Here is a 57,671-nt window from a genome sequence, read left to right as displayed (position 1 = left end):
ATCGAACGCGGCATCAACGCCGTGCACCAGGAGGTCGTGCTCTGCGCCCACCTGACCGTGGCGGCCAACATGTTCCTCGGCGACGAGATCAATCGCAACGGCCTGATGCGCAAGCGCGCCATGACCGATGCGGCACAGCGCGTGCTCGACGATCTCGGCTTCAATCTGCCGGCCGGCGCGGTGCTCGGCAGTCTCACCATTGGCCAGCAGCAGCTCGTCGCCACGGCGCGCGCCGCCATGCGTGGCACGCAGTTCCTGATCTTCGATGAGCCGACCGCCTATCTCACCCGACAGGAATCGGCGCAGCTCTTCCGGCTGATCCAGAGGCTTCAGGCCGAAGGCGTGACCATCGTCTATATCAGCCACCGAATGGAGGAGGTCTTCGAGATTGCCGACCGCGTCTCGGTGCTGCGCGACGGCACCCATGTCGGCACCCGCAAGATTGGCGAGACGAACGAGGCGGAGCTGATCGCGTTGATGATCAACCGCACCATAGAGCAGATCTATCACAAGGAGCATTTTCCGCCCGGCGAGGTCATCGTCGAAACGCGGAACTTGAGTGGCCCCGGTTTTCAGGATGTATCGCTGACCGTTCGCGCCGGCGAGATCGTCGGCCTTTATGGGCTGATCGGAGCGGGGCGCAGCGAGTTTGCGCTCGGCCTCTATGGTCGGCATCGTCCAAGCGCCGGCGAGGTCTATTGGAAGGGGCGCAAGGTCGAGATCGCCAGCGAGCGTGTCGCCATGAATCTCGGCATCGCGCTCGCGCCGGAAAGCCGCCGCGATCAGGGCCTGTGCCTCAATCTGCCGATCGGCCTCAACATCAATCTTCCGGTGTTCAACCGGCTGACGCGTGGCCTGACGATCAACGGCCAGCAGGAGCGGGAGAATGCCGACCGGCAGATCCGCGACCTGAAGATCAAGACGCCGTCGCGACGAGTCCTGGCGTCGGCCATGTCCGGCGGCAACCAGCAGAAGATCGTTATCGGCAAGTGGCTGAGCCATGGCGCCAAGCTCTTCATCTTCGACGAGCCGACCGTCGGCGTCGATGTGGGCACCAAGGCCGAGATCTACCGCCTGTTCGCGCGGCTTCTGGAGAACGGGGCAGGCATCATCCTGATCTCATCCTATCTGCCTGAAGTCTACGAGCTTGCGGACAAGTTGCACGTGTTCCGGCGCGGGCGGCTGGTTGCTAGCCACGACTATCGCGCCGCGAGCCACGAGGAAGTGCTGACGCAGGCGATCGGTGTTTGAACACATAAAAAGAAATCTGAGAGACGCAGGGAGGAAGACGATGAGTGCGGAAACGGTGGAAAGCGGCGCCAGCGCGGCGCCACGCAAGGGCGTGAGCATTCTGTTCGGCCTCACCCTCCTGGGGCTGCTTCTGTTCCTCTGGCTGCTGCTGGGCCTCGCCACCAACAGTTTTTGGACGCCAAACAACATCAGCAACCTGTTGCGCCAGGGGGCGATGACGGCCATCCTCGCGGTCGGCCAAACCTTCGTCATCATCACCGCCGGCATCGATCTTTCGGTGGGGGCGGTGGTCGGCTTCACCAGCGTCATCGTCGCCTGGCTGCTTGCGGCTGGCATGCCGCTCTGGGCCGCCATCATCCTCACGCTCGCCTTCGGGGTGCTGATCGGCGCCTTCCATGCCTTCGGCATCGTGCGCATGGGTCTGCCGCCCTTCATCATCACGCTTGCGACCCTGACATCGCTGCGCGGGATCGGCCTGCTGATCACCAACGGTTCGACGATCTCGATCACCAATGAAGCCTTCACCAACTTCTCTCGCGCGGATTTCCTCGGTGTGCCGAGCCTGTTCTGGATGGTGATCGTGGTGGCGATCCCGGCCTATGTCTTCCTGCACTTGAGCCGCTTCGGCCGTTATCTCTTCGCGGTCGGCTCCAACAACGAGGCGGCGCGCCTCTCCGGCGTCAACGTGCACCGCACCATCTATCTCGCCTATATCCTGTCATCGACCTGCGCCGCCTTCGTCGGCCTGCTGCTCGCCTCGCGCATCGGCATCGGTAACGCGACGCAAGCCGAGGGATGGGAACTGCAGGCGATCGCCTCGTCGGTCATCGGCGGCACCAGTCTGTTCGGGGCCGTCGGCTCGGTCCATGGGCCGCTGCTCGGCGCTTTCATCCTTGCGACGATCAACAACGGTGCCAATCTTCTCAACGTCAACTCGTTCTGGCAGCGCATCATCACCGGCGCGCTGATCATCGTCATCGTCTATTTCGACCAACTCCGGCGCCGCAGCGCCCGCTAGGCGCTGCCACCGAACATTCCGCGGGAACTGCCATGAAAGCCGTGCTCTGCCTCGAACCCGGCCGCCTGGAGGTCGTCGACCGTCCACCGGCTGAAGACGTGCCTGACGGTTGGGTGCGTCTATCCGTCAGCCATGTCGGCATCTGCGGTACCGACTACCATATCTTCGCCGGCAAACATCCGTTCCTCGAATACCCGAGGGTCATGGGTCACGAGATCTCGGCAACGGTCATTTCCGGTGGCCGCGGCACTGAGGTCGCGCCCGGTACGCTTGTGGTGGTCAACCCCTATCTCTCCTGCGGCAACTGCGTTGCCTGTCGCAAGGGCAAGCCGAACTGCTGCACCGCCATCAAGGTTCTCGGCGTGCATACGGATGGCGCCTTCTGCGAAGAGATCATCGTGCCCGAGGGTAATCTTTATCCGGCGCACGGTCTGTCTGCCGAAGCTGCGGCAACGGTCGAATTCCTGGCAATCGGTGCCCATGCGGTGCGCCGAGCATCCACGGATGCGGGTTCACGGGCGCTGGTCATCGGCGCAGGGCCGATTGGCCTCGGCACCGCGATCTTCTCGCGCATTGCCGGCCATCAGGTGACGCTCGTCGATACCAGCGACGAACGGCTGGATTTTGCTGCCGAGAAGCTCGGCTTTGCCAATGGCATCGTCGCGGGAACCCATATGGGGTCACGCATAGCCGAAGCGACGGGAGGGGATGGGTTCGACGTGGTCTTCGATGCCACCGGGTATAGTGGCTCGATGCAGGCCGCCTTCGCCTATGTCGCCCATGGCGGCACGCTGGTCTTTGTCAGCGTCGTCAAGGACGAGATATGCTTCTCCGATCCGGAGTTTCACAAGCGGGAGATGACCTTGGTCGGCAGCCGCAATGCGACCCGCCAGGACTTTGATCACGTCGTTGCATCGATTGCTTCCGGCCTCGTGCCGGTCGAGGCGTTGATCACCCACCGCACGACGCTGGAGGGCGCGGTTGCCGATCTGCCGCGATGGGCGGAAGAAAAGTCGGGTCTGGTCAAGGCAATCGTCAAGGTGGCAGCAGCATGAGCGATGGCGGCTTTGCTGCATCGCCGCAGAGGCCGCACCGGACATTCGCTCTTCGGAGTCGCCATTTTTTCCCTGAAAATGCCCGGCATCGGTTCTCAACGCACGAAAATTGCGGAAAACCGCCAGTTTCGGACAAGCTCGTTTGCAAATCGTCAGGAATCCAGATTCATTCTGGCCTGAGGCCTTGTATCGAGGCGAGACGGGTATATTTGTTGCACTGCACAAGAAAAGTGGTAGTCTGGCAGAGATTGCGGACACCAAGACAAACAATCGCAAGCTTGCGTCCGACCGGGAGCGGCGTTGTCGTCGATTGAACCAAGGGGTACGCTTCCCATGTTCTACCAGCTCTATGAATTGAACCATGCAATGATGGCGCCGTGGCGTACGGCCGCCGATGCCATGCGGCTTGCCTTCAGCAATCCGATGAACCCCATCTCGCACACCTATTTCGGCCGTGCCGCTGCCGCCGGGCTCGAAGTGTTCGAGCGCTCCACCCGCCGCTATGGCAAACCGGAGTTCGGACTTCCCGCGACAGAGGTCGACGGCATGTCCGTCTCCGTCTACGAGCGCATCGTCTGGCGCTCACCCTTCTGCAACCTCATCCATTTCGAGCGCGCCTTGCCCAAGGGGCGTGCCGCCGATCCGAAGGTTCTGGTCGTGGCGCCGATGTCCGGCCACTACGCGACGCTGCTGCGCGGCACCGTGGAAGCCCTGCTGCCGCATTCCGACATCTACATCACGGACTGGATCGACGCCCGCATGGTGCCGCTCAGCGAAGGCACTTTCGATCTCGACGATTACATCGACTACGTCATCCAGATGCTGCACTTCCTGGGCCCGAACACCCATGTGATCGGCGTCTGTCAGCCGGCAGTGCCTGTGCTCGCCGCCGTCGCCCTGATGGAAGCGGCGGACGATCCGCTGTCGCCGGCGACGATGACGCTGATGGGCGGACCGATCGACACCCGCATCAATCCGACGGGCGTCAATCAGCTTGCCGAACAGCGGCCGATCGAATGGTTCCGCGACAACGTCATCATGCCGGTGCCGTGGCCGCAGCCGGGCTTCATGCGCATGGTCTATCCGGGCTTCCTGCAGCTCTCTGGCTTCATGTCGATGAACCTCGACCGGCACCTGATCGCCCACAAAGAGTTCTTCGCGCATCTGGTGAAGAACGATGGTGACGCCGCCGAGAAGCACCGGGACTTCTATGACGAGTATCTGGCCGTCATGGACCTGACGGCCGAATTCTACCTGCAGACCGTGCAGGTGGTCTTCATGCAGCACGCGCTGCCGAAGGGCGAGATGATGCATCGCGGCAAGCGCGTCGATACGACGGCGATCAAGAAGGTCGCGCTGCTGACCGTCGAAGGCGAGAACGACGACATTTCCGGCGTTGGCCAGACGAAGGCGGCGCAGACGATCTGCACCAACATCCCTGATCACATGCGCATGCACTACATGCAGCCGGATGTCGGCCACTACGGCGTCTTCAACGGATCGCGCTTCCGCCGCGAAATCGCGCCGCGCATCGTCGCTTTCCACCGCGAGCACTCGCGGCACGTGAAGCCGGTGAAGCAGCTCATCAAGGGCGGCAAGTTGGCCTAACCTCGCGATCGGGGCCGTTTTGACCGCGTAGAGTCAAGGGTTTGTTCGAATCCGGGGGAGGGCGTCTTGCACAGCCAAGGGCGCCTTCCCACATCGTTTTCATCGGGCCGCATGGGTGGCCCGGATGATTGCGAGGAATCCTGAAGATGAACCAATCTGCAATGATCCGTCCGGATTGGACGCCCGCGACCATCGCCCTGATGGTGCTCGGCTTCGTGGTCTTCTGGCCACTGGGTCTGGCCATGCTCGCCTACATCCTGTTCGGCGAAAAGCTGAAGACTTTCAAGAAAGACGCCAACGACACGGTGGATGGCATGTGCTCTGCATTCAAGCGCAATGGACGCCGTTCCAACTGGACGCATCGCACCGGCAACGTCGCCTTCGACGACTGGCGTGAAGCCGAGCTTGCCCGCCTCGACGAGGAACGCCGCAAGCTCGACGCGATGCGCGAAGAGTTCGACACCTATGTGCGCGAGCTTCGCCGCGCCAAGGACCAGGAAGAGTTCGACCGCTTCATGCGCGACCGCAAGAACGGCGGCTCCGGCCCGGTGGTCGAAGCCCACTAATCCAAAGACAACGCTTCCGGCGTTTCACATGAAACGCCGGATTATCCATTGCGCGCCTTTCGACGCTGTAGGCGAAGCCCCAGCGAATCGGTTAGAAAGCCTGCATGTTCCCTTCATTTAAGCGGCGCATTCAACCTGCTCCACCCGCCATGACGCGGCAGATCGACGTTGCCGGCAAGTCCCTGCCGCTGACGATCAAGCAGAACGCGCGCGCGACCCGCATGACACTGCGCATCGAGCCCGGCGGCCGGGCGCTGAAGATGACGATACCCCAAGGCTTGCCGGAGCGTGAGGTCAACGCCTTTCTCAACCGCCATCAGGGCTGGCTGATGACGAAGCTCGCGCGTTTCTCCGGCGAAAGCCAGATCGAGGAGGGCGGCTCCATCTTGATCCGAGGCATCTCCCACCGGATCGAGCGTACCGGCAATATCCGCGGTCTGACGGAAGCGGTCTTGATCGATGACGAACCGGTGCTGCGCGTCAACGGCGGCGAGGAGCACCTGAACCGGCGTATCGTCGATTTCCTCAAGAAGGAAGCCCGTCAGGATCTTGATCGGCTGGTGGCAATCTATACCGGCCGCATCGGCCGACGGGCGAAGTCGCTGTCGCTGAAGGACACCCGCAGCCGCTGGGGATCCTGTTCGGCCGATGGGGCGCTGAGCTTCTCCTGGCGCATCGTCATGGCGCCGCCGAAGGTCATCGCCTATCTTGCAGCGCACGAGGTCGCACATTTGCAGGAGATGAACCACGGCCCCGATTTTTGGACGCTGTGCGGGAGGCTGTGCCCGGATACGGAGGATGCCAAGCGCTGGCTCCGCCGCAACGGCACGATGCTTCACGCGATCGACTTCGACTGAACCAGGCGGAGAGCGATGGCGCGTTACGCGCGGTAACGCAGAGCGTCGCGGATCTTCTCGTCGGTCTTGTATTGGCTGAGCGCATAGACCGACCAGATCGCTGCCGGAACCCAACCGATTAGGGTGAGCTGCAGGATCAGGCAGACGAGGCCGGCAAAGGGACGGCCGATCGTGAAAAACTGCAGCCAGGGCAGGATTAGCGCGAGCAACAGGCGCATCAGTCTCTCCATTGTGGTAAAATGCATATGGTGAAAGCTCGCCTGTCGCGCAAGGGGCGCAACGGCCGTCGGGCCATCGTTGCAGGGGGCGCTGGCTGGGCCTTGCGCGTCGGTTTTTGGCTCGACTCGCGCGACATTTCATGCAAGGTCGCTTCTCATGAAAACCGAAGTGAAGATATGCGGGCTGAAGACCGCGGAAGCGGTTGAGCGTGCTGTCGCGCTCGGTGCATCCCATACCGGCTTCATCTTTTTTCCAAAGAGTCCCAGGAACATCGAGCCTGACGATGCCGGCCGTCTGGCAGACCGCATTCGCGGCCAGGCGAAGATCGTCGCGGTCACGGTCAATGCCGACAATGACGAACTCGACGAGATCGTTTCGGCGCTCAACCCGGATATCCTGCAGCTCCACGGCAGTGAAGATCCGGAACGGTTGCTGACGGTCAAGGCGATGTACGGGCTTCCTATCATGAAGGCCCTTTCGGTGCGCGATGCATCGGACCTCGAAAGGATCGCCCCCTACATCGGCATTGCCGATCGCTTCCTCTTTGATGCCAAGCCGCCTCAAGGTTCCGATTTGCCCGGCGGTAACGGCGTTTCCTTTGACTGGAAGCTGCTCGACGCGCTTGACGGAAGCGTCGATTACATGCTTTCCGGTGGTCTCAACGCCAGTAACATTGGCGAGGCCATGGTGCAGACCCGCGCCCGCGCCATCGATATCTCCTCCGGCGTCGAGAGCGCGCCGGGCGTCAAGGATCTGAAGCTCATGGAATCGTTTTTCAATGCCGTTCGCCAGGCGGAGGCGGGCATGCCACGGTCAGGGAGCAGGACGTGAACCAGGCGCCAAAGTTGAATTCTTTCCGGGGCGGTCCCGACGAGGACGGCCGTTTCGGCATTTTTGGCGGTCGCTTCGTGGCCGAGACATTGATGCCCCTGATCCTCGACCTGCAGGCCGAGTGGAACAAGGCAAAGGACGATCCGGCCTTCAAGGCGGAACTGGCGCATCTCGGCGCTCACTATATCGGCCGGCCGAGCCCGCTTTATTTCGCCGAGCGGCTGACGGCTGAGCTCGGCGGCGCCAAGATCTATTTCAAGCGCGAAGAGCTGAACCACACCGGCTCGCACAAGATCAACAACTGCATCGGCCAGATCCTGCTGGCTAAGCGCATGGGCAAGACGCGCATCATCGCCGAAACCGGTGCCGGCCAGCATGGCGTTGCTTCGGCGACAGTCGCGGCCCGCTTCGGCCTGCCTTGCGTCGTCTACATGGGCGCGACCGACGTCGAGCGCCAGGCGCCGAACGTTTTCCGCATGAAGCTGCTCGGTGCCGAGGTCAAGCCGGTAACCGCCGGCAGCGGCACGCTCAAGGACGCGATGAACGAGGCCCTGCGTGACTGGGTCACCAATGTCGACAACACTTACTATCTGATCGGTACGGCCGCCGGCCCGCATCCCTATCCGGAAATGGTCCGCGATTTCCAGGCGGTCATCGGCCAGGAAGCCAAGGAACAGATGCTCGCCGCCGAAGGTCGGCTGCCGAATCTCGTCATTGCTGCCGTTGGCGGTGGCTCCAACGCGATCGGCATCTTCCATCCGTTCCTCGATGATGAAAGCGTCAAGATCGTCGGCGTCGAAGCCGGCGGCAAGGGCATCGAGGGCGACGAGCATTGCGCGTCGATCACCGCCGGTTCGCCCGGCGTGCTGCATGGCAACCGCACCTATCTGCTGCAGGACGGCGACGGCCAGATCAAGGAAGGCCACTCGATTTCTGCCGGCCTCGACTACCCCGGCATCGGCCCGGAACATGCCTGGCTGAACGATGTCGGCCGCGTCGAATACGTGCCGATCATGGACCACGAAGCGCTCGAGGCGTTCCAGACGCTGACCCGCCTCGAAGGCATTATCCCGGCGCTCGAGCCGTCGCATGCGCTTGCCGAGGTCATCAAGCGTGCGCCGAAAATGGGCAAGGACGAGATCATCCTGATGAACCTCTCCGGTCGCGGCGACAAGGACATCTTCACCGTCGGCAAGTTACTGGGAATGGGGCTGTAAGATCATGACCGCACGCATGGACAAGAGATTTGCCGATGTGGCGGCCGAGGGACGGCCGGTCCTCGTCACCTATTTCATGGCCGGTGATCCGGATTTCGAGACGTCGCTCTCGATCATGAAGGCGTTGCCGAAGGCCGGCGCCGACGTCATCGAACTCGGCATGCCCTTCTCTGACCCGATGGCCGATGGCCCGGCCATCCAGCTTGCCGGTCAACGCGCGCTGAAGGGCGGCCAGACGCTTGCCAAGACGCTCGAGATCGCGCGCCGCTTCCGCGAGGACGACCAGCGCACGCCGATCGTGCTGATGGGCTACTACAATCCGATCTACATCTACGGCGTCGACCGCTTCCTGACGGATGCGCTTGCTGCCGGTATCGACGGCCTGATCGTCGTCGACCTGCCGCCGGAGATGGACGATGAGCTCTGCATCCCGGCGCTTGCGAAGGGCATCAACTTCATTCGCCTGGCGACGCCGACCACGGACGACCGTCGCCTGCCGAAGGTTCTCGAAAACACCTCCGGTTTCGTCTATTACGTATCGATGAACGGCATCACCGGTTCGGCTCTGCCCGATCCGTCGTTGATTGCCGGCGCTGTCGGCCGTATCAAGGCGCACACCAACCTGCCGGTTTGCGTCGGTTTCGGCGTCAAGACGGCGGAGCATGCAAGGGCCATCGGAGCATCCGCCGATGGCGTGGTCGTCGGTACGGCGATCGTCAACCAGATCGCGTCGAGCCTGACCGAAGAGGGCAAGGCGACGGACGCGACGGTTCCGGGTGTTGAAGCGCTGGTCAGAGGGCTCTCGGCAGGCGTGCGGTCCGCACGCCTCGCAGCAGCCGAATAATTGCCTATATTAGCGCGCACAACCCGAAGGAAATCTTCAGGAGTTACTAAGTGAACTGGATCACAAACTACGTTCGGCCGAAGATCAACTCGATGCTGGGCCGCCGGGAAGTTCCGGAAAATCTCTGGATCAAGTGCCCGGAAACCGGCGAGATGGTGTTCCACCGCGATCTCGAAGAAAACAAGTGGGTCATCCCGCAGTCCGGCTTCCACATGAAGATGCCGGCCAAGGCTCGGCTGAAGGACCTGTTTGACGGCGGCATCTATGAAGCGTTTCCGCAGCCGAAGGTTGCTCAGGACCCGCTGAAGTTCCGCGATTCCAAGAAGTACTCCGACCGTCTGCGCGACAGCCGCGTGAAGACCGAGCTCGAAGACACGATCGTCGCCGGTCTCGGCCGCGTTCAGGGCGTCAAGCTCGTCGCCGTCGTGCACGAGTTCAACTTCATTGGCGGTTCGCTCGGCATGGCTGCCGGCGAGGCGATTATCAAGGCCTTCGAAAGAGCGATCGCCGAGAAGTGCCCGCTGGTCATTTTCCCGGCATCGGGCGGCGCCCGCATGCAGGAAGGCATCCTGTCGCTGATGCAGCTGCCGCGCACCACGGTTGCCGTCAACCTGCTGAAGGAAGCCGGTCTTCCCTATATCGTCGTGCTCACCAACCCGACGACCGGTGGCGTCACCGCATCCTATGCGATGCTTGGCGATATCCATATGGCCGAGCCTGGCGCCGAAATCGGCTTTGCCGGCAAGCGCGTGATCGAGCAGACGCTGCGCGAGAAGCTGCCGGAAGGTTTCCAGACGTCTGAATACCTGCTGGAGCACGGCATGGTCGACATGGTCGTCAAACGCCATGATCTGCCGTCGACGCTTGCCCGGGTCCTGAAGATCCTGACGAAGAAGCCGGCAGAAGCCTCGAAGCTCAACGGCGGCACGCAGCCGGCTGCCTTGCCGGTCGCGGCAAGCGCTTAAAGGCTATTGCGGGAAAAGCGTGAACCGGTTTTCCCGCAGTTGTGCAGAACAAGAATGAAACATCTCCGCCAGACCGGAGATGTTTGGCAGTCAAGCTTGTCGGGTCGGGGTGAGAGATGACAGCGGTGGAAGCCAGCGAAGCGGGCTATGAGATCGAAAAACTCCTTGCCCTCCACCCCAAGGGGTTCGACCTGTCGCTGGACAGGATCACCCGGCTGCTCGCCGCGCTCGGCAATCCGCAGGACCGCCTGCCACCGGTGATCCATGTCGCCGGCACCAATGGCAAGGGTTCGGCAACCGCGTTTTCGCGGGCGATCCTGGAAGCGGCCGGTCTCAGCGTTCACGTCCACACGTCGCCGCATCTCGTCAATTGGCACGAGCGTTACCGCCTCGGCGTCAAGGGCGGCAAGGGACGGCTCGTCAGCGACCCCGTTCTGGCCGATGCGGTGCGTCGCGTCGCCGAAGCCAATGGCGGCGAGAAGATCACCGTCTTCGAAATCCTGACCGCCGTCACCTTCCTTCTCTTTGCTGAGCATCCGGCGGATGTCGCGATCATCGAGGTTGGCCTCGGCGGCCGCTTCGACGCCACCAATGTCATTGCCCGACCGGCCGTATCCGTCATCATGCCGATCTCGCTCGATCACCAGGCCTATCTCGGCGACCGGGTGGAACTGATCGCTGCGGAAAAAGCCGGTATCATGAAGTGCGGCTGCTCCGTCGTGATCGGTCAGCAGGAAGAAGAGGCTGCGCGCGATGTGCTGATCTCGACGGCCGAGCGGCTCGGCTGCCCGATGTTCGTCTACGGCCAGGACTTCATGGCGCATGAGGAATTCGGCCGCCTTGTCTATCAGGACGAAAGCGGTCTCGCCGATCTGCCGCTGCCGAAGCTGCCGGGACGCCACCAATACGCCAATGCCGCCGCGGCCGTTCGCGCGGTGCGGGCTGCGGGCTTCGACGTTTCGGAGGCGGCGATCGAGAAGGGGCTTGCCGGCGTCGAGTGGCCCGGGCGCCTGCAGCGCCTGACCAGCGGCAAACTTACGCGTTACGGTCCGGCCGATGCGGAAATCTGGGTCGACGGCGGCCATAATCCGGGTGCCGGCCAGGTGATCGCCGAAGCGATGGCGACCTTCGAAGAACGCGAATCGCGCCCCTTGTTCCTGATCATCGGCATGATCAACACCAAGGATCCGGTCGGCTATTTCCGGGCGTTTATGGATCTTGCCGAACAGGTCTTCACCGTTCCGATCCGTGGTTCCGATGCAGGTCTTGATCCGGTGGCACTTGCAAGCGACGCGGCTGCTATCGGGTTTGAGGCTTCGGCTGTCTCTTCCGTCGCCGAAGCGCTGACGATCGTTGCCAATCTGGTCGATGAGGATCCGGCGCCGCCGCGCATCCTGATCGGCGGCTCGCTCTATCTGGTGGGCGACGTTCTCGCCGACAACGGTACGCCGCCGAAGTGATCCGGAGGTGGCGCCGCCATCCCGATAGCAGCCAAGTTCAAGACAAGAAAAAAGCCCGGCATGCCGGGCTTTCTGCTGCGGTAGTCAGCGAAGGTCTCAGGCGACCGCCGTGGAGATCCACGAGGAAAGGGCCGTCTTCGGCGCAGCGCCAACCTTGATGTCGGCCACTTCGCCGGCCTTGAACATGGCGAGCGTCGGGATCGAGCGAACGCCGTACTGGGCAGCCAGTTCCGGGTTTTCGTCGATGTTGAGCTTGACGACCTTGACCTTGCCGGCGAGCTCGTTCGAGATTTCCTCGAGGCTCGGCGCGATCATCTTGCACGGGCCGCACCATTCAGCCCAGAAATCGACAACCACCGGCTCGGCGGAGTTCAGCACTTCCTGCTGAAAATTGGACGTATCGACCTTTACAGTAGCCATAGGCTGCTCCTTGCGTTCGGAATGACAGTATCCAGATGTTGTGTCTCATGTGAGATGGCACCGCTGGATTTTCAATATCCGGTATCTCACTTTGTCGCGAGGTCTTCAAGGCTCCTGTCGAGCGCCTGATCCGTAACCACGTGGATTGCCGGTCCTTCGGTGAAGATCAGCACGCATCGGAATGCGTGCCCGGGATAGAGCGGCCGCAACAGCTCGCGATAGATCGCAAGCTGTGCCCTGTAGGCGAAGGGTATGTCACCCTGCGAAGCCGGCACCTGCCGGTTCGTCTTGAAATCGGCAATGGTCACGATCCCGTCGCTGACGGCGAGCCGGTCGATGCGGCCGGAGACCGCGTGCTCGCGCGTGCCGAGGGTCAGTGTGCCCATGACCGAGACTTCGGCGCGGCTGCCGACCGAGAAGAGCGCCTGAAGATCGGGATGGTCGAGCACATTCTCGACAGCGTCAATCAGCGCGGCGCGCTGCGCGGGCGCCCAGCGGGGCACCGAACGCACGAGATAGCGCTCGGCCGCGGCGCGGCGATCATTGCCCGCAATGGAGGGCAGGACCTGCAGCAGGCGGTGCAGGATGGCACCGCGCAACATCGAGAGATTTGCCGGTGCCTTCTCAGAAAACAGGGCGGATCCGACAAGCCCATCGCCGTCGTCCTCGTCGATGGCGATACCGACGCCGGAGGGGCTGAGCGGCCGCGGCAGCCGCTTTTGCGGTGGCAGCGGCGTCGAAAGCGCCTTCGGCAGGCCGGAGGCCGGGCGGTTGGCGTCCGGCGTGGGCGCTTCCTTGGAGGGAAGGTCGCGCTCGAGCTGCTTCTCGCGCCAGGCATGGCCGGACCATTCCTCGCCGCCGGCGTGAAAGGTCTTCGGATGGCCGCGGCCATTTTCGTCCCCGGCAAGGCTCGCCTGAACCATGGCATGCCATGTTTCGGCGACGGCCCGCTGTCCGCGATAGCCACAGACGATCAGGCGGTCAGCGGCGCGGGTCATGCCGACATAGAGCAGGCGTCGATACTCTTCCTCGGCAAGCGTCTTCAGACGATCGCTGTCGGCGGTCACGAGCGTATTCGATTCCGAGCCCGGTGCGCGCCACACCGGCAACGACAGGACGGCGCCATCCCTTTGAGCGAGCTCGAGGAAGCGAAGGGAAGGGACATGCTGGTTGCTGAACGGCGCACCGCCGCCGTCGACGAGGAAGACGACCGGCGCTTCGAGACCCTTGGCGGCGTGCACCGTCATGATCCGGACTTCGTCGCGTTCCTTGTCCTGCTCGCGCTTGACCGTCGGCGCTTCCATTTCGAGCGTCGAAACGAAGGCCTGCAGACCGGGGAGGCCGCTTCTTTCCTGATCGAGGGCGAAGGTGAGGAACTCGTCAAGAATGTCGCTGACCTCGGTGCCGAGCCGCGCCAGGAAGGCCGCCCGGCCGCCATGAACGCCAAGGATGCGGGCATAAAAATCGTGCGGTGCAAGCGCGTTCGCGAGCGCCACATAGCTTTTCAGCGCCCTTGCTGCCTGGTGGAACAGGATGCCCTCGGCCGCCTCGGCCTGGAGCCTCTGCCAGAGGCTTTCGCCTTCCTTGCGCCGCGCCGCGAGCTCGAACAGCGCGTCTTCGCCGAGATTGAACAGCGGGCTTTTCAGCAGCGCGGCGAGTGACAGGTCGTCCTGCGGCAAGAGGACGAAGCGCCCGAGCGCGAGCAGGTCCTGAACGGCAATATGCTTGGTGAGCACCAGCCGGTCGGCGCCGGCGACCGGAATGTTGTTGCGGCGCTTGAGCGCCCGGGTCAGCGCATTGACGAAGGCGTCGCGCTTACGGACCAGCACGATCACGTCGCCCGGACGCATCGGTCGGCGAATACCCTTCTCGACGATCGTTTCCTTGCCGATCCAGCTCTCCAAGACGCCGGCGATCCGGCGTGCGAGGATATTGACCGGTGCGCTCTCAGGCGTTGCGTCGAAGGCTGCGGTCCATTCTTCGTCCGTATCGATCGGTTCGGCGGCAATCACGTCCCAGATATCGACGGCGCCGGGATGGCCGATACGGTTCGAAGCATGAACGACGGGCTCGTTGCGGGCGCTGAGGCCCCGTGCATGCGCCGGATTGGCGAAGACCGTATCGACGGCCGAAAGCACGTCGACGGTAGAGCGGAAGGAGAGCTGAAGACGGATGGGCTCGAAGGCCTTGCCGCCGTCGCGCACCCGCCGTTCAGTTTCCTGGCTCTCATGCGAGAACCGTTCCGGCCGTGCGCCCTGGAAGGAGTAGATCGACTGTTTCTCGTCACCGACGGCGAACATGGTGCGGTTGGCGCCACGGGCGCTTTCGCCGGAGAAGAAGTCAGCCGCCAGCGCCTGGATGATAGTCCACTGCGCCGGGCTGGTATCCTGAGCCTCGTCGACGAGGATATGGTCGATCCCCTGGTCGAGCTTGTAGTGGACCCAGGCGCTGACATCGCCGCGGGCAAAGAGCGCCGCCGTGCGGTTGATCAGGTCCTCGAAATCGAGCTGGCTGCGTCGCCGCTTCAGCTCCTCGTAGTCGACGTTGAGCCTTTCGGCGAGGGTCAGAGCCGCCAGCGTCGCCTCGAACATCCTAAGAATGCTGATGTGATCGATGCAGGCGACGACATGGCGGTAGGCTTCGTCCACCAGGTCTATGAGATCGGGGGCCGCCTGCTGCATCGCCCTGTTGAGGAAGGCCGATTGTGCCCGGGGCTTGCCGGTGCCGGTGAAGAACAAATGCCTGAGACCGTCATAGCGCGCGCCCAAGTCAGTGAGCTTGGAGACGGTCCGAAGTCCCTCTGCAAATTCCAGAACCTTCGTTCCGCCAACGCTCGTGGCGAGTGAGAAGTAGCGTTCCAGGGACGCACCGTTCAGGCCCGCCAACGGCCAGATCGCGGCCAAGGCGCTGTCGACGCTTTCATCCGGCGCCAGCTTCAGGGCGCGGCGCAACTCGGCCTCGGTGCCGCCGAGCGCGTCGGCATGTTCGAGAAAGGACTGGATCGCGGTGCGGTTCTCGACGATCGCCGCGAGCAGTTTTTCAAGCCCGGTATCGTCGGCGAGGTCGAGCACGGTGGCGAAAGCGCGCGCCAGTTCCGGATCGTCCTTGGCCGCCGTCGCCGTCAGCAGCATGCGGCGCGCATCGGCAAGCAGCACGGCGGCAGCGCGGTCGTCGAGAACAGAGAAATGTCCGGCGACGTTGGCTTCCAGTGGAAACTGATGCAGCAGCGCCTCGCAGAAGGCGTGGATCGTCTGGATCTTGAGGCCGCCGGGTGTCTCCAGCGCGCGGGCGAACAGGCGGCGTGCCTCCTGCAGCTTCAGAAGACCAGGCCGCTCGCCCTCGATCGCCTCGATCCGTTTTTCGAGCGTCGCGTCGTCGAGCGTTACCCATTCGGCCAGCCGTTCGAAGACGCGGTTCGACATTTCGGAGGCCGCCGCCTTGGTATAGGTCAGGCAGAGGATCGCCGAGGGTCGGCAGCCCGCAAGCAGCAGCCGAATCACCCGCTGGGTCAGCACATGTGTCTTACCGGATCCGGCATTGGCCGAAACCCAGGCAGAACGCGCGGGATCGGAGGCTAGCGATTGCCGACGCGAGGTCCAGTCGAGCCAGGCTTGCGGCGTCGCCTGTTCGGGGCCGAGGCTGTCATCCCTCATCGCCGTCCTCCTCCTCGCTATCGGCCGTCGACCATTCGGCAACGCGTGCCAAATGGTCGTATTCGCCGCCGTAGTCGCGCTCTTTCTGAACAATCACGCGGGATGCAAAACCATGCTTGCCCGAAAGCAGCGCACTCAGGAGTTTTCTGAGCTCGGTGAGGGATTCGTCCGCAAGCTGGTCGGCGGATTTGGTTTCCTTCGCCTTACTGCCCTCGTTGTTCACGGTCTCCTGCTTGAAACGCGATCCAGGCTTCAGCCGGACATAGAGCAGCGATTGCGGATGGCTCGGCGGCATATCCTTGAAGGCGCCGGCCTTGAGGGCTGCGGCTTCGAGGGCGAGCTGCGGGTCGAGCAGCACTCGGGCTTCCTTGACCGATGGGCTGGAGCCGGTCTTGTAGTCGATGATCTCCACGCTGCCGTCGGTCAGCATATCGAGCCGGTCGGCAATGCCCGTCAGCCGCATATCGGCGACGCCGAGCTCCATCGATGCCGGAGCTTCCGTGCGCGAGCGGCGGATGAAGCGTGCGCGGTCCCGCTCCCATTTGATGAAAGCCAAGCCGACGGCGGCGAAGCGTGGCCGCCAGATCGTGTCGATATGTGTGGGCAGCCGCGCCTCGTCGAAGGCCTCATTCAGCAGCCGATGCATGGCCTCTTCGGCTGCGGGGGACATGAGGTCGAAGCCGCCGCGAACAAAGCGCTCGACGATCTGGTGATAGAGCGTGCCGCGCTCGGCCGGACCGGGATCGCTGTTGAACGGCAGCAGCGGATGCAGGCGAAGAATGCGCCGGGCGTAGATCGCGTAGGGGTCGCGCCTCAGCCGCGATACCTCGCTAAAAGAATATTTGCGCGGCTGCAGGTCCGCCGGCGGCTTGGGCGCAGGGCGTTCGGCAAGCGGCTGCCGCCCTCCGTCGTCGAGCATCCGGGCCCAGGCCAGATAGTCGGCGCCATTGGCCTGCAAGGCCGCAGTCAGCCGTTCGCCGCCAAGCGCGAGCAGCCGCTGCAGCCAGCGCGAGGCAACGGTGGGTGTTGCTCCCTGGCGCATCGAGCGGGTGAAGATCAGCCGCCGTGTGCCGCAGGCCATCTGGAAGTCATGCGCGAGCTGGCCGATGCGCCGCTCGGGGGGCTCGAGACCGATGCCCGTCTTCATCGTGCGCGACAGGAACGGGTCGTTGGCGGTCTGGCCTGGCCAATTGCCCTCGTTCATGGCGCCGAGCACCACGAGATCCATGCTCTGCAGGCGTGATTCCAGCGCGCCGAAGATGAAGACCCGCGGATGGCGCATGGACCGCGGCTTGACCGCTGCACCTGCAGCAAGCGCCTCCATGACGTCGCACCATTGCGGCCCGTCCGCCGTCATCTGGCCATCGGTTTCGATAATGCCGCGAAGCAGGGTCGCCAGCGTATCGGCCGCCTCGCCGGACCAGAGCCCACCGAGATCGCCGCGCTCGTCGGCCGAGGCCGCTTCCAACGCCTGGCCGGTACGCGTCGCCCAGTCGGCAAAGGTGAATTCGTCCGAGAACACGCGGCTGCCGTCCTTGCTGCGCGTGAGCGCGGAAGCCAGCGGCGCCACCGCGAGGCCGATCTTGATCGCCAGATCGCGTGCTGCCTGAAGCTCCTCGGCGCCGATGCCGGCACGCCATTCCGGCGGGTGGCGATCGACCTTGTGGCCGGCAATCGCCGCATCGAGCAACGGCTCCAGGGCGAGGATATCGACGGTTGCGGTGCTGCCGCGCAGCGCCATGCGTTCGAGCGCGTCGGCGCCCTGGCGCATCTCATCACGCGAAAGCCCGAAGCGCGCCAGCGGGTGCTTGAGCAGCGCAACGAAGGGCACGGGATCGCCGGGGCGCAGGCTTGCCTCCAGAAGCAGACGCATGAAGCTGCCCTGGGGCGTCGAGGACAAAGGCGTGCCGGCGGAATCGTCCGCCTCGATGCCGAAGCGGGCGAGCTCGGCGCCGACCCGCCGCGCGAGATTTCGGTCGGGCGTGATCAACGCCGCCTGGCTATCCTCGCTGCCTTCCAGCGCAAGCCTTAGCGCAACGGCAATCGCCGCCGCCTCCTCGCGTTCGTTGGCGGTTTCGATGAGAGCCGTATCGCCGAAGGCAGCGCGGAGCAATTCGCCGTCGAGTTCGCTGCGCATTTCGGTCCAGGCATCGGTGGCCTTTGCCGGCAAAAGGGCGTGCGAGAGGATCGCCGCGCGGAAATCGAGTTCGGTTTGGGCGCCGGCTAGCGCGCCCACATCCGAGCGGATGACGCCCATGCGCTTCAGCAGCCTGTAGAAGCCGTATTGCGGGTGGCTGCGGCTTGCCGGGTCCGGCCTGCCGTCAAAGGCAGCGTCGGCGACGATCATGTCCCATTCGGCATCGCTCATCGTCTGGTCGAGACCAGGCAACACGATCGTGCCGTTCTGAAGCTTCTGCACGGCGGCAATCAGCGCGGCCGTGGCGGGAATGGAACCGGTCGAGCCGGCGATGATGATCGGGCCTTCGATCTTGCCGCCGGCGATGCGCTGCGTTTCGGCCTGAAGGATGGCGTTGCGATGGCGTGCGGGCGAGGATTGCTTGAGTTCCTCGAGCCGTTCCGGCCAGTAGGTTCGGGCGATCTTGAGGAATTCGAGCGTGAGCTGCCACCACAGCGCATGCTCGCCGGCGTCGAGCCGGTCGAGCGCGTCCCAGTCCAGCTCTTCCGTCTCCATCGCATCGATGAGATCGGCAAGATTGCGTGCCAGCCAGATCGCATCGGCAGGACTTGCCGGCGCGATCAGCGGGCTTTCCGCATGGATGTCGAGCACGACCTTTGGTAGCCGGTTGCGCCAGGCGAGAATCAGCCGGCCAAGCTCGATCAGCCGTGCCGTGCCCGGCAGCGGCGGCGCAAGATCGAGGATTGCCGGTACTTCGGCGTCGAAGAAGCCACTGTCATCATCGGTCTCGCCGAGCGCCTTGATGGTGGGCAGGATGGTGGAGCGGCCGTCGAGCAGGTCGACGAATTCGGATCTGAGCACACGGGCCGAACGCCGCGTCGGCACGAAGATCGTGACGCCGGCAAGCGGCAAGGGATCGGCCGGATCGTAGCGGAAGTCCGGAGTCAGGATACCGTCGCAAAGCTTTTCGGCGAGCGTCTTCAGGAAGGGGAGGCCAGGCGGGATCGTGAAGACGTTGGACCGGCGGCCGCGCACGCTCATCCTCCTGGCTGGTGGCGGCGGATCGCCGCTTCCGCTTCGCCGATCGCGTCGGGCGTGCCGACCGTCATCCAGTGACCATCGAGCAGGAGGCCGTGGAGGCGCCCTTTTTGGGCAGCGCGATCGAAGTAGATGTTGAGGTTGAAGGCATCATCAGGCGCGTCGGCAAAGAGCCGGGAGTGAAGCGCGATCGCGCCGGCATAGACCACCGGGTTTGGCAGACCTTCGGTGTATCGCGTCAGCTTGCCGTCGGCACCGAGCGAAAAGTCCTTCTTGCCGTTGTGACCGGTCGTGTCCTCATCGCGCACGCACAGGAGCAGCATGTCCATGCGGTCCGCATCGAAGGCTGCGGCGAGGCGCGTCAGGTTGCTGGGAACGCCGACCGGTTCCCCGACCCAGAAGAGGTCGGCATTCATCACCAGTACGGGGCCTTCCGGCAGCAGTTTCAGGCCCTTGGCCAGGCCGCCGCCGGAATTCATCAGCGCATTGCGCTCGTCGGAAATCAGGATCTCCGGGCTTCTTCTCTGGCTGAGATGTCCTTCCATCTGGTCGGCGAAATGATGCACGTTGACCGCGGCCTTGGTGACGCCGGCCTCTGCCAGAAGATCCAGTACGTAGTCGATCATCGGCTTGCCCGCGATCTCTACGAGCGGCTTCGGCATGGTGTTGGTGATCGGGCGGAGCCGGGTGCCGAGGCCCGCGGCGAGCACCATCGCATTGCTGATCGACATTGCTTCTCCGTCAGTTCGCTGATTCGGAATCTAGGATTCCGGTCTTCATACACCAGTCGTGCAAGGGTTTCAGCGATTCATGTGTGAGCGCCGCCTGAAGATAGGCGAAAGTGCGGGGCATATGTTTCATGTAGCCGGGTTTGCCGTCCCGCTGCATCAGCCGCACCCAGATGCCGACGAGCTTGCAGTTGCGCTGCGCCGACATCAAATGCCAGTCGCGCAAGAAAGTCGCCTCGTCGAAGTTGCCGCTTGCCTGCCGTTCGGCGAGATAGGTTTCCATCATCCGGTTGGCGAGCGGAGGCGCGACGGTCACGCGCGCGTCCTGCACCAGCGATGCCACGTCATAGGCCGTCGGGCCGATCATCGCGTCCTGGAAATCGATGAGGCCAATCCGGTCCAATCCCTGGCGCTCTCCGCGCCAGATGATGTTCGGCGAGTGAAAATCTCGCAAGAGCAGGTTCGTCTCGGAGGTCTGGAGAAGATCAATCAGCCCGTCCCAGATCTCTCCGTATTCACGTTTTTCGTCATCGCTTGCCGGCGCACCGCGCTTCCACGGCAGGTACCAGTCGGTCAAAAGCCGCGTCTCGATCTTCATCGCCGTCCGGTCGAAATCCGGAATGCGGTGGATGACCGCTCTGTCGAGGTTGATCTCCCTGTCGGTCTGCTTGGCATGGAGGCGGGCGAGCAGTCGTACGCTTTCGATGTAGCGCTCGTCGATCGGCTGGCCGGCCGCGTCGAGAACGCCATCCGACCCAAGGTCCTCGATCAGCAGGATGCCCTGGTCGAGATCGCGGGCGTAGATCGTCGGCGCTGCAAAGCCGCGTGCAATGAGCAGCTGGTCGATCGCGACGAAGGGAACGACGTCTTCGGCGATATGCGCGAGCTGCTGGTAGTATTTTCCGTCCTGGAGGACGGGGTCGGGCTTGTGTCGTGGCGAATCCATCAGAATCCGGCTAACGGAGCCGTCTGCCGGGTAAATGCGCTCATAGGCCCGGATCGAGGCGTCGCCGCTGAGGTGCCGGCGCCGTGCGTTTGGGTGATCGTTCTGATCGAGGAAGTCGCGGATCGCCAGCGTGCGGGCGATGCGCTGCAGCTTTTCGTCCGGACCGGAAATTTCGACGCGGCGACCATCGCCTTCATGGGTGATGCTCAGCGTGATGCGGCTGGTGGGTAGGGCGTCGTCAGCCCGTTCCGGCCATTCGACGAGACAGACGCCTAGCGATAGCGCCTCGTCGAAGCCGAGTTCGTCCAGTTCGCTGGAATCAGCCAGCCGATAGAGATCGAAATGCGCGACCGGAATGCGCAGTTCATAGGATTGGACCAGCGTAAAGGTCGGGCTGGGGACCTCCAGCCCGTCGTCATCGGCAAGCGCCCGAAGGAAGGCGCGCGCCAAGGTCGACTTGCCGGCTCCGAGATCACCCGAGAGCGCGACGCAGTCGCCGGGCTTCAGGGCCAGCGCCAGATCTTCGCCGAGCTCGATCGTTGCCGCCTCGTCCGTCAGGAAGCGCTCGATCGCCGGCATCATTCGGCCGCGACGATCGCCGGCACTTCGGCCGAGGGAATGCGGCAGGTCACTTCCGTGCCTTCGCCTTCCTTGCTGCGGATGGAGACGGTGCCGTGGTGCAGGCTGACGAAGCTCTCGACGATCGAAAGGCCGAGGCCTGCGCCGCCGCGCTGGCCGTAGCTTTCGAAGCGGTTGAACACGGTATCGAGCACGTCCTGCGGTATGCCGGGGCCGCTGTCTGAGACAGAGAAGATGAAGTCGCTGCCCTCGCGGCGGCACTTCAGGTCGATGGCGCTGCCGTCGGGCGCAAAGTTTGCGGCATTGGTGAGCAGCTTGACGAAGATCTGCTTCAGCCGCTGCTGGTCGGCGACCATGCGGCCGAGATTGTCAGGGGCGGCGATCCTGAGGGTCACGCCGCTCTCGAGCAGCCGGTCGGCCATCTGGTGGGCAATATCATCGAGGAAGTCGGTGAGACTGATCTCGGACATGTCGAGCTGGACGATGCCGGCATCGACGGTCGCGAGATCCAGGATGTCGTTGACGATCGTCAGCAGCAGCGACGAGGAGGTGGCGATGTGGTCGACATACTCCGCCTGCCGCTCGTTGAGATCGCCGAAAGCCGGCGTCTTCAACAGGTCGGCGAAGCCGATGATGTTGGTGAGCGGCGAACGCAGTTCATAGGAAACGTGGTGCACGAAGTCGTTCTTCAGCGCATCCGCCTTGCGCAGCGCCTCGTTCTTTTCGGTGAGCGCGCGCTCGACCCGGACGCTGTCGGTGATGTTGACGAAGGTCAGCATCGTCTGCGCGTTCGGCAGCGGGATGACGGCGTAGTCGAGGATCAGTCCGGTTCGAAGCTCAAGGATGCCGCGGCTGGAGGGCCGTTCGTCGTCGAAGCTGGTGATGATGTGGGTGAAACGTTTCCACCCGTCAGGCTGGTCGTAGGAGATGAGGCAGGCCTGCTCGATCGCCCGGATATGGGTGCCGGGCTTGGCCTCCGCCTCGCTGATGCCCCAGATCGCCCGGAACGCCGGGTTCGAGAGACGAATGCGGCCGTCGGGCCCGAACACAGCTACGCCTTCCGCGAGATGGTCGATCGTCTCGCCTTGAACCTGAACGAGCGTATTGTAGCGCGTTTCGAGATCGACCTTCTCGGTCAGGTTCTCGAACACCCAGGTGACCCCGCCCTGTGGGCGGGCGGTCGCGAAGACGCGCAGCGTCTGGCCGTTCGGCAGGTGCCAGAGGTCGCTCTGCGTGTCGAGCGCCTGATAGACGGAAAGTGCGGTGGCCTTCCACTGTTTCCAGTTGAGCTGCTCCGGCAGCTGGCCGCCGGCGCGCAGCCGGTCAAGCACTTCGCCGTTGTCGGGCTTGCGCTCGAGGAAGCCGATGTCGAGGTTCCACAGACGCTGGAAGGCCTGGTTGTAGAACTGCAGGCGCTGATTGCCGTCGAAGATCGCGACGGGGGTCGCCAGATGATCGAGCGTTTCGGCATGGCTCTTGAGCGTCCGGTTGAGTTCCTCGCGCACGGCCTCGATGCCGGATACGTCGACGGCGACGCCGGCCGAGCCGGCAGGGCTGCGGGCATCGACGACTTCGAAGAAGGTGCGGTTACCCCTGACGACGGTCGAAACCTTGTCGCGGAACGGTGTGTCGAAGGTGGAAACCGCGCGGATCTTTTCGCGCGCGACGGTTGCGAGCAGCTCGCGCCCTTCGGCAACCGCGACCGCGACATCAGGAGCCTCGACGGCGTCGGCATAGGCCTCGTTGACCCAGGTGAGGGCGCCATCCGTGCCGCGTTGCCACACCGGCAGATCGATGGCGTCGAGAAGGGTGCGGAAGGACACGAGCGCAGTATTGAGCCGATCGTGCTCAAGCTTCAGCTCAGCGAGTTCTGCGCGCATATTGTTGAGAGCGATGAAGCGTACGAAAGCGCGCCCGCCCGAGACCCGTCCCTGGGCCTCCAGGACTTCGTTGCGCTGCGTTTCGAGCACCAGGTCGAAGCTGCGCGCCTGGGTGCGCAGCGCGTCGATCGCATTTTCCAGTTCCCCGGCGGATTGCGCCTTGATCCAGCGGCCGAAGGCCAGGAACTCGCGGTCGTCTGCCGGCGCGCCGGTTTCGGGCGGCAGCTGGCCGAGCAGCTCAGCCCGCTCGAGCAGCCCGTCCCAGACGACGATCCGGCGGTTCTTGTCGGCCACCAGCGCCTGATAGCGCGAGAGGCGCTGGTTGGCGTCCGACAGATCGGAGCGCAATTCGCGGTTCTCGGCTTCGATATTGCCGCGCTGGCGGATCAGCCAGATCGCCGAAATCATCGCTGCGGAAACGACGCCGATGAGCACGGAGAAGGTGACGACCTCCGACGAGCCGAAGATATTTGCCTTCTGCGGCGCGACCTGGGCGAGCGCATCTGTTGCTGCAAAGAGAGTGGTACCGGCCAGAAGGTGGCGCAGGAACTTCGGGCCCTTGCGGCGGGTGCCCGGAATAGCTGTTTGGTCTCTGTTCATGGCGCTGCCATCCCCGTCTGTCCGAAGGGTGCTGCCGGCCTTGTTGCGCCTTGCACAGTTCCATCGAGGCCCTGGTCAAGGGCCTGCGTCAGTTCCGATTGCATCCCCGGTCTGTCTCCGTCTGTTTGCCGCTTATCGACAAGACATCCCATCCGCGATGTCCAAGGTCCGCACCGACATCACGAATCAATGGGTTAGAGCATACTTCCTAGTCGAATCGTCGGGAAGGGAGAGGCCCAAAAAAGCGGCCGCGCTCTCTTGTCAAGAACGCGGCCACAAGATGTTGTGGATTGCCCGGGTAAGGATTAGTACCGGTAGTGCTCAGCCTTGAACGGGCCCTGCGTCTTCACGCCGATGTAGTCGGCCTGCTCTTCGGAAAGTTCGGAGAGCTTAGCGCCGAGCTTCTTCAGGTGCAGGCGAGCGACCTTCTCGTCGAGCGCCTTCGGCAGGACGTAGACTTCGTTCTTGTACTTCTCTCCCTTGGTGAAGAGCTCGATCTGCGCCAGGACCTGGTTGGAGAACGAAGCCGACATCACGAAGGACGGGTGGCCGGTGGCGTTGCCGAGGTTCAGCAGGCGGCCTTCCGAGAGCAGGATCATGCGGTTGCCCTTCGGGAACTCGATCATGTCGACCTGCGGCTTGATGTTTGTCCACTTCAGGTTACGCAGTGCGGAGACCTGAATTTCGTTGTCGAAGTGGCCGATGTTGCCGACGATCGCCATGTCCTTCATCTCGCGCATGTGGTCCATGCGGATGACGTCCTTGTTGCCGGTCGTCGTGATGAAGATGTCGGCCGACGAGACGACGTCTTCGAGTTGAACGACTTCGAAACCGTCCATCGCCGCCTGGAGCGCGCAGATCGGGTCGATTTCGGTGACCTTGACGCGGGCGCCGGCGCCGGAAAGCGAAGCTGCCGAGCCCTTGCCGACGTCGCCGTAACCGCAGACGACGGCGACCTTGCCGGCCATCATCACGTCGGTGCCGCGGCGGATGCCGTCAACGAGCGATTCCTTGCAGCCGTACTTGTTGTCGAACTTCGACTTGGTGACCGAATCGTTGACGTTGATCGCCGGGAAGGGCAGCAGGCCCTTGGCCTGAAGCTGGTACAGGCGGTTGACGCCGGTGGTGGTTTCTTCGGTCACGCCCTTGATGGCGTCGCGCTGCTTGGTGAACCAGCCCGGCGAAGCCTGGAGGCGCTTCTTGATCTGTGCGACGAGGATCTCTTCTTCTTCGGAGCCCGGGTTGGAGAGTACGTCTTCACCGGCTTCGGCGCGGGCGCCGAGCAGGATGTACATGGTGGCGTCGCCACCATCGTCGAGGATCATGTTCGAGACGCCGCCATCGGCCCACTGGAAGATCTTGTCCGTGTAGGTCCAGTATTCTTCGAGCGTTTCGCCCTTGACGGCGAAGACCGGAACGCCGCTTGCGGCGATGGCAGCGGCAGCGTGATCCTGGGTCGAGAAGATGTTGCACGAGGCCCAGCGCACGTCGGCGCCGAGGGCAACCAGCGTCTCGATCAGAACGGCGGTCTGGATGGTCATGTGCAGCGAGCCGGTGATGCGCGCGCCCTTCAGCGGCTTTGCAGCGCCGAACTCTTCGCGGCAGGCCATCAGGCCCGGCATTTCCGTTTCGGCGATCGCAATTTCCTTGCGCCCGAAATCGGCGAGACCGATGTCGGCGACGATATAGTCCTGAGTGGTGGTCATGGAATTCTCCGGGCTGATCTCTTCAAGCCGCATGGCTTCAACCGAACTGCGGCGCGATTATGCCTCCCGCGCCTACCGACACGGTGAGAGTGCGACCGATCTATCAGGAATCAGGGGAGAGGGCAATATCGATATAAAGAAGTCTTTATATCTTTATATTGTCCGTCACATTTCTTCGCCGAACTTGTCGGCGACCAGCGCATCAAGCGCGTTCAATGCTTCTTCGGCCTGCGCGCCGCTCGCGGTCACGCACACGCTGCAGCCGGTGCTGGCAGCCAGCATCATCAGGCCCATAATGGACGTTCCGCCGACCGTCATGCCGTCCTTCGACACGGTAATCTCGGCTTCATAGGCCTCGACCGTCTGTACGAACTTCGCAGATGCCCGCGCGTGCAGGCCTCGCTTGTTGATGATCAGCAGTTCGCGCGTCAGCGACATGTCGGGGCGATGATCCATTACTTACCACTCAGGACGCGGCTGGCGACGTTGATGTATTTCCGTCCGGCTTCCGAGGCCTCGACCAACGCCTTGTCCATGTCGCTCTCGCCGCGCACGCCGGCAAGCTTGATCAGCATCGGCAGGTTGACGCCGGCTATCACTTCAACCGAGCCGCTGCGCATGACCGAGATGGCAAGGTTGGAGGGCGTTCCGCCGAACATGTCGGTCAGGATAATGACGCCGTGGCCCTCGTCGACCTTGGTGACCGCGTCGAGGATATCCTGCCGACGCTGGTCCATGTCGTCCTCGGGACCGATGCAGACGGTCTCTATAGCTTTTTGCGGACCGACGACATGCTCGAGTGCAAGTCGAAATTCCTCAGCCAGCTTGCCATGGGTGACAAGCACAAGTCCGATCATGGGTATCTTCGCTCCAACTGCACGCGCAATTCACTGATGGCCAGATATCGCAATGCAGCAATTTCGTCCACCTGTTGGGGCGGCCATCTTGGCAAGGAAAAGGGGAAGTGCAAGCCAAAAATGCTGAAAAACCAGCCTCGCTGACGGTAAATCGGGCTAGGATCCTATTTTTTCAGCGATGAGCGCATGCAAAATATTGAGAACATACGCCCCCTCTTCAACGGGAACGCGAACAATCGGGAGTACTCGCCCGAGTGGTAAGGGCAACGTCTCGTCTTCCAGCGGTAACCGCGGGTCGAAAGGCGCACTCACGGGCAGCATGGCCCAGTCCATCACCGCGGCAGGCACGGTTTCGATCTTGCCGATTCCGGCGCCGCGTATTTCAATCAGGCCGTGAATGGAGGGCGGACAGCGGGCGACGATCCTGTCATGTTCCAGGCTCAGATCCACCCGATCGTCGGCGACGAGTGCCGCAAAGTGCCCGGCCTGTCGTGCGGCCGTGATGCATGCAAGCGCCAGCCTGGATTTGCCGATGCCGGAAGGGCCCGTGATCAGGAAGCCGCGCGTCCCGAGCACGATGGCAGTGCCGTGGACATTGGCGCCCGTCGTCACGCGTGCGGCTCGGCGGGTAGCGACAGGATGAAGCGCGCGCCGCTGACGTGGCCGTCCTGCGCGACGATGTTTTCCGCCTTCAGCGTACCGCCGTGGGCTTCGGCGATCTGCCTGGAAATCGACAGGCCGAGGCCGGAGTTCTGGCCGAAATCCTCTCCTTCCGGCCGATCGGTGTAGAAGCGTTCGAAAATGCGGTCGATGTCTTCCGCCTGGATGCCGGGGCCGTTGTCCTCGACATAGACGAGGCAGCGCGATCGCGACCGTGTGAGGCGCACGACGATCCGCCCGCTGTCTTCGGGAACGAAGGACCGGGCGTTCTCGATCAGGTTGGTGATAATCTGGCCGATGCGCAGGTCGTGGCCGTTGACGGCGAAGCGGGCCCTGGGACTGTCCTTGCGGTCGATGACGAAATCGAGCAGCACCGTCTTCTTCTTGCTGCGGACCTGGCGCGAAATATCGACGAGGTCGCCCAGAAGTCTTTCGAGGTCGATGATCCTGGCATCGCTGCGGGCAAGTTCCGCGTCGAGGCGCGAGGCGTCCGAAATATCGCTGATCAGGCGATCGAGGCGGCGGACGTCATGCTGGATGACGTCCATCAAGCGCTTCTTCGATTCGTCGGTCCGCGCAAGCGGCAGGGTCTCGACGGCGCTGCGCAGCGAGGTGAGGGGGTTTTTCAGCTCGTGACTGACATCGGCCGCGAAATTCTCGATCGCCGCGATCCGATCGTAGAGCGCGGTCGTCATTTCCCGGAGCGCGACGGACAGGTTGCCGATCTCGTCCTGGCGAGAGGAGAAATCCGGGATCTCCTCGCGCTCCTTGGCACCGCCGCGCCGCACGCGGACTGCCGCCGCTGCGAGCCTTCGAAGCGGGTTGGCGATGGTCGAGGAGAGAAGCAGCGACAGGATGATGTTGACGAGGGCAGCCACGCCGAAGACGCGGATGATGGCGAGGCGCTCGGCCTGGACGATCTTGTCGATGTCGCCGGCTTGCGTCGAAAGCAAGAGAACGCCGAGCACGGCGCGGAACCGCTGGACGGGAACGGCCACTGAAACGATGAGCTCGCCCTTCTCGGTGACGCGTTCGACATAGCCGCGCACGCCGGTCAGCGCGTTGGTGACCTCAGGATAGATCGAGCCGTTGCCACCCGGCGGTTCCTTGTAGAGTGGCAGATTGCCGGGCTGCAGCAGCTTGTTCAGCCAGCTGTTGAGCTTTTCGCCGATGCCCGTCGATTCCGGCTCGATCGGCGGCAGGTCGAAGCGCAGCACCTGGCCGCCGCTATAGAGATGCCGGGAATCGAGCAGCAGGTCGGCATCGGCGTCGAAGAGGCGGGCGCGGGTGCGCGTCGGCGAGATCAGCCGCCTGAGAACCGGCGCAACGCGTTCCTGGATGATCGGGAAATCGAGATCCTCGTCGCTCGGCAGCGGCGTTATGCTCTGGCCGGCCTGCAGTTCGAGCAGTTTTTCGGGATCGATGGTGATCGAGTTGGTATCGACCGAGGCGGAAGCCGAGATGGCACCGGCGATGATTTCGCCCTGGGTCAGCAGGCTTTCGACACGGGCGTCGATCAGTCCCTCGCGGAACTGGTTGAGATACATGATGCCGCCGACGAGGACGACGAGTGCCACCAAGTTGAAGAAGACGATGCGGCGGGTGAGGCTCGAGAAGACGGCATTGCCGAACAGGCGGCGAATCAGCGTGAAAGGATGTGCCCAGCGGCGCTGGCCCATATGTGCCTGCGCACGTCCGTCACTGTCTTCGATGTCGCCCTGCAAGACTTCTACCAAATGTCCCGCTCCCGCGCGGACTTCCGTCACGTTCTCTCGATTGCAACGCTGACACGGCCCGAGTGCCGGGCGCGACGCCGTCGTTCACTTTGTGTGGTTCCGGCCCAGAGGTCCGATGGCGCGGCGGGGTTTCAAAGGCAGCCTTGGCCGTGCTCCCGTCGCGCCGTTTCTGAATGCGCCACAATCGGCGCGATGGCAAGTCCCGCGGCTCAGGCTGTCTCGCGGAAACGATAGCCGACACCGTAGAGGGTCTCGATCATGTCGAAGTCGTTGTCGACCATCTTGAACTTCTTGCGCAGCCGCTTGATGTGGCTGTCGATGGTGCGGTCGTCGACATAGACCTGCTCGTCATAGGCGGCGTCCATCAGCGCGTCGCGGCTCTTCACCACGCCCGGGCGCTGGGCAAGCGAATGGAGGATGAGGAATTCGGTCACCGTCAGCGTTACCGGCTCGCTCTTCCAGGTGCAGGTGTGGCGCTCCTGGTCCATCACCAGTTGCCCGCGCTCGAGCGAGCGCGAGGGCGCGTCGGAAGCCTTGGCGGGATTCGTCGGGTTGGCGGCAGCCGCTTCGCGGTTTGCGGCGCGACGCAGGATCGCCTTGACGCGTTCGACCAGCAGGCGCTGCGAGAAGGGCTTGGTGATGAAGTCGTCGGCACCCATCTTCAGACCGAAGAGTTCGTCGATCTCTTCATCCTTGGAGGTGAGGAAGATCACTGGCAGGTCGGACTTCTGTCTCAGGCGGCGCAGCAATTCCATGCCGTCCATGCGCGGCATCTTGATGTCGAAGATCGCAAGCTGCGGCGGCCGGGCGAGCAGGCCCTCAAGTGCGGAAGCACCGTCGGTATAGGTCTCGACCTTGTAGCCCTCCGCCTCCAGGGCGATGGATACGGACGTCAGAATATTCCGGTCATCATCGACAAGCGCGATGGTCTGCATCGTGTTCAACTCCGTCTTTTGAGGTGCCGGTCTCGTCCCCGAAAACTCCGGCATTCGCGAGTCACGGGTGCGTTAGTGAGTATAAAGGTGGAACAAATTGTGGCGAAGCCCAAAAAGCACCTGTCGTGACGATAGGATAGGTCCTGTCAGATCGGTGTCCGGCAGGCCGAATTCAACCGATTAAAAAAACTATAATTTTCTTTAAATCGATTAATATACTGAAATCATTATTCTTTTTTTGACGCCGCCTTGTTTTTGAGCGAGCATGCAAGTATGGTCCGGCGAAATTCAACGCCAATGGCCAAACACGAAGGAAGCTTGACCATGGAGCAACTCGGCACTCGCAATCTCGCGAACGGCTTGGAAAAACTCGGCTTTACCGACCTGGAAACGGTCCGGTACAACCTCGAAGCCGCGGAGCTTTATGAGGAAGCTCTTCGCCGCGGCGAGGCTGAACTGACGGCACACGGCGCCCTCGTCGCCCGTACCGGTCAGCACACCGGTCGTTCGCCGAAGGACAAGTTCGTGGTTCGCGATGCGAACACGGACGACCAGATCTGGTGGGACAACAACAAGCCGATGTCTCCGGAGCATTTCGCCCTGCTGCGAAAGGACATGCTCGATCACGCCAAGGGCATGTCGCTTTATGTGCAGGATCTCGTTGGCGGCGCCGATGCCGACAACGCCCTTCCGACCCGCGTTGTCACCGAATATGCCTGGCACTCGCTGTTCATCCGCAATCTCCTGATTCGTCCGGCACACGAAGCGCTTGCCTCCTTCCTGCCGAAGCTGACGATCATCGATCTCCCAAGCTTCAAGGCTGACCCGGAGCGCTACGGCTGCCGCACGGAGACCGTCATTGCCTGCGACTTCACCAACGGACTGATCCTGATCGGCGGCACGTCCTATGCCGGCGAAATGAAGAAGTCGGTCTTCACCGTTCTCAACTACCTGCTGCCCAAGAAGGGCGTGATGCCGATGCATTGCTCGGCCAATGTCGGCCCGGCAGGCGACACGGCGATCTTCTTCGGTCTCTCCGGCACCGGCAAGACGACGCTTTCGGCCGACCCGACCCGCACGCTGATCGGCGACGACGAGCACGGCTGGGGCGAGCACGGCGTCTTCAACTTCGAAGGCGGCTGCTACGCCAAGGCGATCCGTCTGTCGGAAGCTGCCGAGCCGGAAATCTACGCGACGACCCGCCGCTTCGGCACGGTCATGGAAAACGTCGTGCTCGATGAGCGCCGCGTTCCGGATTTCGACGACGGTTCGCTGACGGAAAACACCCGCTGCGCCTATCCGCTCGACTTCATCCCGAATGCCAGCGCCACCGGCACCGCGCCGCAGCCGCGCACGATCATCATGCTGACGGCCGATGCCTTTGGCGTGATGCCGCCGATTGCCAAGCTGACGCCGGAACAGGCGATGTACCACTTCCTCTCCGGCTACACCGCCAAGGTTGCCGGCACGGAAAAGGGCGTCACCGAGCCGGAAGCCACATTCTCGACTTGCTTCGGCGCGCCGTTCATGCCGCGGCATCCGTCGGAATACGGCAATCTCCTGAAGGACCTGATCGCCAAGAACGGCGTCACCTGCTGGCTGGTCAACACCGGCTGGACCGGCGGCGCCTACGGCACCGGCAGCCGCATGCCGATCAAGGTGACCCGCGCTCTGCTCGCCGCAGCACTCGACGGCTCGCTGAACGCCGCTGAACTGCGCACCGACGCCAACTTCGGCTTCGCCGTTCCGGTCTCGGTCCCCGGCGTCGACGACGGCATCCTCGATCCGCGCTCGACCTGGGCCGATGGTGCGGCCTATGACGCGCAGGCGCGCCGCCTCGTCGATATGTTCATCGCCAACTTCGCCAAGTTCGAAGAACATGTTGATGGCAGCGTTCGCGATGCGGCTCCCGGCACCAAGCTTGCCGCCGAATAAATATCGTCAGCTATGATTCACGTGAAACCCGGCCTCCCACGGCCGGGTTTTTCGTTTTCGTGGCGAATGTTTTCAAGAGGTTCGCTCTGTGCCATAGATCGGGGCGAGGTGAACCATGGCTAGCGATCCGCTCTACATAAACGACAACATAATGATTGCCGGCTGGGAGCTGACGGAGCAATTCGTGCTGGCCGGCGGGCCGGGTGGGCAAAACGTCAACAAGGTGTCGACCGCCGTTCAGCTGTTCTTCAACGTGCTGGCCTCTCCGGCGCTTTCCGATCGCATCAAGGCCAACGCCCTGAAGATTGCTGGGCGTCGTGCCTCGAAAGAGGGCGTGCTGATGATCGAGGCCAGCCGGTTTCGCAGCCAGGAGCGCAACCGCGAAGATGCGCGCGAGCGACTGAAGGAACTGATTCTCAAGGCCGCGGAGCCGCCACCACCGCCACGCAAGAAGACGAAACCGACCCGCGGCTCCGTCGAGCGCCGTCTCAAGGAGAAGTCCGGGCGCGGCGAGATCAAGAAGCTTCGGGGGCGGCCGGCCGGCGACTGATTTCTTTTTTGCCGCTCCTTGCCTTTGGCAGGCGGCGCCCTCTCTTACCGAGCAGTGTTTTCGCAAAAGGAGATATTCATGGGTCTTTTCAGCTTTATCAAGAACGCCGGCAAGAAGCTTGGCATCGGCGGCGACGATGACGCCCCGGATGCCGAAAGCGTTCAGAAGGAACTTGCATCCCACGATCTCGGCACAAAGGACGTGCAGGTCGAAGTGGCCGGTGACAAGGTCGTGCTGAAGGGTGTCGTGAAGGACCAGAGCGTCTTCGAAAAGGCCGTGGTCGCCGTCGGCAACACGCTCGGCGTCTCGGCGGTTGAAGCCTCGGAGCTCAAGGTTGCCGATGCTGGTGCTGCACCGGCACCCGCCAAGGCGCCGGTCTTCTATACGGTCAAAAAGGGCGACAACCTCTGGAAGATCGCCGAGGCACAGTACGGCAAGGGCAAGGGTGCCAAGCACACCGTCATTTTCGAAGCCAACAAGCCGATGCTGACGCATCCGGACAAGATCTACCCCGGCCAGGTTCTGCGCATTCCGGATCTGGACGCCGCTTGAGCGTGTCGTTCACGCGTCCTCTTGCAATCGCGACGCTGGCGAGCCTTTGGCTTGCCGGCGCTTGTCTGGCGCAACCGTTCCGTGAACCGGCCAAGGGCAGTACTGAGCGTGCCGCCATCCTCGACGCGATCCGTCCGGCGGTGGAGGCCGAAATGCGCGGTCCGGTCGAGTTCGTCGCCACGACGATACGTGCAGCACCCAACTGGGCCTTCCTGCAGGTCGAGCCGCAACGTCCCGGTGGCGGCACTATCGACCTTGCGCAAACCGGGTTGCGTGACGAGGCTGACATGATGGATGGTCTGACGGTGTTTGCACTGGTCAGCTTCCAGAATAGCCGCTGGAACCTCGTCGATCACGTGGTCGGGCCGACGGATGTCGCCTATGCCGGCTGGCCGCTTCGCTACGGCGTGCCGGCAGCACTTCTCGGCCTGGAGCAATAGGGGCTTCCAATGCAGGTGCTCCCGAAAGGGATCAGACATATCCCGGGCTATCTCGATCGCACCCGGCAGGAACAACTCGTTGAAGCGATTCGTCGTGTCGTTGCCGAAGCACCGCTCTTCGTGCCGGAAATGCCGAAGACCGGAAAACCCATGTCGGTTCGCATGACCAATTGCGGCTTGCTCGGCTGGGTCACGGATCGCGATCGCGGCTATCGTTACCAGGCTCAGCATCCGGTGACCGGCCGGCGCTGGCCGCCGATGCCGGACATAGTGCTCGAGATCTGGCAGGCGGTTTCCGCCAGCCAAAAGATGCCGGAAGCCTGTCTTGTGAACTTCTATTCCGAGGAGGCCCGCATGGGTCTGCACCAGGATCGCGACGAGCGTGATCTGGAAACGGCCGTCGTCTCGATCTCGCTCGGCGACAGCTGCCTTTTCCGCGTCGGCAGCAATCAGCGCGGGGGACAGACCATGTCCTTCCGGCTCGAAAGCGGCGATGTCGTCGTGCTCGGTGGAGAAGGGCGGCTCGCGTTCCATGGCGTCGACCGGATCTATCCGAACACGTCGACGCTGCTGAAGAACGGTGGTCGGGTCAACCTGACGCTGCGTCGCGTCAATCCATGACGGGCTTATCGAGCGCTCAGAGTTTTCTGAGCGCCACCTTTTCCGTCAGGTGGTTCGGGCCCTTTTGCAGGATCAGGTCGGCGCGCGGGCGCGTCGGCAGGATGTTCTGGTGCAGGTTCTTCAGGTTGATGTTGTGCCACAGGCCCTCGGCGATTGCGCGCGCCGCATCCTCGCTGATCGTGGCATAACGATGGAAGTAGGATTCCGGGTTCTTGAAGGCGGTTTCGCGCAACCGCATGAAGCGGTTGACGTACCAGCTATGGATCAGGCTCTCCTCGGCATCGATATAGATCGAGAAGTCGAAGAAATCCGAGACCATCGGCACGATCTTGCCGTCGGCCGGCAGGTTGCGCGACTGCAGCACGTTGATGCCCTCGAAGATCAGGATATCCGGGCGGTCGATGACGGTGAACTGGTCCGGCAGCACGTCATAGGTCAGGTGCGAGTAGCTCGGCGCCTTGACGTTCGGTTGGCCCGCCTTGATCGCAGACAGGAAGCGCAGGAGCGCGCCGACGTCGTAGCTTTCCGGAAAGCCCTTGCGATCCATCATGTTTTCGCGCTGGAGCACGGCGTTCGGGTAGAGAAAGCCGTCGGTCGTCACCAGATCGACCTTCGGGCTTGATGGCCAGCGCGACAGGAGTTGCGCAAGGATACGGGCCGTGGTCGATTTGCCGACGGCGACCGATCCGGCAATGCCGATGACGAAGGGCGTCTTCGTTTCGGACATGCTGAGGAAGCGCTTGCGCTGCTCGAAGAGCATCTGGGACGATTCCACATGGGTCGAGAGCAGGCGCGACAGCGACAGGTAGATCTGCCGGACTTCACGGAGATCGACGGGGTCGTTCAGCGAGCGCAGCCGCTGCACTTCGTCGGCCGTCAGCGTCAGCGGCGTATCGGCGCGAAAGCGCGACCATTCCTCGGCGGTGAAGAAATGATAGGGCGAATAGTCCCGCTGCTGCAGATTGTCCGGCAGGTCCGCCGCTTCGATGTCTTTGGCCGCTATCGTCATGGGGTCTGCCGATTTGCCTTTTCCTGCAGGCCAGATTGGTTGGTTCGCCGCGCGAGCTCGTTCAGCACATCCTGCAACGGAACGTCGGCGATCTTCAATACGACCATCAGATGATAGATGAGATCGGCGCTTTCGGCGACGAGATTCGCGCGGTCGTTGCTGACGGCCGCGATCACCGTCTCGACCGCCTCTTCCCCGAGTTTCTTGGCCGCCTTCGGCTGGCCGCTCGCGACCAGCTTTGCCGTCCAGGATTCGTCCGGCGCCGCCTTCGCGCGCGTCGCGACGATGGCTTCGAGATCGGAAAGTGTGAAGTCAGCCATGGAAGATCCTGAAGCTCAGTCGAGGCGCATGGCGATGCCATGCTCCGCCATATAGCGCTTGGTTTCGCCAATGCTATAGGTGCCGAAGTGGAAGATGGAGGCGGCGAGCACGGCGGTCGCATGACCGTCGCGGATGCCGGCTACCATGTGGTCGAGGTTTCCGACGCCACCCGATGCAATGACCGGGGCACGAACGGCATCGGCGACCGCGCGGGTGAGCGCAATGTCATAGCCGCTCTTCGTGCCGTCGCGGTCCATCGAGGTCAAAAGGATTTCGCCGGCGCCGAGATCGACGACGCGGCGGGCAAACTCGATCGCGTCGATGCCGGTCGGCTGGCGTCCGCCATGGGTGAAGATCTCCCAGCGATCCGTTTCGCCGTCCTTCGACACCTTCTTGGCATCGATGGCAACGACGATGCACTGGTTGCCGAACTTGTCGGCGGCTTCCGCAACGAATTCAGGGTTCTTCACGGCAGCGGTATTGATCGACACCTTGTCGGCGCCGGCAAGCAGCAGCTTGCGGATGTCGGAGACCTGGCGCACGCCACCGCCGACGGTCAGCGGCATGAAGCACTGTTCGGCGGTGCGGGCGATGACGTCGAAGATCGTCTCGCGATTGTCGGAGGACGCGGTGATGTCGAGGAAGCAGAGCTCGTCGGCGCCGGCGGCATCATAGGCGCGTGCCGCCTCAACCGGGTCGCCGGCGTCGATCAGGTCGACGAAGTTGACACCCTTGACGACACGGCCGTCCTTGACGTCGAGGCAGGGGATAACGCGGGCTTTGAGGGACATGGTCAGGCCTTTCTCGCGGCGCGGATCAGATCCAACGCTTCCTGCGGGTCGATGCGGCCGTCATAGAGCGCGCGGCCGGAGATGGCACCTTCGAGTTTGTGTGCGTCCGGCGCAACCATGCGGCGGATGTCGTCCATCGAGGCAAGACCGCCCGAGGCGATGACCGGAATGGAAACCGCATCCGCCAGCTCCAGCGTCGAGGTCCAGTTGATGCCGGTCAGGATGCCGTCGCGGTCGATGTCGGTATAGATGATCGCCGAAACGCCGGCGCCCTCGAACTTCTTGGCAAGCTCGATCACGCCGAGCTCGGAGGCCTCGGCCCAGCCCTCCACGGCGACCTTGCCGCCCTTGGCGTCGATGCCGACGGCGACCTTGCCGGGGAACTTGCGGCAGGCTTCTATGACGAGTGCCGGATCGCGCACAGCGACCGTGCCGAGGATGACGCGGGCAAGGCCGCGCGACAGCCAGTTTTCGATATGGTCAAGCGTGCGGATGCCGCCGCCGAGCTGCACCGGGTTACGGGTCGCCTTGAGGATGGCGTCGACGGCCGCGCCGTTGACCGTCTCGCCGGCAAAGGCGCCGTTGAGGTCGACCACGTGCAGCCATTCGAAGCCCTGTTCTTCAAAGGCGCGGGCCTGGGCCGCCGGGTCGGGGTTGTAAACCGTCGCCTGGTCCATGTCGCCGAGCTTCAGGCGTACGCATTGCCCGTCTTTCAGGTCGATGGCGGGAAATAGGATCATAGGTCTGTCCAATCGAGAGAGGCGAAAGCTCAGGGCTTCCAGCGCAGGAAATTCGAGATGAGGGCAAGGCCGAGGGCCTGGCTCTTTTCCGGGTGGAACTGCGAGCCGGCCTTGTTGCCGTTGGCGACGAAGGCGGTGACCGGACCGCCGTAATCCGCTTCGGCGACCACGTCGCCGGCGTTCTCGGCGGCCAGATGGTACGAATGCACGAAATAGGCGTGCAGGCCGCCTTCGCCAACCCGGATGCCGTCAAACAGCGGATGTTCGCGCTTGAGCGTGAGCGTGTTCCAGCCGATCTGCGGGATTTTCAGCGAGGTGTCGGCAGGCGCCATTTCGACGACATCGCCGGGGATCCAGCCGAAGCCGTGGGTGATGGTCTTTTCGAGCCCGCGCGACGACATCAGCTGCATGCCGACGCAGATGCCGAGGAACGGCCGGGCGGCCTGTTCCACCGCTTCGGTCAGCGCCTGCTCCATGCCGTCGACGGCGGCAAGGCCACGGCGGCAGTCGGCATAGGCACCGACACCCGGAAGCACGATGCGGTCGGCGCTCGCCACCCGCTCCGGCTTGTCGGTGAGGTCGATCTCGGCTGAAATGCCGGCTTCGCGAGCGGCCCGTTCGAAGGCCTTGGTGGCTGAGCGCAGGTTGCCCGAGCCGTAGTCGATGATGGCGACGCGCATCAGCGTTCTCCGTAGGAATCAAAAAGGCCGAGGCCGGGTCCGCCGTTTGAGGGCTTGCGCGCGGTCCAATCGGCCGGGGAAGGGGTGGCGGGCTTTGTCTCGCCCGGTGCCACGCTCGTGAAATAGATCTCTTCCGCCGTCTCCAGATTGGGTGCCGGCACGATGGAACGAAGCGTCCAGTCACGAGCCGTCAGGCTGCGTGCCACCAGAACTGGCCCTTCCAGCGCGACGAGCAGCCGCAGCGCGAGCTGCACCAGCACCGATGCAAGGAAACCGCCTGCGAGACTCGACAGGGAGATTAACGAAATCTGCAGAACAGCAACTGCGATTCCGATTGCCCATTGCCGCTTGAAGAGAAGCCAGAGCGCCGGGAAGAGAAAGGCGCCCCAGGAGAAGCCGTCGGCAACGAAGCGTGTTCGCTCGTCGTCGGCGCGCGCACCCGGCGGGGTGAGGATCAGGTAAGAAGCCATGGGTTCAGCCAGTGACTGGCCGCTTAGGCAAGGGTCCCCTTGGTCGAGGGAACGCGGCCGGCCTGGCGCGGGTCGATTTCGGTTGCGGTGCGGAGCACGCGGGCGACGGACTTGAAGCAGGTCTCGGCGATATGATGGTTGTTGGCGCCGTAGATGTTCTGGATATGCAGCGTGATCCCGGCATGCTGGGCGAGCGCCTGGAAGAACTCACGCACGAGTTCCGTGTCGAAGGTGCCGATCTTCGGCGCGCTGAAGGCAACGTTCCAGACGAGGAACGGCCGGCCGGAAACGTCCACTGCCGCGCGGGTCATCGTCTCGTCCATGGCAAGGTCGAGCGAGGCGTAACGGGCGATGCCGCGCCGGTCGCCGAGCGCCTTGGCGAGCGCCTGGCCGATGGCAATGCCGGTGTCCTCGACCGTATGGTGGTCGTCGACATGCAGGTCGCCGTCGGTCTTGATCTCCATGTCGATGAGCGAATGGCGGGCGAGCTGGTCCAGCATATGGTCGAAGAAGCCGACACCGGTCGAAATCTTCGAAACGCCGGTGCCGTCGATGTTGACCGATACGGACACCGCGGTCTCGTTGGTTTTACGCGAAACCTGTGCGGTGCGGCTGGACGTGGCTTCTGCCATCGGGCTCTCCTGTATGCGCCAGTGCGGGGGGAGGAAAGTCTGTGCGGTTTCCTCATCTCGCGCTCGCTTGCGATCTCGGCCGCTCCTTATCAGGCAAATGCTGAAATATCCAGAACTTGAGCGTTGATTCGAATCATCCGACACCGGGCCCTGAACGAAGATTGCACCCTCGGGCGGTTGCCATTTGCAAATGTGTCTGCCGTACTTACATAGGCCTCAAGCAACCAGGCTCGTGTCACGAGCCGCAACGCCCCAAGTAAACGCCCCCAAGTATCAGGGGCCGACAGGTATCTTCATGAGTGAACACAATCCCTACGGAACGATGCATGCGACGACCATCATCACGGTACGCAAGGATGGCAAGGTGGTGATGGCCGGCGACGGCCAGGTGAGCCTCGGCCAGACCGTGATGAAGAGCAATGCGCGCAAGGTGCGGCGTCTCGCGAAGGGCGACGTGATCGCCGGCTTTGCCGGCGCGACCGCCGACGCCTTCACGCTGCTCGAAAGGCTCGAGGCCAAGCTTGAACAGTACCCCGACCAGCTGATGCGCGCGGCGGTCGAACTTGCCAAGGACTGGCGCACCAACAAGTATCTGCGCAATCTCGAAGCGATGATGCTGGTCGCCGACAAGTCGATAACCCTGGCGATCACCGGCAATGGCGACGTACTTGAGCCGGAACACGGCACCATCGCCATCGGCTCCGGCGGCAACTACGCCTTTGCCGCAGCGCGCGCCCTGATGGACAGCGACAAGTCGGCCGAGGATATCGCCCGGCGGGCGCTGCAGATCGCCGGGGACATCTGCGTCTATACCAACCACAATATCGTGGTGGAGACGTTGGATGCCGAATGAGCCCAAGCATGTCAGCTTCGCGCCGGTGGTTGATGACCATCTGCCGCTGCTGCATGCCTGGCTGAGTGAACCGCATGTGCGGCAATGGTGGGGCGATCCGGACAAGGAAGTGGAACTGATCCGCGAAGGCTGCGCGACCGGAGAGGTGGAGGGCTTCATCTTCCACGTGGCCGGCGAGCCGGCTGGCTACATCCAGTCCTGGATGCCTTTTCAGTACCCGGACGAGGAGCCCTGGGCGAAGGATCTGCCGGCCGATGTGCCCGGTATCGATATCTTCGTCGGCCCTGCGGAATTGACGGGCAGGGGTGTCGCCTCGCTGGCGCTGCGAGCTTTTGCCGAACGGCTCTTTGCCGCCGGCGCGCCCCGAATCGTGATCGACCCTGATGCGGGCAACCGCCGGGCGGTCAGCGCCTACACCAAGGCCGGCTTCGTGCCCTACGCAGAATGGATAGATGTATCTGGTCGCACGCTCCTGATGGAACTGACGCGGACCGAATTTGAGAGGACTACATGAGTACGTTTTCACCCAGAGAGATCGTGTCGGAACTCGACCGTTTCATCATCGGCCAGAACGACGCTAAACGCGCCGTCGCCATTGCGCTACGCAACCGTTGGCGCCGCCAGCAGCTCGGCGACGAGCTGCGCGATGAGGTCATGCCGAAGAACATCCTGATGATCGGCCCGACCGGTGTCGGCAAGACCGAGATTTCCAGGCGTCTGGCCAAGCTCGCCGGCGCGCCCTTCGTCAAGGTTGAGGCGACCAAGTTCACCGAGGTCGGCTATGTCGGCCGCGACGTCGAGCAGATCATCCGTGACCTCGTCGAGGTCGGGATCGGCCTCGTGCGCGAAAAACGCCGCGCCGAAGTCAAGGCCAAGGCGCACCAGAACGCCGAAGAGCGCGTGCTCGATGCACTGGTCGGCGCCACGGCCTCGCCGGCGACGCGCGATTCGTTCCGCAAGAAGCTGCGCGCCAACGAACTCGACGACAAGGAGATCGAGGTCGACCTCGCCGAGACCGGTGCGCCGGGTGGTTTCGAAATTCCGGGCATGCCGGGCGCCAATATCGGTGTGCTCAACCTTTCGGAAATGTTCGGCAAGGCGATGGGTGCCCGCACCAAGAAGGTCAAGACGACGGTCAAGGCCTCCTATGAGCTGCTCATCAACGACGAGTCGGACAAACTGCTCGACAACGAGCAGATCCAGCGCGAGGCAATGCGCGCGGCCGAAGACGACGGCATCGTCTTTCTCGACGAGATCGACAAGATCGCCTCGCGTGAGGGCGGCATGGGCGCCGGCGTGTCGCGCGAAGGCGTGCAGCGCGACCTGTTGCCGCTCGTTGAAGGCACGACGGTTGCGACGAAGTATGGACCGGTCAAGACCGACCACATCCTGTTCATCGCTTCCGGCGCCTTCCATGTGGCAAAGCCCTCGGACCTGCTTCCGGAATTGCAGGGCCGTCTGCCGATCCGCGTTGAGCTCCGTGCGCTCACCAAGGAAGATTTCCGCCGGATCCTGACGGAAACCGAAGCGAGCCTCATCCGCCAGTACAAGGCGCTCTTGGACACGGAAGAGGTGAAGCTCGACTTCACCGACGACGCGATCGATGCGCTCGCCGATGTCGCGGTGCAGCTGAATGCCAGTGTCGAGAACATCGGCGCCCGCCGCCTGCAGACGGTGATGGAGCGCGTACTGGACGAGATCTCGTTCAATGCGCCCGACAGCGCCGGACAGGCGGTGACGATCGACGCGGAGTATGTGCGCAAGCATGTCGGCGATCTCGCTGCCAACACCGATCTGTCGCGCTACATCCTGTGACATTTCGGTCGTCGAGGCGCGCAAACGCCCGCAACCCAGAATAGACCGGGCGCCTGTCTCTCGACAGGCGCCCGCATTTTTTCTAACACGGACACGGAAATTGATCGTGGCCCGGGCATCTTTCCGACATGATCTTGGCGTAAGAGCCGCCCCGCCGACCGAGGCAGCCTCCACCAGTCACAGGAAGAAGAGATCGTGCGTTTTACCGCCTGCATGCTCGCTATCGCCACGTTTTGCCTGACCGCAAGCCAGACAATCGCGGCGACCGCCGTTCCGCCGGGCAACCGCAACGTCGAGCAGCCCGGTATCCCCGGCGCTTCCGTGCGCCGAACCAAGGCCGGCCGCACCTCCTTCGATGCCAAGTTCGAGAAAGTCCGGGATCTGCTGGCGACCGACAAACAGCTGATCAGCAAGATCAAGTCCGTGTCGCGCGCCTATGGCATCGCGCCGATCCACATGGTCGGCGCCATCGTCGGCGAGCATACCTACAATGTCGACGCCTATGACCGGCTGCAGTCCTATTACGTCAAGGCGGCCGCTTACGCCGGCAACAGCTTCCAGTTCGGCTATGATGGCGAAACGGTCGCCGAGTTCGTCGCCCGGCCGCAATTTTCCGAATGCGGTGCCAAGAAGGGTGCCTATGCGCTCTGGAGCTGCCGCGAGCGGGTCTGGGACAACGACTTCCGCGGCAAGTCGGTTGGCGGCAAGTCCTTCCCGAACAACCGCTTCAGCGCCGTTTTCTTCCAGCCGTTCTTTGCCGGCCAGACCTTCGGCCTCGGCCAGATCAACCCGCTGACGGCGCTGATGCTGACCGACATCGTCGCAAAGACGTCGGGCTACGACCGCCTCGATGAAAACAACGCCGCTGGCGTCTATGAGGCGATCATGGATCCGGATGTGTCGCTCGCCTATATGGCGGCCTCGATCCGCCATTCGATCGACGCCTACAAGTCGATCGCCGGCCTCGACATTTCCGACAATCCCGGCATCACGGCGACGCTCTACAATGTCGGCAATCCGGACGGCCGCGCAGCTGCCCTTGCCGCCAAGATCCAGAGCGGACAAGCGCAATGGCCGGAGGAGAATTATTACGGCTGGCTCGTCAACGACAAGCTTTCGGAGCTTGAAAGCCTGTTGTGATTCACGTGAAGCACTTTCCTTGATTGCGCCGTAAAAACCTGAAATCATTGGCGCAATCGAGAAAGGCAATCACCATGGACATGCGTCCGGAGCCCTTCGAACCGCCGGCTCCCGTTCCTCGAGTGGGCATCCCTTCCTACCTGCAGATCATCAGGACGGTCTTACGCAATCCGCTCGAACTGTGGGGCGAGCCATCCTACACCTTGCCCTGGATCGAGACGAAGTTCGTCACCCAGCGCACTTTGATCGTCAACGATCCCGGTCTCATCCGTCACATCCTCGTCGACAATGTCGGCAACTACGAAATGTCGAAGGTTCGCCGGCTGATCCTCAGGCCGATCCTGCGCGACGGCTTGCTGACGGCCGAAGGCGAGGTCTGGAAGCGCTCGCGGAAAGCCATGGCGCCGGTGTTCACACCGCGCCACGCCAAGGGTTTCGCAGGCCAGATGTTGCGAAGCTCGGAAGCATTCGTCGAGCGCTATGCCGGCGCCAAGACAGCTCCGTTCACGACCAACATCGCCAACGACATGACGGAACTCACCTTCGACATTCTTGCCGAAACGCTGTTTTCCGGTGAGGTGGCGGTGGAGCGGGAAGGGTTTGTCCAGAGCGTCGAGGAACTCCTGCACCGCATGGGCCGCGTCGATCCCATGGACATTCTGCTCGCGCCGGAATGGATACCGCGCCCAACCCGGATCGGCGGCAAGAAGGTGATGAACCGGTTCCGCTCGATCGTGTCCGAGACCATGGCGATCCGGCGGCGCAAGATGGCGGCGGATCCCGAGGGCACGCCCAAGGATTTCCTGACCCTGCTTTTGGAGATCGAGGGCAGTCAGGGCCTTTCGACTGCGGAGATCGAGGATAACATCCTGACCTTCATCGGTGCCGGGCACGAGACAACCGCCCGGGCGCTCGCCTGGACGCTCTATTGCATCGCCAACACGCCGGCCTATCGCGAGACGATGGAGGCCGAGATCGATGCCGCGATCGCAAGCGGTGCCGATCCGGTCGAATGGCTCGGCCTGATGCCGCATGTCCTTGCCGCCTTCGAGGAGGCGATGCGGCTCTATCCGCCGGCGCCGTCGATCAACCGGGCCGCGATCGAAGAGGACGAGTGGACTTCCCCCACCGGAAAGCGGGTACGCATCCCCAAGGGCATCGCGGTGCTGATCATGCCGTGGACGCTGCACCGCCACGTTCTTTACTGGGATAAGCCCCGCGCGTTCATGCCCGAGCGTTTCCTGCCGGAGAACCGCGAGAAGCTGCATCGTTACCAATATTTGCCCTTCGGCGCCGGCCCGCGCGTCTGCATCGGCGCCACTTTCGCGCTACAGGAAGCCGTGATCGCGCTCGCCGTGATGATGCATCGCTACCGTTTCGATCTGACCGAGGAGACAAATCCCTGGCCGGTGCAGCGCCTCACTACTCAACCGCGGGGCGGGTTGCCGATGAAGGTGTCGGTTCGCTGAAGGTCTTGCCGGGGATCGGCGACTGTACCGAGCGCACCGGCGAGTCGGCCGGCTTCGGCTGCTGCAGTATCTTCGACGGTTTCTTGATCGTCTTGATCTGGGCGCAGGTGGCGTCGCCGACATTGTCGCACGGTTTGTAGACGACAATCTCGCTTCCGGCACCATCGTCCCACACCGCCTGGATCGTCAGCGTCTTCGCGGTGTCGGCCGGCAGCGAGATATAGACATACTCGGCCGTCTCATCGGCCGGCAGGTTGAACGGGATCTGCGGATTGCACTTCGCCAGCGGAAAGCGCTGATCGAGCGTGTCCGAATTGATCGAATATCGAATTTCCGATAGCCGGCAATGCATCGTCTGCAATGCGGTGAAGTAGATCAGTTGCCGGTCGTCATAGTCGCGAAACTGCACCCAGCCGGTCTGCTTGTTGGCGTCGAGCATCGCCTTGTAGATCGCGACATCCGGAAGTTGCGGCTTGTACTCTTCTTCCTCCGCGTCCTGTGCTTGGGCCAGGTTCAGCGGAAACCAGATGAAAGCGGCAAACGGGAGCCAGACGAAAATAGACGGACGGCGGCCTTCGAGCATGCGCAGGTGTCCCCATCTTTTGACCCGTGTCGCCCAGTTGATCATCTATGTCTGCGGCACGATGGTTTTCTCTTGAAATATGTCATATCACCGCATCGATCCCCATTGAACCCGGGGCCTTGCGCCCCGCGCGAATTCCGGACTGCGCGAATTGACCTCTCATTTTCTTCTCGGCATCGACACCGGCGGCACCTATACCGACGCCGCTCTCTTCTCGGAAACGCAAGGGGTGGTCGCCAAAGCCAAGGCGCTGACGACCCGCCACGACCTCGCAGTCGGTATTTCCGGCGCGGTCGAAGCGGTGCTCGATCAGGCGAAAGTGCCGGTTTCTGCAATCAGCATGGTCTCGCTGTCGACGACGCTTGCGACCAATGCGCTCGTCGAAGGGCAGGGCGGCCGCGCCGGTCTTGTCATGATCGGCTTTGGCCCCGACGATCTGAAGCGCGATGGTCTCTTGGAGGCGCTGGGCTCCGATCCGGTGATCTTCCTGCCGGGCGGCCACAATGTGCACGGCGGCGAAACCCCACTCGACATGAGCGAGCTCGATGCCACGCTGCCGGCGCTTGCCGGCCAGGTCTCCTCCTTCGCCATTGCCGGCTACTTCGCCGTTCGGAATCCGGATCATGAAAAGCGCGTCCGCGACCGCATTCGCGAAGTCTCGCATCTGCCGGTGACCTGCAGCCATGAACTGTCCTCGAAGCTCGGCGGCCCGCGCCGTGCCTTGACGACCCTGCTCAACGCCCGGCTGGTGTCGATGATCGACCGGCTGATCGGCTCCTGTGAAGGCTTCCTGAAGGCGCGCGGCATCGACGTGCCGATGATGGTGGTGCGCGGCGACGGAGCCTTGATCTCGGCGGAGGAGGCGCGGCTGCGCCCGATCGAGACGATCCTCTCCGGTCCGGCCGCAAGCCTTGTCGGCGCGCGGCATCTGACCGGCCTCGACAATGCGGTGGTCTCCGACATCGGCGGCACCACGACCGATGTCGCGGTACTCGAGGGCGGGCGTCCGCGGCTCGATGCCGAAGGCGCCGTTGTCGGCGGCTTCCGCACCATGGTCGAGGCGGTGGCGATGCGGACCTACGGCCTGGGCGGCGATTCGGAAGTGCGCATCAACGACCGCGGCTTGAAGGCGAAGATCGATCTCGGCCCGCGCCGGCTGATGCCGCTCAGCCTCGCGGCCGCCCTGCATGGCGACGCCGTCATCTCGGTGCTCGAAAAGCAGATGCGCGCCCAGCATACCGGGCGCAACAATGGCCGGTTTGCGGTCCGCACCGGCCTGCCGGATCATCTTGCCAGCGGCCTGCAACCGCAGGAGCAGGCGCTCTATGAGCGCATCGGTGCGGTTCCGCTGGCGTTGGAGACCCTGTTGGTCTCGACCCCGCAGAAGGCGACGCTCGATCGGCTGGTGGGGCGCGGGCTCGTGCATATCTGTGGCCTGACGCCGTCGGACGCCATGCATGTGCTCGGCCGGCAATCGCAATGGAACCTTGAAGCGGCTCAGCTCGGCATTCAGCTTGCAGCGCGCACCCGCGACGGCTCCGGTCAGCCAATCGCTTCCTCCCCGGAAGCCATGGCGCAGATGATCGTCGACCGGCTGACGCGGCAATCCTCGGAGGTCATCCTGCAGGCCTGTCTCGGCGAGGATGGTGCCGGTGCCATCGATCCAGCCGTTTCGCAGGCCGTCGACCGGGCGCTCACGCGCACGCCGGGCATCGTCCGCTTCTCGCTTGGTCTCGACCGTCCGCTCGTCGGCCTCGGCGCTTCGGCGCCGGTTTATTACCCTGATATCGCCGAGATGCTCGGAACGGATGCCGCCATTCCCGAAGAGGCCGGCGTCGCCAATGCCGTTGGCGCCGTGGTCGGCCAGGTCAGCGCTACGGTCACGGTTTTCGTGACGATGCCGGAGGAAGGCATCTTCGTCGTCAACGGTGCCGGGGCCAGCGAACGGTTTCTCGACCAGGAACAGGCTTTCGGCGCCGCCCGGCGGCGAGCCGAAGCCGTGGCGCTGGAAACGGCGCGCACCAATGGAGCGGACGATCCCGCTTCGATGCTGCGCGAGGAAATCGATGCGCCGGAAGTCGAGGGCAGCCGCAAGCTGATCGAGGCCCGGTTCATCGCGTCCGCCAGCGGACGTCCGCGCATTGCCCACGACTGATCTTTTCCATTTCGGAAACAATTCTTCGCATCCTTGCAGAATTGACAGGGAATGAATTGGTGAGAAACTGCGGCCGTTTCACGCGCGCGTTGCGCATGGGCTGGTCCGCGATCGGCTACAGGCGCAAGATCAACATGTTGGGGCGTTCTCATCGCATCCGTCCGGATCGGTGACGCTCCTTACGTCTATTTCAAGGAGTTGGCAGATGGACCGCATTGAGAAGTTTGGGTTGAAGATAGATGCGGGTCTCCATCGCTTCCTGGTGGAAGAGGCGATGCCGGGCACCGGCATCGATGCAGAACATTTCTTCGAGCAGCTTTCCGCCCTCGTGCACGATCTGGCGCCGAAGAACCGGGCGCTGCTCGCCAAGCGCGACGAGCTGCAGGCCAAACTCGACGCCTGGTACAGGCAGAACGGCGCCCCCAGCGACATCGAGACCTACCAGGCCTTTCTCCGCGATATCGGCTACCTGCTGTCGGAAGGTGGCGACTTCAGCGTTTCGACCGCCAATGTTGATCCGGAAATCGCGACGATCGCCGGTCCGCAGCTCGTCGTCCCGGTCATGAATGCGCGCTATGCGCTCAACGCTGCCAATGCGCGCTGGGGCTCGCTCTATGACGCGCTCTACGGCACGGATGCGATTTCGGACGCCGATGGCGCCGAGAAGGGCCGCGGTTACAATCCAAAGCGCGGCGCCAAGGTCATCGCCTGGGCACGCGACTTCCTCGATGCCAGCGCCCCGCTGGCGAAGGGTAACTGGGCCGACGTCACCTCGCTCAAGGTTGCGGGTGGCGCGCTGGAGATTGGCCTTAAGGACGGCTCGAACACGACGCTGCGCAACGCCGCTCAATTCGCCGGCTATTCCGGCGCCGAAGGCACGCGGTCGGAGATCGTTCTCCGGCACAATAATCTGCATGCGATCGTCGTCCTCGACGCCTCCACGCCGATCGGCAAGGAGGACCCGGCCGGTATCTCGGACGTCATCCTCGAATCGGCGATCACCACGATCATGGATTGCGAAGATTCGGTCGCGGCCGTCGATGCCGAAGACAAGGTCGTCGTCTACGGCAACTGGCTCGGCCTGATGAAGGGCGACCTCGAAGAAGAAGTCGCCAAGGGCGGCAAGACCTTCACCCGCCGCCTCAATGCCGACCGCACCTATCAGGCCGCTTCAGGCGGCACGCTGTCGCTCCCCGGCCGGTCGCTGATGCTGGTCCGCAATGTCGGACACCTCATGACGAATCCGGCTATCCTCGACCGCGACGGCAAGGAAGTGCCCGAGGGTATCATGGACGCCATGGTCACCGCGCTGATTGCCCTGCACGATATCGGCAACGGCGGCCGCCGCATGAACTCCCGCGAGGGATCGATGTATGTCGTCAAGCCGAAGATGCACGGACCGGAAGAAGTCGCCTTTGCCTGCGAGATCTTCACGCGCGTCGAAAAGGCGCTCGGCATGCCAGCCAACACCATGAAGATGGGCATCATGGACGAGGAGCGCCGCACCACGGTCAACCTCAAGGAATGCATCCGCGCTGCCCGCGAGCGCGTCGTCTTCATCAACACCGGCTTCCTCGATCGCACCGGCGACGAGATCCATACCTCGATGGAAGCCGGCCCGATGATCCGCAAGGGCGACATGAAGCAGGCCGCCTGGATCGGCGCGTACGAAAACTGGAACGTCGATATCGGCCTCGAGTGCGGCCTTTCCGGCCACGCCCAGATCGGCAAGGGCATGTGGGCCATGCCCGATCTGATGGCAGCGATGCTCGAGCAGAAGATCGCCCACCCGAAGGCCGGCGCCAACACCGCCTGGGTTCCGTCGCCGACGGCCGCGACGTTGCATGCGACGCATTACCACCGCGTCAATGTCGCCGAGGTCCAGGCAAGCCTGAAGAGCCGCACCCGCGCCAAGCTCTCCGACATTCTGTCGGTGCCGGTTGCGGTCCGGCCGAACTGGACGCCGGAGGAGATCCAGCGCGAACTCGACAACAACGCTCAAGGGATCCTGGGCTACGTCGTGCGCTGGGTCGACCAGGGCGTCGGCTGCTCGAAGGTGCCCGACATCAACAATGTCGGCCTGATGGAAGACCGCGCGACGCTGCGCATCTCCGCCCAGCACATGGCCAACTGGCTGCACCACGGCGTCGTCACCGAAGCCCAGGTCGTCGACACGATGAAGCGCATGGCCGCCGTCGTCGACGGACAGAACGCCGACGATCCGCTCTATGTCGCGATCGCCGGCAATTTCGACGGCTCGATCGCCTTCCAGGCGGCCCTCGACCTGGTTCTCAAGGGTCGCGAGCAGCCGAACGGCTACACCGAGCCAGTCCTCCACCGCCGTCGGCTGGAGCTGAAGGCGCTGAACGCCGCCCGATTCATCCCTGACGTCTGAATATTGGTGCAGGGCCGTGTGTTCGTCTGAACGCACGGCTCTGTTTTTTCAAGCGCGGTCCCAGCCTCCATGCGCCCGCCAGTCGTCTCCGCCGGTGGCCTAAAATTCGGCCCAGCCGTCTGTGGCGAGTGCGGCGTTGCCCTGTGTTGCATAGACGGCTGGTCGCCGGGCTGCCTGGGCAACAGTCCGCCCCTGGTCGCGGACTGCGGTTGCAGCGGCTGCCGGGGCAGGAGGCCTCGATCCGCCCTTTGCCTGCGTCTCGCCGGCGAGGATGAAGCGTCCGATCAGGTTACGCAGGTTGGTACCTTCCTGCGCCAGGGTGGCGGAGGCGGCATTGGCTTCCTCGACCATCGCCGCGTTCCTCTGCGTCACCTGATCCATTTGGTTGACGGCCGTGTTGACCTCGCTCAAGCCCACGGACTGTTCCCGGGCGGACGTGGCGATCGCAGCCATATGTTCGTTGATGGTGATTACATGCGCCTCGATCGTTTGCAGCGCTTCGCCGGTGTCGCGCACCAGGCGCACGCCGTTTTCGACCTCCTGGCTCGATGTGCGGATGAGATCCTTGATTTCCTTCGCGGCCTTGGCCGAGCGCTGGGCAAGTTCGCGCACTTCCTGGGCGACCACGGCAAAGCCTTTGCCCGCTTCGCCGGCCCGCGCCGCCTCGACGCCGGCGTTCAGCGCCAGGAGGTTCGTCTGGAAGGCGATCTCGTCGATGACGCCGATGATGCTGGATATCTGGCTGGAGGATTCTTCGATCCGCCGCATCGCCTCGACGGCATTGGCGACGACGACGGCCGACTGGGCCGCGCTGGTCTTCGCCTCGCCGGCGACGTCGCGCGCCTCCTCCGTCCGTCTCGAAGAGTTGCTGACATTGGCGGTGATCTGGTCGAGCGCGGCGGCTGTCTCCTCGAGCGCCGCGGCCTGCTGTTCGGTCCGCTTGGAGAGATCGTCGGCGCTCTGGCTGATCTCGCGCGTGCCCATGCCGATGTTGCCGGCGCTGTCGGCGACAGCCAGCAGCGCGTCGTTCAACTGTCCGGCGGCCTTGTTGAGGTCATGCCGCAGCTGTTCGAACTCGGCGGCGAAGGGCTCGTGCAGCCGAACGGCGAGATCGCCATTGGCAAGCCGCTGCAGCCCGGCGGCAAGACCGGCGGTCGCTTGCGTCAGCCGCTGCTGTGCGTCCTGTTCCGCCTGTCTCTGCACGCGAACGCGCTCGGCCTCGCCGGTGCGGCGAGTCTCCTCGGCCTCCGCCTGCAGCCGCAGATTCGATCGCGCGGCCTCCCGGAAGGACTGGATGGCACGGGCCATGTCGGCGATCTCGTCCTTGCCGTTTACCGGCTCGTCGGCATCTTCGACGTGGCCGTCGATCAGCCGGCGCATGGCGGCGATCTGGCGCCCGAGCGGTCCGACGACGCCGCGCAGCACCACAAGGAAGGTGCCGCCGGCAAGCGCCATGACGAGAACGATGATGGCAATGCTGAGCGTCTGCACCGTTTCGAACTCGCGATGCTTGGCTTCAAAGGCCGTGCCGGAAAGTTCGACCTGCAGGTCCGAGATCTCGGAGATCGTCGCCGTCAGCGGATCGATTGTCGCATAGAGCTTGTCGCGCACGAAGGCATCGAGTGCCTTCTCGTCCTTGGCTGAGAGAATTTGCGTCAGCGCCATGATCGAATCCATCGCAACGACCATCTGGCTCCGCGCATTGTCGACGAGCCGTCGTTCCTCATCGGTCATCGAGGTTGCCGCATAGGCATCCCAGTTGGTCTTGATCGTCTCTCGCGCGGCATTGACCGAGGCAAGCCCGCTCTCCATCGTTTCGTTGCCGTTGCGGACCTTGTGTGCAGCATCGACGATCGAGACTGCAAAGGCATCGGAAGTCGCCTTGAGGTTCTTTAGCGGCACGATGCGATCGGCATAGACCGCATCCATCATGTCGCCGGTTTCCGACAGCGTGCTCTGACTGTAAATGGCGATGCCGATGGCTATGGATGACAGAAGCGCAATCGCGCCGATAAGCTTGGTCTTGATCAGCATGCCAGTCCCTCCCGAGCGGAATTTCTGGGCACACTCTTTCGTTTGTTTAGATAACGCTTACTTAATAAGCGGCTGAATTTAAGTCGAATTTGAACTTTTCCGCGTCACGCAGCCGGTTTTCGCGACCCTGATTTGAGGGTGTTTTCGAACGGCAACTGTGCGTGGTTGAAGCGCTCCGTTGCAGCATCGCATCACCGGCAAATGGTGGTTGAGTAACGACGTAAAAAAAGCCGCCGACTGGTGTCGGCGGCTTCGGATGGCTGATGCAGCCCGGTTACTGCTGGACGACGACGCGGGCGTTCTTGCCGGGGCGAACGCGCGAATAGAGATCGATGATGTCCTGGTTGATCAGGCGGATGCAGCCGGACGAAGCGGCGGTGCCGATCGACGACCATTCCGGCGTACCGTGCAGGCGGAACAGCGTGTCCTTGCCCTGGTCGTTGAAGAGATAGAGTGCGCGGGCGCCGAGCGGGTTCTTGAGGCCGGGACCCATGCCTTCCTCGACATACTTGGCGACTTCCGGCTTGCGCTCGGCCATTTCCTTCGGCGGATGCCACATCGGCCATTCCTGCTTCCAGGCAATGTAGGCTTCGCCTTCCCATGCAAAGCCGGCCTTGCCGACGCCGATGCCGTAACGAACGGCCTTGCCGCCGGGCAGCACGTAATAGAGGAAACGATTCGGCGTGTTGACGACGATCGTTCCAGGGCGCTCGCTGGTGGTGTAGTCGACGATCTGGCGATGGAACCGGGTATCGACCTTGTTGATCGGAATGGCGGGCAGCGCGTAACCGTGATCCTCAACTGCGCCATAATCGCCGTTGAAAATCTGATTCGTAGCGACCGTTTGCGCTACGGGAGCGGGTTCGTTCGCAGCCGTTTCGGGCTTGGACGATGTCGTCGAGCAGCCGGCAACAGCGAGTGTCGCCGCGAGGCCGCACAAGAGGAAGGCATTGCGGAAGCGCATGGGAGTCTCTTAAAAAAGAAGCGAAGTAAAAACTGGGTCGCCGCGACCGTCAGTGACTACGGTTATTTTCGATTAGTCTGTGCTATGCAAGAGATTGCGCGGCTACAAATTGGCTGGAAAGTGCAAATTCCATGACCCTTGTTTTTTTGCAACAAAATGACCGGCCCAAAGGGACACCGGGCGCATGACCATCCTCTCCATCCATGACGACAACCCGCTGATCGACGGCCGACAGTCGAATCGCGCGATGATGGTGCGTCGCGGCGTGCAGCGGCTTTTCGCTGAACTGCGCCATTCCGTCCTGCCTGAACTGACGCTGGCGAGCGGGAGGCGCGCCGACCTGATCTCGCTGTCGGTCAAGGGCGAAATCTGGATTGTCGAGATCAAGACCTCGATCGAGGACTTTCGCGTCGACCGCAAATGGCCGGATTACCGGCAGCATTGCGACCGGCTGTTCTTCGCAACCCATGCCGGCGTGCCGCTCGATATCTTCCCCGAGGAATGCGGCTTGCTGCTTTCGGATGGTTATGAAGGGCACATCGTTCGCGAGGCGCCCGAACACAAACTGCCGCCGGCGACGCGCAAATCGGTCTTGCAGCTCTTTGCCCGCACGGCGGCGCAGCGCCTGATGCTTGCGGAGTGGGCAGCCGAGCGCAACGGCGAACTCGGCGATCAGATCGGCGACATCCTCACGGGCAACCGCGACAGCGGCGGCTGACGCCGTTACTTCGGCGCGCGCTTTGCAAGAATGCGTTGCAGCGTCCGGCGATGCATGTTGAGGCGGCGCGCCGTTTCCGAAACATTGCGCTCGCACATCTCATAGACACGCTGGATGTGTTCCCAGCGAACCCGATCGGCCGACATCGGGTTTTCCGGCGGCTCGACGCGCTCGCCCTGGCGCTGAACGAGCGCCGCAAAGATGTCGTCTGCATCGGCCGGCTTGGCAAGATAGTCGACGGCGCCGAGCTTCACGGCGTTTACGGCGGTGGCAATATTGCCGTAGCCGGTCAGCATGATCATGCGCGTGTCATCGCGCCGTCCGCGGATCGCCTCGATCACGTCGAGACCGCTGCCATCACCGAGCCGAAGGTCGATGACGGCATATTTCGGCGGGTTGCCCTTGGCCTTGGCAATGCCTTCAGCCACTGATTCGGCAATGTCGACTGAAAAGCCGCGGGCTTCCATGGCGCGGGCAAGGCGCCTGAGGAAGGGTGCGTCGTCGTCGACGAGCAGCAGGGTGCGGTCCGGTCCGATCAGTTCGGCGTCCTGTGCGGGTGTGCTGGGCGAAGCTGTCGATTTGTCGGTCATTCTGGAATCCTTGAGCGAAAACCTGCGCTTTCGCCGAGATTATAGGTTTCTTCTGGTCTCGTTCAATAAACTGCGAAATGTCATTTCGCCAGTTTCGTATCCATCAGGGCGCGCGGCCATTCGACGCTGACCCGGGCGCCTGGCCTGTCGGGTCCGCCATTTTCGAAGCGCAGGCGCGCGCCCGAACGTTCAAGCAGGGTCTTGGCGATGAAGAGGCCGAGCCCGAGGCCACCGGCGCTGTCGTCCTTCTGCCGCCGCGTCACATAGGGCTCGCCGATGCGCTGCAGGATATCCGGGGCGAAGCCGTCGCCATCGTCCTCGATCGTCACTTTCACGCGGTCCGCGGTGTGCTCGACCGTCACGGCAACTTCCTTCTTGGCATAGTCGACAGCATTTTCGAGCAGGTTGCCGAGCCCATAAAGGATGCCGGCATTGCGGTTGCCGACCGGCTCGGTGGCGCGGTCACCTTTCTCGACGAGATTGATGTGGATGCCGAACTCGCGGTGCGGCGCCATCACCTCTTCGATCAGCGACGACAGCGGCAGCATCCGCATGTGCTCCTCGCTTTCGGAGGAGAGCGTCGTCAGCCGCTTCAGGATATCGCGGCAGCGTTCGCTCTGGCTGCGCAGCAGATGCACGTCCTCGCCGAAGCGTGGATCGTTACCAAGCTCGCGCTCCATCTCCTTGGCGACGACACTGATGGTCGCCAGCGGCGTGCCGAGTTCGTGAGCGGCCGCTGCCGCCAGTCCATCGAGTTGCGACAGGTGCTTTTCCCGCTGCAGCACGAGTTCTGTCGCCGTCAGAGCCTCCGACAGTTCGCTCGCTTCCAGGGAGACGCGGTAGGTGTAGAAGGCGGCAAAGGCGGTCATCGAGACGATCGCAAACCAGATGCCGGCGGTCAAAACCCGCGGCATCAGGAGAACCGTGCCCGGATACCAGGGCAGTGGAAAAGGCGAGAAGGCAAGTGCTGTGATCGCGATCACCGCAAGGCCGGCAAGGATGATGCTGTGCGATTTCGGCTGCGATGCCGAAGAGATGATGACGGGGACGCAGAGAAGCGGTGCGAAGGGATTGGTAAGTCCGCCGGTGATGAACAAGAGCCCGGTGATCTGCGCGAGATCGAGGCCAAGCAGCGCGAAAGCGGCCGGCGGCTGCAGCCGGTGGGTCGGCGGATAGCGCAGCGTCACATAGGAGTTGACCAGCGCCAGGCTCGCGATCAGCACCAGGCAGGAAATCAGCGGCAGCGGAAACTGCAGCCAGAAGGCGGTGGTGAGGACGGCGATCGACTGGCCGCCGACGGCAAGCCAGCGCAGCCGGACGAGCGTCTGCAGGCGCAGGCTGCGGTTACTGGTCTGGTCGTTGTTGTGTTCGAGCGCAACTGTGGTCATTCGTGCCTGCATTCCAGTCATCGGAGGTTTCGTCTCATGTACCACGCGGCTTTGCCCGTGTCGTCGGCGCCGCATCGGCCGGATCTTCGGGCCAAGGGTGTTTCGGGTAGCGTCCGCGCATGTCCGCCCGCACATCCCGCCACGAGCCCGCCCAGAAACCGGGCAGGTCCCGCGTCGTCTGGATCGGGCGATGGCCCGGCGAGATCAGTTCTAGCAGCAGCGGCAGGCGGCCGTCGCCGATCGCCGGGTGGATCTTCAGGCCGAAGAGCTCCTGCACGCGGATCGACAGAAGCGGCTCGTCGCCGTCGTAGTGAATTGGGTGCCTTTGCCCGGTCGGCGCCTCGAAATGCGTCGGGGCGAGTCTGCCGAGTTCCCGTTGCCGCTCGTGCGGAATGAGGGAGAGCAGGCCGTCCGAGAGGTTGGACGCCTTGATGTCGGCAATGGCTGTGACGCCATGCTGGAAAGGCACGAACCAGTCGTCGAGACGATCGAGCAGCGCCTGATCGGAGACATCCGGCCAGGGCTCGCCGATCGAGCGGTTGAGGAAGCCGATGCGGTCGCGCATCTGCATCGCCTCTTTCGAAAACGGCAAGACGGCGAGGCCGAGCTGGCGCACGCCGTCGGCAAGCGCGCGCGCGGCAGCTTCGCCGGTTGGCCTGGCAAGCGGCGCCTCCTCGAAGATGATCGCGCCGAGCCTGGTCACGCGGCGCGCGCGCACCTGCCGGCTTTGCCTGTCGAAGAAGCTCTGGTCTTCGCGGGTAATCGCTTCGGGCATATGCTCTTCGACCTCGGCCCGCGACAGTTCGGCGGCCGCCAGCACCCGCTGACCGCCGGCCCGTCCCGTGAGGTCAGCGATGACAAGCATCGGCGCGGCCGCAAGCCGCTCCGTCTCCGGGATCTCCGCGCCGCGTCCGTTCGCCATCACGAACCGGCCGCGGCCGCCGCGCTGAAGCGCGATGCGATCGGGGAAGGCATGCATCAGCAGCGCGCCCGGCTGGAACGGTTCGTTCGATTTCGGCGCGCCCTTCAGCTCCGCCGCCCTGCGGCGCGCCAGATTGCGCGAGGCCTCGGCGCGGTCGCCACGCTCCTGGCGGAAGCGGCGCAGCCGATCTTCGAGATCGATGCTGGTACCGCCGAGGCCCTGTTCGGTGAGCATGACCGCGAGCAGACACGCGGCTTCAGCCTGGCCCTCTTCGGCGGCGGCAACCGCCATTGCGGCGAGACGCGGCGGTAACGCCAGATCGCGGATCTTGCGACCTTTCGCCGTCAACGCGCCGGCTTGGTCGAGCGCGCCGAGCGATGCCAGTAATTTCCTGGCCTCGGTCAGCGTCGTTTCGGGCGGTGAGTCGATGAAGGCGAGGGTGGTTGGATCGCTGACGCCCCAGTGGGCACAGTCGAGCAGCAGGGCGGAAAGGTCGCTCGCAAGAATCTGCGGTGGCGTGAAGGCGGCAAGTGCTGCGGTCTGGCCGCTGTGCCAGAGGCGGATCGCGATGCCGGGTTCCGTCCGTCCCGCGCGGCCGGCGCGTTGATCGGCAGAGGCGCGCGAGACCCGCACCGTCTCCAGCCGGGTGATCCCGGTCGCGGCTTCAAAGACCGGCAGCCGCTGCAGGCCGCTGTCGACGATGATGCGCACGCCGTCGATGGTGATCGAGGTCTCGGCGATCGAGGTGGCAAGCACGATCTTGCGCGTGCCCTTGGGCGCCGGGCGGATCGCCGCATCCTGCTCCTTCTGGGTCAGGTTGCCGTAGAGCGGCACAATGGCCGTGTTTGCATCGAAGCGGTCCTGGAGCCGCGCGGCGACACGGGCGATCTCGGCCTGGCCGGGCAGGAAGGCGAGGACGGAGCCGTCTTCCGTGCGGTGCGCTTCAGCAATGGCGCGCACCATGGCATCCTCGACACTCTCCCCGCCGCGATCCTGGTAGCGGATGTCGATCGGATAGCTGCGGCCCTGGCTCTCTATGATAGGCGCGCCGCCGAGCAGGCCTGAGACCCGTTCGACATCGAGCGTCGCCGACATGACGATGATCTTGAGGTCGTCGCGCAGCGCCGCCTGTACGTCGACTGCCAGCGCGAGGCCGAAGTCCGCGTCAAGCGAACGCTCGTGGAATTCGTCGAACAGCACGGCCGCGACGCCCTTAAGTTCCGGGTCGTCGAGGATCATGCGAGCGAACACGCCTTCGGTCACGACTTCGATGCGCGTCCTGGCAGAGATGCGGTTGTCGAGACGCATGCGATAGCCGACGGTTTCGCCGACCTTCTCGCCGAGAAGCTCCGCCATGCGTCCGGCGGCAGCTCGTGCCGCCAGCCGCCGTGGTTCAAGCAGAATGATCTTGCCGCCCTTCGCCCAGTCCTGCTCGAGCAGGAAGAGCGGAACGAGCGTCGTCTTGCCGGCGCCGGGCGGAGCCGAGAGCACTGCCGACGGCCCTGCGGCGAGTGCGTGCGCCAATTGAGGCAGGACCTCGCGAACCGGCAGGGCAGGAAGATGTGTCGTCACGTCTGGGCCTCCGCCCCGTTTTCGATGTGGTGTGACGCTCTGCCGTCCGGATCGGGCGGAGCGTAGCGCACAAGAATGATCGATATACCGGCCATATGGTCATTGTGTCGGGCACGGCGAACATCACGCAAGTACGGTAAGAGGCCATGGAAGGGCAAGGCACCGCCCATTTGTGTGCTCTGCGAAGAGTAAGTTCGCATAGATCTGCGGCTGGAATCCAGGGCTGGCTGAGTGCTCGCTATATAGGGGAACGAGACGTCCTTCAGCTAAGGCAGCGCTCGCATCGTTCCGAGGCAAAACGACGATATTTGATGTCGTGAGCGATCCGGAAGGAATTTGACCGTTTGATCAAAGATTCGCGGTGCGATTCCGGAGGTTTTAGCTCCTCAAAATCGAGCGAGTTTATCAACAGTCGAAATAGTCATTTAGATTCAATGGCTTGTTCTTTTTTGAAGTTTTTTTGAAGATCGCTGTTGACGTGTTGGAGGATGGGGGTCTATAAGCCCGATCACTGACGAGGGCGGCGGCGCTGCTGGCGACGACGACCTTCGCTCTAGAGTTTCCCT

The 57,671-nt window shown here is 63.2% G+C and carries 50 protein-coding genes (1 of these 50 running past the window's edge); 24 read left to right on the top strand and 26 right to left on the bottom strand.

Going from position 1 to position 57,671, the window contains the following annotated elements:
- From AC070A_RS14755 to AC070A_RS14730, 6 genes are all read left to right on the top strand, one after another.
- Window positions 1–1,251, top strand: partial view of a sugar ABC transporter ATP-binding protein gene (locus AC070A_RS14755; RefSeq protein WP_058327479.1) — the 3' portion only. It extends 303 nt beyond the left edge of the window; 1,251 of the gene's 1,554 nt are visible here — the last part of the coding sequence; its start codon lies off the left edge, out of view; it ends in the stop codon at window positions 1,249–1,251.
- A gap of 40 nt (window positions 1,252–1,291) precedes the next feature.
- Window positions 1,292–2,269 carry an ABC transporter permease gene (locus AC070A_RS14750; protein ID WP_058321607.1) on the top strand — a complete coding sequence of 326 codons (978 nt, stop codon included), beginning with the start codon at window positions 1,292–1,294 and terminating at the stop codon, window positions 2,267–2,269.
- A gap of 32 nt (window positions 2,270–2,301) precedes the next feature.
- Window positions 2,302–3,324: a zinc-binding alcohol dehydrogenase family protein gene (locus AC070A_RS14745; protein WP_112995077.1), complete on the top strand. Its 1,023-nt coding sequence runs from the start codon at window positions 2,302–2,304 to the stop codon at window positions 3,322–3,324.
- Window positions 3,325–3,657: 333 nt separating this feature from the next.
- Window positions 3,658–4,932 carry a polyhydroxyalkanoate depolymerase gene (phaZ, locus tag AC070A_RS14740; RefSeq protein WP_057252041.1) on the top strand — a complete coding sequence of 425 codons (1,275 nt, stop codon included), beginning with the start codon at window positions 3,658–3,660 and terminating at the stop codon, window positions 4,930–4,932.
- Window positions 4,933–5,078: 146 nt separating this feature from the next.
- Window positions 5,079–5,498 (top strand): DUF2852 domain-containing protein, encoded by a 420-nt coding sequence (locus AC070A_RS14735; RefSeq protein ID WP_057252042.1) that lies wholly within the window; start codon window positions 5,079–5,081, stop codon window positions 5,496–5,498.
- A gap of 104 nt (window positions 5,499–5,602) precedes the next feature.
- Complete coding sequence (locus tag AC070A_RS14730; RefSeq protein WP_112995076.1) at window positions 5,603–6,355, top strand: M48 family metallopeptidase; 753 nt, start codon at window positions 5,603–5,605, stop codon at window positions 6,353–6,355.
- 23 nt (window positions 6,356–6,378) lie between these two features.
- Here AC070A_RS14730 and AC070A_RS14725 read toward each other — a convergent pair whose 3' ends face one another.
- Entirely contained in the window at window positions 6,379–6,573 is a 195-nt protein-coding gene (locus tag AC070A_RS14725; protein ID WP_058321604.1) for a YqaE/Pmp3 family membrane protein, read from the bottom strand.
- Window positions 6,574–6,730: 157 nt separating this feature from the next.
- On the opposite strand from AC070A_RS14725, the gene AC070A_RS14720 reads away from it, so the two are divergent.
- The 5 genes from AC070A_RS14720 to AC070A_RS14700 all read left to right on the top strand — a co-directional run bounded on the left by AC070A_RS14720 (window position 6,731) and on the right by AC070A_RS14700 (window position 11,891).
- Window positions 6,731–7,405 carry a phosphoribosylanthranilate isomerase gene (locus AC070A_RS14720; protein ID WP_057252044.1) on the top strand — a complete coding sequence of 225 codons (675 nt, stop codon included), beginning with the start codon at window positions 6,731–6,733 and terminating at the stop codon, window positions 7,403–7,405.
- Window positions 7,402–8,622, top strand: coding sequence for a tryptophan synthase subunit beta (gene trpB / locus AC070A_RS14715; RefSeq protein ID WP_112995074.1), 1,221 nt, complete (start codon window positions 7,402–7,404; stop codon window positions 8,620–8,622). Before AC070A_RS14720 ends, trpB begins: the two co-directional genes overlap by 4 nt.
- A gap of 4 nt (window positions 8,623–8,626) precedes the next feature.
- Window positions 8,627–9,466, top strand: coding sequence for a tryptophan synthase subunit alpha (trpA, locus tag AC070A_RS14710; protein ID WP_058327475.1), 840 nt, complete (start codon window positions 8,627–8,629; stop codon window positions 9,464–9,466).
- A 50-nt stretch (window positions 9,467–9,516) separates the two neighbouring features.
- Window positions 9,517–10,431 (top strand): acetyl-CoA carboxylase, carboxyltransferase subunit beta, encoded by a 915-nt coding sequence (gene accD, locus AC070A_RS14705; RefSeq protein ID WP_112995073.1) that lies wholly within the window; start codon window positions 9,517–9,519, stop codon window positions 10,429–10,431.
- 116 nt (window positions 10,432–10,547) lie between these two features.
- Entirely contained in the window at window positions 10,548–11,891 is a 1,344-nt protein-coding gene (locus tag AC070A_RS14700) for a bifunctional folylpolyglutamate synthase/dihydrofolate synthase (protein WP_112995072.1), read from the top strand.
- A 96-nt stretch (window positions 11,892–11,987) separates the two neighbouring features.
- Here AC070A_RS14700 and trxA read toward each other — a convergent pair whose 3' ends face one another.
- From trxA to chvI, 12 genes are all read right to left on the bottom strand, one after another.
- The gene (gene trxA, locus AC070A_RS14695) at window positions 11,988–12,311 is read right to left on the bottom strand and encodes a thioredoxin (RefSeq protein ID WP_057252049.1); all 324 of its coding nucleotides are present in this window, start codon (window positions 12,309–12,311) and stop codon (window positions 11,988–11,990) included.
- Window positions 12,312–12,397: 86 nt separating this feature from the next.
- Entirely contained in the window at window positions 12,398–15,964 is a 3,567-nt protein-coding gene (addA, locus tag AC070A_RS14690) for a double-strand break repair helicase AddA (protein ID WP_113737279.1), read from the bottom strand.
- On the bottom strand, window positions 15,954–19,136 hold the full coding sequence (addB, locus tag AC070A_RS14685; protein WP_309239079.1) for a double-strand break repair protein AddB: 3,183 nt from the start codon (window positions 19,134–19,136) through the stop codon (window positions 15,954–15,956). The genes addA and addB overlap by 11 nt, the downstream gene beginning before the upstream one ends.
- A 2-nt stretch (window positions 19,137–19,138) precedes the next feature.
- Window positions 19,139–19,870, bottom strand: a complete 732-nt coding sequence (locus tag AC070A_RS14680) for a nucleotidyltransferase family protein (protein WP_112995069.1) — start codon at window positions 19,868–19,870, stop codon at window positions 19,139–19,141.
- A gap of 10 nt (window positions 19,871–19,880) precedes the next feature.
- Window positions 19,881–21,392 carry a tRNA (adenosine(37)-N6)-threonylcarbamoyltransferase complex ATPase subunit type 1 TsaE gene (gene tsaE / locus AC070A_RS14675; RefSeq protein WP_112995102.1) on the bottom strand — a complete coding sequence of 504 codons (1,512 nt, stop codon included), beginning with the start codon at window positions 21,390–21,392 and terminating at the stop codon, window positions 19,881–19,883.
- Window positions 21,392–23,872 carry a PAS domain-containing sensor histidine kinase gene (locus tag AC070A_RS14670; protein ID WP_057252053.1) on the bottom strand — a complete coding sequence of 827 codons (2,481 nt, stop codon included), beginning with the start codon at window positions 23,870–23,872 and terminating at the stop codon, window positions 21,392–21,394. Before AC070A_RS14670 ends, tsaE begins: the two co-directional genes overlap by 1 nt.
- Before the next feature lie 305 nt (window positions 23,873–24,177).
- Entirely contained in the window at window positions 24,178–25,578 is a 1,401-nt protein-coding gene (ahcY, locus tag AC070A_RS14665) for an adenosylhomocysteinase (protein ID WP_057252127.1), read from the bottom strand.
- A gap of 165 nt (window positions 25,579–25,743) precedes the next feature.
- The gene (locus AC070A_RS14660) at window positions 25,744–26,034 is read right to left on the bottom strand and encodes an HPr family phosphocarrier protein (RefSeq protein ID WP_057252054.1); all 291 of its coding nucleotides are present in this window, start codon (window positions 26,032–26,034) and stop codon (window positions 25,744–25,746) included.
- Window positions 26,034–26,435, bottom strand: coding sequence for a PTS sugar transporter subunit IIA (locus tag AC070A_RS14655; RefSeq protein WP_057252055.1), 402 nt, complete (start codon window positions 26,433–26,435; stop codon window positions 26,034–26,036). The genes AC070A_RS14660 and AC070A_RS14655 overlap by 1 nt, the downstream gene beginning before the upstream one ends.
- A gap of 156 nt (window positions 26,436–26,591) precedes the next feature.
- Window positions 26,592–27,047, bottom strand: coding sequence for an HPr kinase/phosphorylase (locus AC070A_RS14650; protein ID WP_065376341.1), 456 nt, complete (start codon window positions 27,045–27,047; stop codon window positions 26,592–26,594).
- Window positions 27,044–28,774, bottom strand: a complete 1,731-nt coding sequence (locus AC070A_RS14645; protein WP_218374198.1) for a sensor histidine kinase — start codon at window positions 28,772–28,774, stop codon at window positions 27,044–27,046. Before AC070A_RS14645 ends, AC070A_RS14650 begins: the two co-directional genes overlap by 4 nt.
- Window positions 28,775–29,040: 266 nt before the next feature.
- Complete coding sequence (chvI, locus tag AC070A_RS14640) at window positions 29,041–29,766, bottom strand: two-component system response regulator ChvI (RefSeq protein ID WP_093233501.1); 726 nt, start codon at window positions 29,764–29,766, stop codon at window positions 29,041–29,043.
- Window positions 29,767–30,090: 324 nt separating this feature from the next.
- Here chvI and AC070A_RS14635 point away from each other — a divergent pair, with 324 nt between their 5' ends.
- From AC070A_RS14635 to AC070A_RS14615, 5 genes are all read left to right on the top strand, one after another.
- Window positions 30,091–31,701 carry a phosphoenolpyruvate carboxykinase gene (locus AC070A_RS14635; RefSeq protein ID WP_057252128.1) on the top strand — a complete coding sequence of 537 codons (1,611 nt, stop codon included), beginning with the start codon at window positions 30,091–30,093 and terminating at the stop codon, window positions 31,699–31,701.
- Between the two features lie 115 nt (window positions 31,702–31,816).
- A complete protein-coding gene (arfB, locus tag AC070A_RS14630; RefSeq protein ID WP_057252059.1) occupies window positions 31,817–32,251 on the top strand; it encodes an alternative ribosome rescue aminoacyl-tRNA hydrolase ArfB in 435 nt (144 codons plus the stop codon).
- Window positions 32,252–32,329: 78 nt separating this feature from the next.
- Window positions 32,330–32,803 carry a peptidoglycan-binding protein LysM gene (lysM, locus tag AC070A_RS14625; RefSeq protein ID WP_043616146.1) on the top strand — a complete coding sequence of 158 codons (474 nt, stop codon included), beginning with the start codon at window positions 32,330–32,332 and terminating at the stop codon, window positions 32,801–32,803.
- A 2-nt stretch (window positions 32,804–32,805) separates the two neighbouring features.
- Window positions 32,806–33,243, top strand: coding sequence for a hypothetical protein (locus tag AC070A_RS14620; RefSeq protein WP_057252060.1), 438 nt, complete (start codon window positions 32,806–32,808; stop codon window positions 33,241–33,243).
- Between the two features lie 9 nt (window positions 33,244–33,252).
- Window positions 33,253–33,864: an alpha-ketoglutarate-dependent dioxygenase AlkB gene (locus tag AC070A_RS14615; protein ID WP_057252061.1), complete on the top strand. Its 612-nt coding sequence runs from the start codon at window positions 33,253–33,255 to the stop codon at window positions 33,862–33,864.
- 16 nt (window positions 33,865–33,880) lie between these two features.
- On the opposite strand, the gene coaA is transcribed toward AC070A_RS14615, so the two are convergent.
- From coaA to hisB, 7 genes are read right to left on the bottom strand one after another with little or no spacing between them, the layout of a single operon-like run.
- Entirely contained in the window at window positions 33,881–34,873 is a 993-nt protein-coding gene (gene coaA, locus AC070A_RS14610; RefSeq protein WP_057252062.1) for a type I pantothenate kinase, read from the bottom strand.
- Window positions 34,870–35,193 (bottom strand): phosphoribosyl-ATP diphosphatase, encoded by a 324-nt coding sequence (locus tag AC070A_RS14605; RefSeq protein WP_057252063.1) that lies wholly within the window; start codon window positions 35,191–35,193, stop codon window positions 34,870–34,872. Before AC070A_RS14605 ends, coaA begins: the two co-directional genes overlap by 4 nt.
- Before the next feature lie 15 nt (window positions 35,194–35,208).
- On the bottom strand, window positions 35,209–35,985 hold the full coding sequence (gene hisF, locus AC070A_RS14600) for an imidazole glycerol phosphate synthase subunit HisF (RefSeq protein ID WP_057252064.1): 777 nt from the start codon (window positions 35,983–35,985) through the stop codon (window positions 35,209–35,211).
- Between the two features lie 2 nt (window positions 35,986–35,987).
- Complete coding sequence (hisA, locus tag AC070A_RS14595) at window positions 35,988–36,725, bottom strand: 1-(5-phosphoribosyl)-5-[(5-phosphoribosylamino)methylideneamino]imidazole-4-carboxamide isomerase (protein WP_057252065.1); 738 nt, start codon at window positions 36,723–36,725, stop codon at window positions 35,988–35,990.
- A 29-nt stretch (window positions 36,726–36,754) separates the two neighbouring features.
- Window positions 36,755–37,405 carry an imidazole glycerol phosphate synthase subunit HisH gene (gene hisH, locus AC070A_RS14590; protein WP_057252066.1) on the bottom strand — a complete coding sequence of 217 codons (651 nt, stop codon included), beginning with the start codon at window positions 37,403–37,405 and terminating at the stop codon, window positions 36,755–36,757.
- Complete coding sequence (locus AC070A_RS14585; RefSeq protein WP_057252067.1) at window positions 37,405–37,875, bottom strand: DUF2628 domain-containing protein; 471 nt, start codon at window positions 37,873–37,875, stop codon at window positions 37,405–37,407. Before AC070A_RS14585 ends, hisH begins: the two co-directional genes overlap by 1 nt.
- Window positions 37,876–37,898: 23 nt before the next feature.
- Complete coding sequence (gene hisB, locus AC070A_RS14580; protein WP_057252068.1) at window positions 37,899–38,507, bottom strand: imidazoleglycerol-phosphate dehydratase HisB; 609 nt, start codon at window positions 38,505–38,507, stop codon at window positions 37,899–37,901.
- 295 nt (window positions 38,508–38,802) lie between these two features.
- Between hisB and hslV the strand changes: the two genes are divergently transcribed.
- From hslV to AC070A_RS14555, 5 genes are all read left to right on the top strand, one after another.
- The gene (hslV, locus tag AC070A_RS14575; RefSeq protein WP_057252069.1) at window positions 38,803–39,360 is read left to right on the top strand and encodes an ATP-dependent protease subunit HslV; all 558 of its coding nucleotides are present in this window, start codon (window positions 38,803–38,805) and stop codon (window positions 39,358–39,360) included.
- A complete protein-coding gene (locus tag AC070A_RS14570) occupies window positions 39,350–39,874 on the top strand; it encodes a GNAT family N-acetyltransferase (RefSeq protein ID WP_057252070.1) in 525 nt (174 codons plus the stop codon). Before hslV ends, AC070A_RS14570 begins: the two co-directional genes overlap by 11 nt.
- Complete coding sequence (gene hslU, locus AC070A_RS14565; RefSeq protein ID WP_057252071.1) at window positions 39,871–41,175, top strand: ATP-dependent protease ATPase subunit HslU; 1,305 nt, start codon at window positions 39,871–39,873, stop codon at window positions 41,173–41,175. Before AC070A_RS14570 ends, hslU begins: the two co-directional genes overlap by 4 nt.
- Window positions 41,176–41,370: 195 nt before the next feature.
- Window positions 41,371–42,315 carry a DUF1402 family protein gene (locus AC070A_RS14560; protein WP_093233504.1) on the top strand — a complete coding sequence of 315 codons (945 nt, stop codon included), beginning with the start codon at window positions 41,371–41,373 and terminating at the stop codon, window positions 42,313–42,315.
- Window positions 42,316–42,389: 74 nt separating this feature from the next.
- The gene (locus AC070A_RS14555) at window positions 42,390–43,784 is read left to right on the top strand and encodes a cytochrome P450 (RefSeq protein WP_057252073.1); all 1,395 of its coding nucleotides are present in this window, start codon (window positions 42,390–42,392) and stop codon (window positions 43,782–43,784) included.
- Here the strand turns inward: AC070A_RS14555 and AC070A_RS14550 are convergent.
- A complete protein-coding gene (locus AC070A_RS14550) occupies window positions 43,738–44,367 on the bottom strand; it encodes a hypothetical protein (protein ID WP_143032928.1) in 630 nt (209 codons plus the stop codon). The genes AC070A_RS14555 and AC070A_RS14550 overlap by 47 nt on opposite strands.
- 151 nt (window positions 44,368–44,518) lie before the next feature.
- On the opposite strand from AC070A_RS14550, the gene AC070A_RS14545 reads away from it, so the two are divergent.
- Both AC070A_RS14545 and AC070A_RS14540 read left to right on the top strand, forming a co-directional pair.
- On the top strand, window positions 44,519–46,522 hold the full coding sequence (locus AC070A_RS14545; protein WP_057252075.1) for a hydantoinase/oxoprolinase N-terminal domain-containing protein: 2,004 nt from the start codon (window positions 44,519–44,521) through the stop codon (window positions 46,520–46,522).
- A gap of 205 nt (window positions 46,523–46,727) precedes the next feature.
- Window positions 46,728–48,917: a malate synthase G gene (locus tag AC070A_RS14540; RefSeq protein ID WP_057252076.1), complete on the top strand. Its 2,190-nt coding sequence runs from the start codon at window positions 46,728–46,730 to the stop codon at window positions 48,915–48,917.
- A 99-nt stretch (window positions 48,918–49,016) separates the two neighbouring features.
- On the opposite strand, the gene AC070A_RS14535 is transcribed toward AC070A_RS14540, so the two are convergent.
- Together AC070A_RS14535 and AC070A_RS14530 are read right to left on the bottom strand one after the other, a co-directional pair.
- Entirely contained in the window at window positions 49,017–50,951 is a 1,935-nt protein-coding gene (locus AC070A_RS14535) for a HAMP domain-containing methyl-accepting chemotaxis protein (protein WP_057252077.1), read from the bottom strand.
- Between the two features lie 274 nt (window positions 50,952–51,225).
- The gene (locus tag AC070A_RS14530) at window positions 51,226–51,915 is read right to left on the bottom strand and encodes a L,D-transpeptidase (protein WP_057252078.1); all 690 of its coding nucleotides are present in this window, start codon (window positions 51,913–51,915) and stop codon (window positions 51,226–51,228) included.
- A 184-nt stretch (window positions 51,916–52,099) separates the two neighbouring features.
- Between AC070A_RS14530 and AC070A_RS14525 the strand changes: the two genes are divergently transcribed.
- Window positions 52,100–52,633 (top strand): MmcB family DNA repair protein, encoded by a 534-nt coding sequence (locus AC070A_RS14525; RefSeq protein WP_057252079.1) that lies wholly within the window; start codon window positions 52,100–52,102, stop codon window positions 52,631–52,633.
- 5 nt (window positions 52,634–52,638) lie between these two features.
- On the opposite strand, the gene AC070A_RS14520 is transcribed toward AC070A_RS14525, so the two are convergent.
- The 3 genes from AC070A_RS14520 to hrpB form a co-directional block, all read right to left on the bottom strand.
- Window positions 52,639–53,223, bottom strand: coding sequence for an ActR/PrrA/RegA family redox response regulator transcription factor (locus tag AC070A_RS14520; RefSeq protein ID WP_057252080.1), 585 nt, complete (start codon window positions 53,221–53,223; stop codon window positions 52,639–52,641).
- Between the two features lie 80 nt (window positions 53,224–53,303).
- Entirely contained in the window at window positions 53,304–54,611 is a 1,308-nt protein-coding gene (locus AC070A_RS14515; RefSeq protein ID WP_058327459.1) for an ActS/PrrB/RegB family redox-sensitive histidine kinase, read from the bottom strand.
- Between the two features lie 34 nt (window positions 54,612–54,645).
- Window positions 54,646–57,105 (bottom strand): ATP-dependent helicase HrpB, encoded by a 2,460-nt coding sequence (gene hrpB / locus AC070A_RS14510; protein WP_113737282.1) that lies wholly within the window; start codon window positions 57,103–57,105, stop codon window positions 54,646–54,648.
- Between the last annotated feature and the right edge of the window lie 566 nt (window positions 57,106–57,671).

It is taken from the genome of Ensifer sp. GW101-20A05 (assembly GCF_059424735.1).
This window is presented reverse-complemented; position numbering and strand designations above follow the sequence as displayed.

Coding starts and splice junctions, on each gene's coding strand:
- AC070A_RS14605 (WP_057252063.1), bottom strand. CDS start 35,193: ATGGCTGACTTCACACTTTCCGATCTCGAAGCCATCGTCGCGACGCGC.
- hisB (WP_057252068.1), bottom strand. CDS start 38,507: ATGGCAGAAGCCACGTCCAGCCGCACCGCACAGGTTTCGCGTAAAACC.
- AC070A_RS14555 (WP_057252073.1), top strand. CDS start 42,390: ATGGACATGCGTCCGGAGCCCTTCGAACCGCCGGCTCCCGTTCCTCGA.
- ahcY (WP_057252127.1), bottom strand. CDS start 25,578: ATGACCACCACTCAGGACTATATCGTCGCCGACATCGGTCTCGCCGAT.
- AC070A_RS14635 (WP_057252128.1), top strand. CDS start 30,091: ATGGAGCAACTCGGCACTCGCAATCTCGCGAACGGCTTGGAAAAACTC.
- AC070A_RS14540 (WP_057252076.1), top strand. CDS start 46,728: ATGGACCGCATTGAGAAGTTTGGGTTGAAGATAGATGCGGGTCTCCAT.
- addA (WP_113737279.1), bottom strand. CDS start 15,964: ATGAGGGATGACAGCCTCGGCCCCGAACAGGCGACGCCGCAAGCCTGG.
- AC070A_RS14535 (WP_057252077.1), bottom strand. CDS start 50,951: ATGCTGATCAAGACCAAGCTTATCGGCGCGATTGCGCTTCTGTCATCC.
- hisH (WP_057252066.1), bottom strand. CDS start 37,405: ATGCGCGTCGCCATCATCGACTACGGCTCGGGCAACCTGCGCTCAGCC.
- AC070A_RS14520 (WP_057252080.1), bottom strand. CDS start 53,223: ATGACCGACAAATCGACAGCTTCGCCCAGCACACCCGCACAGGACGCC.
- AC070A_RS14525 (WP_057252079.1), top strand. CDS start 52,100: ATGACCATCCTCTCCATCCATGACGACAACCCGCTGATCGACGGCCGA.
- AC070A_RS14725 (WP_058321604.1), bottom strand. CDS start 6,573: ATGCGCCTGTTGCTCGCGCTAATCCTGCCCTGGCTGCAGTTTTTCACG.
- phaZ (WP_057252041.1), top strand. CDS start 3,658: ATGTTCTACCAGCTCTATGAATTGAACCATGCAATGATGGCGCCGTGG.
- arfB (WP_057252059.1), top strand. CDS start 31,817: ATGGCTAGCGATCCGCTCTACATAAACGACAACATAATGATTGCCGGC.
- AC070A_RS14645 (WP_218374198.1), bottom strand. CDS start 28,774: ATGGGCCAGCGCCGCTGGGCACATCCTTTCACGCTGATTCGCCGCCTG.
- AC070A_RS14730 (WP_112995076.1), top strand. CDS start 5,603: ATGTTCCCTTCATTTAAGCGGCGCATTCAACCTGCTCCACCCGCCATG.
- trpA (WP_058327475.1), top strand. CDS start 8,627: ATGACCGCACGCATGGACAAGAGATTTGCCGATGTGGCGGCCGAGGGA.
- AC070A_RS14550 (WP_143032928.1), bottom strand. CDS start 44,367: ATGCTCGAAGGCCGCCGTCCGTCTATTTTCGTCTGGCTCCCGTTTGCC.
- AC070A_RS14570 (WP_057252070.1), top strand. CDS start 39,350: ATGCCGAATGAGCCCAAGCATGTCAGCTTCGCGCCGGTGGTTGATGAC.
- chvI (WP_093233501.1), bottom strand. CDS start 29,766: ATGCAGACCATCGCGCTTGTCGATGATGACCGGAATATTCTGACGTCC.
- AC070A_RS14530 (WP_057252078.1), bottom strand. CDS start 51,915: ATGCGCTTCCGCAATGCCTTCCTCTTGTGCGGCCTCGCGGCGACACTC.
- hslV (WP_057252069.1), top strand. CDS start 38,803: ATGAGTGAACACAATCCCTACGGAACGATGCATGCGACGACCATCATC.
- AC070A_RS14615 (WP_057252061.1), top strand. CDS start 33,253: ATGCAGGTGCTCCCGAAAGGGATCAGACATATCCCGGGCTATCTCGAT.
- AC070A_RS14670 (WP_057252053.1), bottom strand. CDS start 23,872: ATGAACAGAGACCAAACAGCTATTCCGGGCACCCGCCGCAAGGGCCCG.
- tsaE (WP_112995102.1), bottom strand. CDS start 21,392: ATGCCGGCGATCGAGCGCTTCCTGACGGACGAGGCGGCAACGATCGAG.
- trxA (WP_057252049.1), bottom strand. CDS start 12,311: ATGGCTACTGTAAAGGTCGATACGTCCAATTTTCAGCAGGAAGTGCTG.
- hisA (WP_057252065.1), bottom strand. CDS start 36,725: ATGATCCTATTTCCCGCCATCGACCTGAAAGACGGGCAATGCGTACGC.
- AC070A_RS14745 (WP_112995077.1), top strand. CDS start 2,302: ATGAAAGCCGTGCTCTGCCTCGAACCCGGCCGCCTGGAGGTCGTCGAC.
- AC070A_RS14515 (WP_058327459.1), bottom strand. CDS start 54,611: ATGACCACAGTTGCGCTCGAACACAACAACGACCAGACCAGTAACCGC.
- AC070A_RS14735 (WP_057252042.1), top strand. CDS start 5,079: ATGAACCAATCTGCAATGATCCGTCCGGATTGGACGCCCGCGACCATC.
- AC070A_RS14660 (WP_057252054.1), bottom strand. CDS start 26,034: ATGGATCATCGCCCCGACATGTCGCTGACGCGCGAACTGCTGATCATC.
- AC070A_RS14680 (WP_112995069.1), bottom strand. CDS start 19,870: ATGTCGATCAGCAATGCGATGGTGCTCGCCGCGGGCCTCGGCACCCGG.
- AC070A_RS14720 (WP_057252044.1), top strand. CDS start 6,731: ATGAAAACCGAAGTGAAGATATGCGGGCTGAAGACCGCGGAAGCGGTT.
- coaA (WP_057252062.1), bottom strand. CDS start 34,873: ATGACGATAGCGGCCAAAGACATCGAAGCGGCGGACCTGCCGGACAAT.
- hisF (WP_057252064.1), bottom strand. CDS start 35,985: ATGTCCCTCAAAGCCCGCGTTATCCCCTGCCTCGACGTCAAGGACGGC.
- AC070A_RS14750 (WP_058321607.1), top strand. CDS start 1,292: ATGAGTGCGGAAACGGTGGAAAGCGGCGCCAGCGCGGCGCCACGCAAG.
- lysM (WP_043616146.1), top strand. CDS start 32,330: ATGGGTCTTTTCAGCTTTATCAAGAACGCCGGCAAGAAGCTTGGCATC.
- hslU (WP_057252071.1), top strand. CDS start 39,871: ATGAGTACGTTTTCACCCAGAGAGATCGTGTCGGAACTCGACCGTTTC.
- AC070A_RS14655 (WP_057252055.1), bottom strand. CDS start 26,435: ATGATCGGACTTGTGCTTGTCACCCATGGCAAGCTGGCTGAGGAATTT.
- AC070A_RS14585 (WP_057252067.1), bottom strand. CDS start 37,875: ATGGCTTCTTACCTGATCCTCACCCCGCCGGGTGCGCGCGCCGACGAC.
- AC070A_RS14700 (WP_112995072.1), top strand. CDS start 10,548: ATGACAGCGGTGGAAGCCAGCGAAGCGGGCTATGAGATCGAAAAACTC.